At 72.1% G+C, this 57,485-nt stretch carries 50 protein-coding genes, 1 tRNA gene and 1 pseudogene; 14 read left to right on the top strand and 38 right to left on the bottom strand.

The features are described 5' to 3' along the window. Positions 1-57 precede the first annotated feature (57 nt). Both ACWC9R_RS16265 and ACWC9R_RS16260 read right to left on the bottom strand, forming a co-directional pair. Positions 58-450 (bottom strand): hypothetical protein, encoded by a 393-nt coding sequence (locus ACWC9R_RS16265; protein ID WP_450732118.1) that lies wholly within the window; start codon positions 448-450, stop codon positions 58-60. 283 nt (positions 451-733) lie between these two features. Further along, positions 734-815 (bottom strand) — tRNA-Tyr (locus tag ACWC9R_RS16260). 189 nt (positions 816-1,004) lie between these two features. Here ACWC9R_RS16260 and ACWC9R_RS16255 point away from each other — a divergent pair. Together ACWC9R_RS16255 and ACWC9R_RS16250 are read left to right on the top strand one after the other, a co-directional pair. Beyond that, positions 1,005-1,493, top strand: a complete 489-nt coding sequence (locus ACWC9R_RS16255) for a YajQ family cyclic di-GMP-binding protein (RefSeq protein ID WP_450732117.1) — start codon at positions 1,005-1,007, stop codon at positions 1,491-1,493. 134 nt (positions 1,494-1,627) lie between these two features. After that, entirely contained in the window at positions 1,628-2,350 is a 723-nt protein-coding gene (locus ACWC9R_RS16250; protein WP_450732115.1) for an antibiotic biosynthesis monooxygenase, read from the top strand. A 26-nt stretch (positions 2,351-2,376) separates the two neighbouring features. On the opposite strand, the gene ACWC9R_RS16245 is transcribed toward ACWC9R_RS16250, so the two are convergent. From ACWC9R_RS16245 to ACWC9R_RS16180, 14 genes are all read right to left on the bottom strand, one after another. Beyond that, a complete protein-coding gene (locus tag ACWC9R_RS16245) occupies positions 2,377-2,769 on the bottom strand; it encodes a YccF domain-containing protein (protein ID WP_450732113.1) in 393 nt (130 codons plus the stop codon). A 159-nt stretch (positions 2,770-2,928) separates the two neighbouring features. Further along, positions 2,929-3,792, bottom strand: coding sequence for a zinc metalloprotease HtpX (htpX, locus tag ACWC9R_RS16240; RefSeq protein WP_450732112.1), 864 nt, complete (start codon positions 3,790-3,792; stop codon positions 2,929-2,931). Between the two features lie 228 nt (positions 3,793-4,020). Next, entirely contained in the window at positions 4,021-5,562 is a 1,542-nt protein-coding gene (locus tag ACWC9R_RS16235) for an NADH-quinone oxidoreductase subunit N (protein ID WP_450732110.1), read from the bottom strand. Next, complete coding sequence (locus ACWC9R_RS16230) at positions 5,562-7,181, bottom strand: complex I subunit 4 family protein (RefSeq protein ID WP_450732194.1); 1,620 nt, start codon at positions 7,179-7,181, stop codon at positions 5,562-5,564. Before ACWC9R_RS16230 ends, ACWC9R_RS16235 begins: the two co-directional genes overlap by 1 nt. 113 nt (positions 7,182-7,294) lie before the next feature. Continuing rightward, complete coding sequence (locus ACWC9R_RS16225; protein WP_450732108.1) at positions 7,295-9,292, bottom strand: NADH-quinone oxidoreductase subunit 5 family protein; 1,998 nt, start codon at positions 9,290-9,292, stop codon at positions 7,295-7,297. Next, positions 9,289-9,651, bottom strand: a complete 363-nt coding sequence (gene nuoK / locus ACWC9R_RS16220; protein WP_362605864.1) for an NADH-quinone oxidoreductase subunit NuoK — start codon at positions 9,649-9,651, stop codon at positions 9,289-9,291. Before nuoK (ACWC9R_RS16220) ends, ACWC9R_RS16225 begins: the two co-directional genes overlap by 4 nt. Continuing rightward, positions 9,651-10,268 carry an NADH-quinone oxidoreductase subunit J family protein gene (locus ACWC9R_RS16215; protein WP_450732105.1) on the bottom strand — a complete coding sequence of 206 codons (618 nt, stop codon included), beginning with the start codon at positions 10,266-10,268 and terminating at the stop codon, positions 9,651-9,653. The genes nuoK (ACWC9R_RS16220) and ACWC9R_RS16215 overlap by 1 nt, the downstream gene beginning before the upstream one ends. Beyond that, complete coding sequence (locus tag ACWC9R_RS16210; RefSeq protein WP_450732104.1) at positions 10,265-10,870, bottom strand: NuoI/complex I 23 kDa subunit family protein; 606 nt, start codon at positions 10,868-10,870, stop codon at positions 10,265-10,267. Before ACWC9R_RS16210 ends, ACWC9R_RS16215 begins: the two co-directional genes overlap by 4 nt. Then, positions 10,867-11,835: a complex I subunit 1/NuoH family protein gene (locus ACWC9R_RS16205; RefSeq protein WP_362605857.1), complete on the bottom strand. Its 969-nt coding sequence runs from the start codon at positions 11,833-11,835 to the stop codon at positions 10,867-10,869. Before ACWC9R_RS16205 ends, ACWC9R_RS16210 begins: the two co-directional genes overlap by 4 nt. Then, positions 11,832-13,355, bottom strand: a complete 1,524-nt coding sequence (locus tag ACWC9R_RS16200) for an NADH-quinone oxidoreductase subunit C (RefSeq protein WP_450732102.1) — start codon at positions 13,353-13,355, stop codon at positions 11,832-11,834. Before ACWC9R_RS16200 ends, ACWC9R_RS16205 begins: the two co-directional genes overlap by 4 nt. Next, positions 13,352-14,032, bottom strand: a complete 681-nt coding sequence (locus ACWC9R_RS16195; RefSeq protein WP_393365540.1) for an NADH-quinone oxidoreductase subunit B — start codon at positions 14,030-14,032, stop codon at positions 13,352-13,354. Before ACWC9R_RS16195 ends, ACWC9R_RS16200 begins: the two co-directional genes overlap by 4 nt. Next, positions 14,023-14,424: an NADH-quinone oxidoreductase subunit A gene (locus tag ACWC9R_RS16190; protein WP_362605850.1), complete on the bottom strand. Its 402-nt coding sequence runs from the start codon at positions 14,422-14,424 to the stop codon at positions 14,023-14,025. The genes ACWC9R_RS16195 and ACWC9R_RS16190 overlap by 10 nt, the downstream gene beginning before the upstream one ends. A 275-nt stretch (positions 14,425-14,699) precedes the next feature. Continuing rightward, positions 14,700-16,253, bottom strand: a complete 1,554-nt coding sequence (locus ACWC9R_RS16185; protein ID WP_450732099.1) for a hypothetical protein — start codon at positions 16,251-16,253, stop codon at positions 14,700-14,702. Between the two features lie 527 nt (positions 16,254-16,780). Beyond that, on the bottom strand, positions 16,781-17,902 hold the full coding sequence (locus ACWC9R_RS16180; protein ID WP_450732098.1) for a secretion protein snm4: 1,122 nt from the start codon (positions 17,900-17,902) through the stop codon (positions 16,781-16,783). A 232-nt stretch (positions 17,903-18,134) separates the two neighbouring features. Here ACWC9R_RS16180 and ACWC9R_RS16175 point away from each other — a divergent pair, with 232 nt between their 5' ends. The 7 genes from ACWC9R_RS16175 to rarD all read left to right on the top strand — a co-directional run bounded on the left by ACWC9R_RS16175 (position 18,135) and on the right by rarD (position 27,425). Then, entirely contained in the window at positions 18,135-19,388 is a 1,254-nt protein-coding gene (locus tag ACWC9R_RS16175; protein WP_450732096.1) for a sensor histidine kinase, read from the top strand. Positions 19,389-19,610: 222 nt separating this feature from the next. Continuing rightward, complete coding sequence (locus tag ACWC9R_RS16170; protein WP_450732095.1) at positions 19,611-20,921, top strand: sensor histidine kinase; 1,311 nt, start codon at positions 19,611-19,613, stop codon at positions 20,919-20,921. 198 nt (positions 20,922-21,119) lie between these two features. Continuing rightward, complete coding sequence (locus ACWC9R_RS16165) at positions 21,120-21,779, top strand: LuxR C-terminal-related transcriptional regulator (protein WP_450732192.1); 660 nt, start codon at positions 21,120-21,122, stop codon at positions 21,777-21,779. A gap of 295 nt (positions 21,780-22,074) precedes the next feature. Then, a complete protein-coding gene (locus ACWC9R_RS16160) occupies positions 22,075-24,027 on the top strand; it encodes a 2-oxoacid:acceptor oxidoreductase subunit alpha (RefSeq protein WP_450732094.1) in 1,953 nt (650 codons plus the stop codon). Continuing rightward, positions 24,020-25,114 carry a 2-oxoacid:ferredoxin oxidoreductase subunit beta gene (locus ACWC9R_RS16155; protein ID WP_450732093.1) on the top strand — a complete coding sequence of 365 codons (1,095 nt, stop codon included), beginning with the start codon at positions 24,020-24,022 and terminating at the stop codon, positions 25,112-25,114. The genes ACWC9R_RS16160 and ACWC9R_RS16155 overlap by 8 nt, the downstream gene beginning before the upstream one ends. Before the next feature lie 268 nt (positions 25,115-25,382). Further along, positions 25,383-26,252 carry an SDR family oxidoreductase gene (locus tag ACWC9R_RS16150; RefSeq protein ID WP_450732091.1) on the top strand — a complete coding sequence of 290 codons (870 nt, stop codon included), beginning with the start codon at positions 25,383-25,385 and terminating at the stop codon, positions 26,250-26,252. 141 nt (positions 26,253-26,393) lie between these two features. After that, complete coding sequence (gene rarD, locus ACWC9R_RS16145) at positions 26,394-27,425, top strand: EamA family transporter RarD (RefSeq protein WP_450732089.1); 1,032 nt, start codon at positions 26,394-26,396, stop codon at positions 27,423-27,425. Here the strand turns inward: rarD and ACWC9R_RS16140 are convergent. The 4 genes and pseudogenes from ACWC9R_RS16140 to ACWC9R_RS16125 form a co-directional block, all read right to left on the bottom strand. Further along, a pseudogene (locus ACWC9R_RS16140) lies at positions 27,415-27,675 on the bottom strand (ABC transporter permease); the annotation flags it as partial. The gene rarD and the pseudogene ACWC9R_RS16140 sit on opposite strands and share 11 nt — an antisense overlap. Positions 27,676-27,809: 134 nt before the next feature. Then, entirely contained in the window at positions 27,810-29,075 is a 1,266-nt protein-coding gene (locus ACWC9R_RS16135; RefSeq protein ID WP_450732087.1) for a LolA family protein, read from the bottom strand. Between the two features lie 261 nt (positions 29,076-29,336). After that, complete coding sequence (locus tag ACWC9R_RS16130; RefSeq protein WP_450732085.1) at positions 29,337-30,350, bottom strand: polyprenyl synthetase family protein; 1,014 nt, start codon at positions 30,348-30,350, stop codon at positions 29,337-29,339. 391 nt (positions 30,351-30,741) lie between these two features. Then, positions 30,742-31,944: an FAD-dependent oxidoreductase gene (locus ACWC9R_RS16125; protein ID WP_450732084.1), complete on the bottom strand. Its 1,203-nt coding sequence runs from the start codon at positions 31,942-31,944 to the stop codon at positions 30,742-30,744. A 279-nt stretch (positions 31,945-32,223) separates the two neighbouring features. Here ACWC9R_RS16125 and fahA point away from each other — a divergent pair, with 279 nt between their 5' ends. Together fahA and ACWC9R_RS16115 are read left to right on the top strand one after the other, a co-directional pair. Then, positions 32,224-33,426 (top strand): fumarylacetoacetase, encoded by a 1,203-nt coding sequence (gene fahA, locus ACWC9R_RS16120; protein ID WP_450732082.1) that lies wholly within the window; start codon positions 32,224-32,226, stop codon positions 33,424-33,426. Positions 33,427-33,660: 234 nt separating this feature from the next. After that, positions 33,661-34,143: a hypothetical protein gene (locus tag ACWC9R_RS16115; protein ID WP_362605816.1), complete on the top strand. Its 483-nt coding sequence runs from the start codon at positions 33,661-33,663 to the stop codon at positions 34,141-34,143. An 83-nt stretch (positions 34,144-34,226) separates the two neighbouring features. Here the strand turns inward: ACWC9R_RS16115 and nuoN are convergent, their stop codons facing one another. Genes nuoN through ACWC9R_RS16045 form a run of 14 tightly spaced genes read right to left on the bottom strand, consistent with a single transcriptional unit; the run spans position 34,227 to position 50,464 of the window. Further along, positions 34,227-35,879, bottom strand: a complete 1,653-nt coding sequence (nuoN, locus tag ACWC9R_RS16110; protein WP_450732080.1) for an NADH-quinone oxidoreductase subunit NuoN — start codon at positions 35,877-35,879, stop codon at positions 34,227-34,229. Beyond that, on the bottom strand, positions 35,876-37,534 hold the full coding sequence (locus tag ACWC9R_RS16105) for an NADH-quinone oxidoreductase subunit M (RefSeq protein ID WP_450732079.1): 1,659 nt from the start codon (positions 37,532-37,534) through the stop codon (positions 35,876-35,878). Before ACWC9R_RS16105 ends, nuoN begins: the two co-directional genes overlap by 4 nt. A gap of 3 nt (positions 37,535-37,537) precedes the next feature. Then, positions 37,538-39,421: an NADH-quinone oxidoreductase subunit L gene (gene nuoL, locus ACWC9R_RS16100; RefSeq protein WP_450732077.1), complete on the bottom strand. Its 1,884-nt coding sequence runs from the start codon at positions 39,419-39,421 to the stop codon at positions 37,538-37,540. Positions 39,422-39,434: 13 nt separating this feature from the next. Then, positions 39,435-39,734 carry an NADH-quinone oxidoreductase subunit NuoK gene (nuoK, locus tag ACWC9R_RS16095; protein WP_006604821.1) on the bottom strand — a complete coding sequence of 100 codons (300 nt, stop codon included), beginning with the start codon at positions 39,732-39,734 and terminating at the stop codon, positions 39,435-39,437. Beyond that, the gene (locus ACWC9R_RS16090; protein WP_393365564.1) at positions 39,731-40,603 is read right to left on the bottom strand and encodes an NADH-quinone oxidoreductase subunit J; all 873 of its coding nucleotides are present in this window, start codon (positions 40,601-40,603) and stop codon (positions 39,731-39,733) included. The genes nuoK (ACWC9R_RS16095) and ACWC9R_RS16090 overlap by 4 nt, the downstream gene beginning before the upstream one ends. Continuing rightward, the gene (gene nuoI, locus ACWC9R_RS16085) at positions 40,600-41,190 is read right to left on the bottom strand and encodes an NADH-quinone oxidoreductase subunit NuoI (protein WP_450732075.1); all 591 of its coding nucleotides are present in this window, start codon (positions 41,188-41,190) and stop codon (positions 40,600-40,602) included. Before nuoI ends, ACWC9R_RS16090 begins: the two co-directional genes overlap by 4 nt. Further along, positions 41,183-42,571, bottom strand: coding sequence for an NADH-quinone oxidoreductase subunit NuoH (gene nuoH / locus ACWC9R_RS16080; protein ID WP_450732073.1), 1,389 nt, complete (start codon positions 42,569-42,571; stop codon positions 41,183-41,185). The genes nuoI and nuoH overlap by 8 nt, the downstream gene beginning before the upstream one ends. After that, a complete protein-coding gene (locus ACWC9R_RS16075; protein WP_450732071.1) occupies positions 42,568-45,126 on the bottom strand; it encodes an NADH-quinone oxidoreductase subunit G in 2,559 nt (852 codons plus the stop codon). The genes nuoH and ACWC9R_RS16075 overlap by 4 nt, the downstream gene beginning before the upstream one ends. After that, positions 45,123-46,505 carry an NADH-quinone oxidoreductase subunit NuoF gene (nuoF, locus tag ACWC9R_RS16070; protein WP_450732069.1) on the bottom strand — a complete coding sequence of 461 codons (1,383 nt, stop codon included), beginning with the start codon at positions 46,503-46,505 and terminating at the stop codon, positions 45,123-45,125. Before nuoF ends, ACWC9R_RS16075 begins: the two co-directional genes overlap by 4 nt. After that, positions 46,505-47,359: an NADH-quinone oxidoreductase subunit NuoE gene (gene nuoE / locus ACWC9R_RS16065; protein WP_450732190.1), complete on the bottom strand. Its 855-nt coding sequence runs from the start codon at positions 47,357-47,359 to the stop codon at positions 46,505-46,507. Before nuoE ends, nuoF begins: the two co-directional genes overlap by 1 nt. Before the next feature lie 35 nt (positions 47,360-47,394). Then, the gene (locus ACWC9R_RS16060; protein ID WP_450732067.1) at positions 47,395-48,768 is read right to left on the bottom strand and encodes an NADH-quinone oxidoreductase subunit D; all 1,374 of its coding nucleotides are present in this window, start codon (positions 48,766-48,768) and stop codon (positions 47,395-47,397) included. Further along, positions 48,768-49,544, bottom strand: a complete 777-nt coding sequence (locus tag ACWC9R_RS16055) for an NADH-quinone oxidoreductase subunit C (RefSeq protein ID WP_450732066.1) — start codon at positions 49,542-49,544, stop codon at positions 48,768-48,770. Before ACWC9R_RS16055 ends, ACWC9R_RS16060 begins: the two co-directional genes overlap by 1 nt. Beyond that, positions 49,541-50,095 carry a NuoB/complex I 20 kDa subunit family protein gene (locus ACWC9R_RS16050; RefSeq protein WP_450732065.1) on the bottom strand — a complete coding sequence of 185 codons (555 nt, stop codon included), beginning with the start codon at positions 50,093-50,095 and terminating at the stop codon, positions 49,541-49,543. Before ACWC9R_RS16050 ends, ACWC9R_RS16055 begins: the two co-directional genes overlap by 4 nt. A gap of 9 nt (positions 50,096-50,104) precedes the next feature. Next, a complete protein-coding gene (locus tag ACWC9R_RS16045) occupies positions 50,105-50,464 on the bottom strand; it encodes an NADH-quinone oxidoreductase subunit A (RefSeq protein ID WP_030262580.1) in 360 nt (119 codons plus the stop codon). Between the two features lie 725 nt (positions 50,465-51,189). Between ACWC9R_RS16045 and ACWC9R_RS16040 the strand changes: the two genes are divergently transcribed. Then, entirely contained in the window at positions 51,190-51,987 is a 798-nt protein-coding gene (locus ACWC9R_RS16040) for a C40 family peptidase (RefSeq protein ID WP_450732063.1), read from the top strand. A 285-nt stretch (positions 51,988-52,272) separates the two neighbouring features. Then, positions 52,273-53,097, top strand: coding sequence for an ATP nucleotide 3'-pyrophosphokinase (locus ACWC9R_RS16035; RefSeq protein WP_450732061.1), 825 nt, complete (start codon positions 52,273-52,275; stop codon positions 53,095-53,097). A 61-nt stretch (positions 53,098-53,158) separates the two neighbouring features. Here the strand turns inward: ACWC9R_RS16035 and ACWC9R_RS16030 are convergent, their stop codons facing one another. Next, entirely contained in the window at positions 53,159-54,496 is a 1,338-nt protein-coding gene (locus ACWC9R_RS16030; RefSeq protein ID WP_450732188.1) for a geranylgeranyl reductase family protein, read from the bottom strand. An 81-nt stretch (positions 54,497-54,577) separates the two neighbouring features. On the opposite strand from ACWC9R_RS16030, the gene ACWC9R_RS16025 reads away from it, so the two are divergent. Further along, on the top strand, positions 54,578-55,111 hold the full coding sequence (locus ACWC9R_RS16025) for a GNAT family N-acetyltransferase (protein ID WP_450732060.1): 534 nt from the start codon (positions 54,578-54,580) through the stop codon (positions 55,109-55,111). A 126-nt stretch (positions 55,112-55,237) separates the two neighbouring features. Here ACWC9R_RS16025 and ACWC9R_RS16020 read toward each other — a convergent pair whose 3' ends face one another. From ACWC9R_RS16020 to ACWC9R_RS16010, 3 genes are all read right to left on the bottom strand, one after another. Further along, positions 55,238-55,939 carry a demethylmenaquinone methyltransferase gene (locus ACWC9R_RS16020; protein ID WP_450732059.1) on the bottom strand — a complete coding sequence of 234 codons (702 nt, stop codon included), beginning with the start codon at positions 55,937-55,939 and terminating at the stop codon, positions 55,238-55,240. 63 nt (positions 55,940-56,002) lie between these two features. After that, positions 56,003-56,554 (bottom strand): imidazolonepropionase-like domain-containing protein, encoded by a 552-nt coding sequence (locus ACWC9R_RS16015; protein WP_450732058.1) that lies wholly within the window; start codon positions 56,552-56,554, stop codon positions 56,003-56,005. 7 nt (positions 56,555-56,561) lie between these two features. After that, positions 56,562-57,485: CofH family radical SAM protein (locus ACWC9R_RS16010; protein WP_450732057.1), on the bottom strand; the 924-nt coding region annotated here is incomplete at its 5' end.

The raw sequence follows: 57,485 nt of genomic DNA, 5'->3' as shown, positions 1-57,485 counted from the left end.
TGACGGGCCAAGACGGCTCCCCGCTTCCGAGGCGGGGAGCCGTGCCGGGACGGGGCGCTACCGGTTGATCAGGTCGACGCAGGCCTTGGCGTTGGAGCCCTTGAAACGGGCGCAGAGCTTGCCGTCCATGAAGGGATTGCCCTCCGGGGTCCAGCTGCCCTTGATCTCGTCGCCGTGGCGCTTGGCGGTCATCGTGTGGGTGCCCGCGGCCCAGTTCGTGATGTAGACCGTCGCCTTGCTGCGGTTCCCGGGCGGGTTGGTCCAGGTGGCGGTGATCGTGCCGGGGTGCGTGTTGCCGCTCTCGCCGGTGGTCTCGATGCAGACCTGCGGGCCGCTCCAGTTGTGGGTGCACCCCGAGGCGGCGGCGTGCGCCGCCGGCGCGGCGGTGAGGGTGGCGAGGGCGACGGTGCCGGCCAGGGTCAGCATCCGGGTACGTGCACGTGATCGCACGGTCTTCTCCCTAAGGGACGTGGGGGGCTGTGGGGCAGAAGCCACGGCCGCCGCTTTGGCGCGTGCGCGTCAGCGGGCCGGGTGGCGATCACCTTAATGATCTTGGTTCGGTGAACGGAACGGAGAGCCGGTGCGGCACCCCCACGCCGAGCAGAACCTTCGGATACGCCGTCGACGGCCCGTTCGTGCACTCCAGGGCTCAGAGCGGGGCAGATGGTCCCGGCAAACGAAAAATCCCCTCCGACCTGCTGTGTCAGCAGGTCGGAGGGGATTTCCTCCACTGTGGCGGCGCCAGGATTCGAACCTGGGAAGGCTGAGCCGGCAGATTTACAGTCTGCTCCCTTTGGCCGCTCGGGCACACCGCCTGGGATTGCTGCCGGGAGTCCCGCTCTGGGCGGTGCTCCGTGGCAACGACGTAAACCATACCTGATCGCCGGGGGTGGTTCGCCACTCGATTCGAGAGCGCTGGATCTTGGGCGGGTGGCTAGGCTGGGCAGGCGGTCCGGGGACGGGCCGCACCCCTGATGGATCTACGTACGAGGAGCCAACTCAACATGGCCGACTCCAGTTTCGACATCGTCTCGAAGGTAGAGCGGCAGGAGGTCGACAACGCCCTCAACCAGGCCGCCAAGGAGATCTCGCAGCGCTACGACTTCAAGGGCGTGGGCGCGTCGATCGACTGGTCGGGCGAGAAGATCGAGATGCGGGCCAACGCCGAGGAGCGGGTGAAGGCCGTACTCGACATCTTCCAGTCCAAGCTGGTCAAGCGCGGGATCTCGCTGAAGGCGCTGGACGCCGGCGAGCCGCAGGCCTCGGGCAAGGAGTACAAGATCTTCGCCTCGATCGAGGAGGGGATCTCGCAGGACAACGCCAAGAAGGTCGCCAAGATCATCCGCGATGAGGGCCCGAAGGGCGTCAAGGCGCAGGTGCAGGGCGACGAGCTGCGGGTCAGCTCGAAGAGCCGGGACGACCTGCAGGCGGTGCAGCAGCTGCTGAAGGGCAAGGACCTGGACTTCGCCCTGCAGTTCGTGAACTACCGCTAGGAGCCCGGCTTTCCGGGTGCCACAGGATGGGGCGGCGCGCTGCGGCGTGCCGCCCCACCTGTGTGCCGGGCGGCGCGAGCGCGCCCCCGAGGAGTGCTTGACCTCAACCGCTGTTGAGCCTGCAGGGTCGTGGCATGACGTCTTCGCATGAGGCACCGGCCCGCTCCGGGGAGTTCCGTACCGATGTGTTTCCGCAGGTCCGGCGGGCGGACGCGGGTGCCGTACTGATCAGTGAGTGGGACGCCGGGAGTCCGGCGGGGCAGCGGGCCGTCCTGGACGGGGTCGCCCGCGCCTGGGAGGAGACGCCGCTGCCGGCGGGCTTCCTGTCGCGGGTGCTGTTCGCCGGGACGGACGGGCGCCGTGTGCTCAATTACGCGCAGTGGACGAGCCACGCGGCACATCAGGAGTTCGTACGGACCGAGAGCACCGGGCTGAGCGGGCGGATCGCGGCGGTGCTGGACGGCGTGGGGGACGTCGGCAACGCCGGTCCCGGGCGCTTCCGGCTGTACCGCAGCATGCTGCCGCACGGCGCGCCGCGGGAGCCGGGCTGCGTCGTACGCGTCGCCTTCCGGACGGCGGGGCACGACGCGGCGCGGGAGCTCGTCGACGGCCTGCTGGAGCTGGTCGGTGGGTTTCAGCGGGGGGAGGGCGGGATCGCCTCGCACTTCCACATCGCCGAGGACGGCGACCGGGTCGTCAACTACAGCGAGTGGACGGACCCGGAGTCGCACGAACGGGAGGCCGGCACCCGGCTGCGGCCCGACGGGGAGGTGCTGCGCTTCATCGGGACCCTGCCGGGCGTCGAACCGCTGGGGTTCGGGCGGTATATGGCCCCTCGGGGGCTCGTACGGGTCTGAGGCGAGGGGCCGGGCGGGGCGGGCGGTCAGCGGACCGCGAAGGGCTCGTCGGTGGGGACGATGTCGCGGCCGAGCGGCATGAGGGAGATCGGGATCATCTTGAAGTTGGCGATGCCGAAGGGGATGCCGATGATCGTCACGCACAGGACGAGGCCGGTGACGACGTGCCCCAGGGCCAGCCACCAGCCCGCGAAGATGATCCAGATGACGTTGCCGATCGCCGAGCCGGCGCCGGCGTCATGACGTTCGACGGTCGTCCGGCCGAAGGGCCACAGGGCGTAGCCCGCGATCCGGAAGGACGCGATGCCGAACGGGATGGTGACGATGAGGATGCAGCAGATGATGCCCGCGGCCAGGTAGCCGAGCGCCAGCCAGAAGCCGCTGAGGATCAGCCAGAGGACGTTGAGGATGAACTTCATGATCAGCAGCCTTCCACGGGCGCGGCGTAGGACGTAACTGCCGGGCAAGACGCTCGGGACCGGGTGAAGCGTTGCGTTCATGATGCGGCGGCCGGCGGGCGGCGGCCACCGCGGCGGCCGGCCGGCCCGGAGGGGCCCGGCCGGAGGGCGGCCCGGCCGTCAGGGGCGGCGGCCCGCCATCTGTTCCAGCCGGGCGATGCGTTCGCGCATCGGGGGGTGGGTGGAGAACAGCCGGGACAGGCCCTCGCCCGCCCGGAACGGATTGGCGATCATCAGGTGGCCGGCCGTCTCCAGCCGCGGCTCGGGCGGCAGCGGGAGCTGCCGGGTGCCCGCCTCCAGCTTGCGCAGGGCGGAGGCCAGGGCCAGCGGGTCGCCCGTGAGCTGGGCGCCCGAGGCGTCCGCCTGGTACTCGCGGGAGCGGCTGACGGCGAGCTGGACGATCCCGGCCGCGACCGGCCCGAGGATCATGATCAGCAGCATGCCCAGCAGGCCGGGGCCCTCGTCGTCGTCGGAGCGGCCTATGGGAATCAGCCAGGCGAAGTTGACGAGGAACATCACGACGGAGGCCAGCGCGCCCGCGACGGAGGAGATGAGGATGTCGCGGTTGTAGACATGGCTGAGCTCATGGCCGAGGACACCGCGCAGCTCGCGTTCGTCGAGCAGCTGGAGGATGCCGTCGGTGCAACAGACCGCGGCGTTTCGGGGGTTGCGGCCGGTGGCGAAGGCGTTGGGCGCCTGGGTCGGGGAGAGGTACAGGCGCGGCATGGGCCGGCGGGCCGTGGTGGAGAGCTCGCGGACCATGCGGTAGAGCTGGGGCGCCTCGAACTCGCTGACCGGGCGGGCGCGCATGGCCCGCAGGGCGAGCTTGTCGCTGTTCCAGTACGCGTAGGCGTTGGTGCCCAGGGCGACGACGACGGCGATGATCAGGCCCGTACGGCCGAACAGGCTGCCGATGAGGATGATGAGGGCGGACAGTCCCCCGAGGAGTACGGCGGTCCTGAGCCCGTTGTGCCGGCGGTGCACGGTACGCCCTCCAAGCGGTGCGGCAGGGGAACCCTGTGCTGCGTGTCTCCACTCTCCAGTGGACCCTTACTCACTGGTCAACGCGAGATGAACGAGCCTGGTTCCCCGGTGCGCGCGCGGCGGGGCCGGACGCGGCACGGAACCGCGCCCGGTGGGGCCTGTCGCCGTACGGGCGGGCTGAGGGCCGCTGTGGGCCCCCGGAGGGTGCGGGCTGCGCCGCCCGGCCCGTTAGAGCAGCGTCCCGGAGGCGAAGCGCAGGACGAGCTGGGGGGCGCCGGAGAGGGCGATGCCGAGCACGGACGCGAGCGCGATGGCGGTGGCGAGGGGCGCCGGGATGCCGGCGCGGGACGGCCGTTCCTCCGCCGGGGCGGCCTCGGGCGCGGCTTCGCCGGCCTCGGCTCCCCGGAAGAGGACCGTGGTCCACTGCAGGTAGTAGTAGAGCGCGATCACGACATTGACCGCCATGACCACCGCGAGCCAGGCCAGCCCCGCGTCGACGGCCACGGAGAACACCGTGACCTTGGCGAACAGGCCGATGATGCCCGGCGGCAGCCCGGCCAGGCACAGCAGGAAGAAGCCCATGGCGAGCGCTGCCAGCGGGCGGCGGGCGTAGAGGCCCCGGTAGTCGGTGATGCGGTTGGCGGGGCGCGTACGGGCCACCAGGGCGGCGACGGCGAAGGCGCCGAGGTTCACGGCCGCGTACATCAGGGCGTAGGCGACGGTGGAGCCGATGGCGTGCGCCGGGTCCCGGGTGTAGCCGGCCGCCGCGATCGGCACCAGGAGGTAGCCGGCCTGGCCGACCGACGACCAGGCGAGCAGCCGTACCGCGCTGTGCGCGCGGCGGGGGTCCTGGCGGAGGGCCGCGACATTGCCGACGGTCATGGTGAGCGCGGCGAGGACGGCCAGCGCCGGGCCCCAGACGTCCGCGTACGACGGGAAGCCCTGGACCGTGACGAGGATCAGGCCGGAGAAGCCGACCGCCTTGCCGACCACGGACAGGTAGCCGGCAATGGGGAGCGGTGCGCCGACATAGGTGTCCGGCACCCAGAAGTGGAACGGGGCGGCGGCCGTCTTGAAGGCGAAGCCGACCAGGGTGAGCGCGACGCCGGCGCTCGCCAGAGTGGCCAGCCGCGGGTCGGGGAGCGCGGTGAGGCCGTGGGCCACCTGGGAGAGGTGGAGGCTGCCGGTGGCCGCGTACAGGAAGCTCACGCCGAGCAGCATCACGGCGGTGGCGGCCACCGAGGACAGGAAGAACTTCAGCGCCGCCTCGGAGGAGAGCCGGTCGCCGCGCCGCAGCCCCACGAGGGCGAAGGCGGGCAGCGAGGCCACTTCGAGGGCGATGACGAGGGTGGCGAGGTCCCGGGAGGCGGGCAGCAGGGCGGCGCCGGCGGCCGAGGAGAGCAGCAGGAACCAGTACTCGCCGGCGGGCAGGTCCTGGTCCCTGATGGTGTCGATGGACAGCAGGGCGGTCAGCAGCGCCCCGCCGAGCACCAGGAACTGGATGACCAGGGCGAACGGGTCGGCCACATAGCTGCACACCTCGGGGTGGGCGGGCAGGCAGAAGGTGCGCCGGCCGCCGCCCAGGAGGGGCAGCAGGAGGAGCGCGGAGACCGCGAGGCCGGCCGTGGCCATCCAGCCCAGCAGCGGTTTGCGGGCCGCCGGGAGGAAGAGGTCGGCGACGAGCACCACCAGGGCGACGGCCGCGGTGAGGGTGGGCGGCGCGAGGGCGACCCAGTCGACGGACTGGACCAGAGGGGTGATCGAGCTCATCACTTACCGCCTCCGAGGAGCTGCTGGACGGCCGGGTCGGTGAGGCCGAGGAGGGCCGCGGGCCACAGTCCGGCGAGGACGGTGAGGACGGCGAGGGGGGTCCAGGCCGCGTATTCGTAGCGCGCGATGTCGGGGACCACGGGGGCCGGCGCGGGCTCTCCGGAGGGGTCCCCGTCAGCCGGGTCGGCGGTGCCGAGCGGCGCGGTGGGAGCGAGGTGCGGGGTCCCGCCCATACAGACGCGGCGGACGACGAGCAGCAGATAGGCCGCGGTCAGCAGGGTGCCGAGGCCGGCCAGCACCATGAACGTCAGGAAGGCGGGGCGGCTGAGGCCCGGGGCCGGCTGGAAGGCCCCGAACATCGCCAGCATCTCGCCCCAGAAGCCGGCCAGTCCGGGGATGCCCAGGGAGGCGACGGCGGCGAAGGCGAGCAGCCCGCCGAAGCGCGGCGCCCGGCCGTAGAGGGCGGCGCCGGTGCTGCCCGCGAGGGTGTCGAGGTCGGTGCTGCCGTAGCGGTCCTTGAGGGCGCCGACGAGGAAGAAGAGCAGGCCGGTGATCAGGCCGTGCGCGATGTTGGCGAACAGTGCGCCGTTGACGCCGGTGGGGGTCATGCTGGCGATGCCGAGCAGGACGAAGCCCATGTGGCCGACGGAGCTGTAGGCGATCAGGCGCTTGAGGTCGCCCTTGGCGCCCTTGCGGACGAGGGCGAGGCAGGCGAGCGAGCCGTAGATGATGCCGACGGCGGCCAGCGCGGCGAGGTACGGCGCGAAGGTCCGCATGCCGTCGGGTGTGATGGGCAGGGCGATCCGTACGAAGCCGTAGGTGCCCATCTTCAGCAGGACGCCGGCCAGCAGCACCGAGCCGACGGTGGGGGCGGCGGTGTGGGCGTCGGGCAGCCAGCTGTGCAGCGGCCACAGGGGCGACTTGACCGCCAGTCCGATGCCGATCGCGAGCACCGCGAGCACCTGAACCGTGTGGCTGAGCCGGTCGTTCGGGCCGTTGTCAGTGGCGAGTGCCACCATGTCGAAAGTGCCGGACTTCACACCGATGAGGAGGAGGCCGAGCAGCATCACGACGGAGCCGAGCAGCGTGTAGAGGATGAACTTCCAGGCCGCCGCCTGCTTCCCCGCCCCGCCCCAGCGGGCGATGAGGAAGTACATCGGGATGAGCACCATCTCGAAGGCGAGGAAGAAGAGCATCAGGTCGAGGACGGCGAAGGTGGCGAGGGTGCCGGCCTCAAGAGTGAGCAGCAGGGCCACGAATGCCTTGGGGGACGGGCCCGTTGGCATGTGGAAGTAGGAGTAGAGCGCGCAGAGGAAGGTCAGCAGCGCGGTCAGGACGACGAGGGGGAGCGAGATGCCGTCGACGCCGAGGTGGATGCGGATGTCGAGCGCCGGAATCCAGCTGATGTCGGTGGTGGCCTGCATACGGGCCGGGTGGTCGTGGTCGAAGCCCACGGCCAGGGCGATCGCCGCGGCGAGCACGACGCCGGTGACGGTCACGCCGTGGCGCAGCACGGCCTGGCCGGGGTTCCTGCCCTTCAGTCCGGGCGGGGCCGGGAGCAGTGCGGCGAGCGCGCCGGCCAGGGGGAGGACGACGACGGCCGCGAGGAGAAGCTGCATAGCGGTGTGATTCACGGGTCAGGCCCTCCTCAGGGGTTCGGCTCCGGCGAGGCAGGCCACGGGGGCTGTCGGCTGGGCGTGCGGGGGTCGGCCCCCGGGGGATGGCGGCACGGTCAGGCTCCCGTGCCCGTGGCGACGAGGACGGCGGCGACGGCCAGCACGAGCGAACCCGCGAGCAGCGCGCCCAGGTAGGTCTGCACGTTCCCGGTCTGGGCCCGGCGGACGGCGGCGCCCAGCCAGCCCGGCGCGGCTCCGGCACCGCGGACGTAGGTGTCGACGACCTCGCGGTCCAGGAAGCGGACGAGCGTGGCGGCGGCACGTACGGGCCGGACGAACAGCGCGGTGTAGACCGCGTCGAGGTGGAAGCCGACGGCGGCGTGCGGCTGCAGCGGGCCGAGGAGGAGCCGGCCGGGGTCGGCCGGGTCCGGGGCGGCGGCGACGCTTCCGTAGACCGGGGCATGGGTGGCGATGGCCGTCTCCTCGGCGAGCCCGGGCGGGGCGTCCGGGTCGGTGACGACCGCGCCGATGGGGGTGCGGGCGGCCAGCGCGGTGGTGTGGCGCCAGGCCGCGTAGGTGACCAGGCCGCCGACGAGGGCGATACCGGTGCCCAGGACGGAGGTGGTCAGGGTCGGCGCGAGCGAACGCCCGTCGAACCAGTCGGGCAGCAGGGGGGCGGCGAGACCGAGCGCGACGGTGGGGACGAAGAGCACCCACAGCACGGCGTTCATGACGAGGGGCTGCGGGCCGTGGTCGGGGACCTCGACGCCCTTGCCCCGGAAGGCCAGCAGCCACAGACGCGTGGCGTAGGCCGCGGTGAGGAGGGCGGTGAGCAGTCCGGAGACCAGGACGGTCCAGCCGGCCGCGCCGGGGATGCCGTGCGCCGCACCGGTGGCGGCGTGCTCGGCGGCGCCCAGGACGGCTTCCTTGGAGAAGAAGCCGGCGAACGGCGGGATCGCGGCGAGCGCGAGCAGCGCGACGGTGACGGTCCAGTAGGCGTCCGGGATGCGCCGGGCCAGGCCGCTCATCCGGGACATGGCGGCCAGCGAGTTGGTGCCCGCGGCGTGGATGATCACGCCCGCGCCGAGGAAGAGGAGGGCCTTGAACGCACCGTGCGAGAGGAGGTGGAAGACGGCGGCACCGCGGTCGCCGACGGCCAGCGCGCCCAGCATGTAGCCGAGCTGGCCGACCGTCGAATAGGCCAGGACGCGCTTGATGTCGTCCTGGGCCAGCGCGGCGAGACCGGAGCCGACCATGGTGATCGCGGCCATGACGGCCATCACCACCAGCGCGGCCGCGGAGGCGGCGAAGACGGGGAGGAGACGGGCCACGACATAGATACCGGCCGCCACCATCGTCGCGGCGTGGATCAGCGCCGAGACGGGCGTCGGACCGGCCATCGCGTCCGGGAGCCAGGTGTGCAGCGGGAACTGCGCCGACTTGCCCGCGACTCCGGCCAGCAGCAGCAGCGCGATCAGCGTCGGATGGTCCAGGCCGCCGCCGGCGACGGTGCCGAGGATGCCGGTGATGCGGAAGGTTCCGGCGTCGGCGGCCAGCGCGAAGATGCCGAAGAGGAAGGGGACGTCACCGAGCTTGGTGACGAGGAAGGCCTTGAGGGAGGCGGCGCGGGCCGCCTCGGTCTCCCAGTAGTGGCCGACGAGGAAGTAGGAGCACAGGCCCATGACTTCCCAGCCGACCAGCAGCAGCATCAGGTCGCCGGTGTAGACGACCAGCAGCATCGCGGAGGTGAAGAGCGAGACCAGCGCGGCGTAGGAGGGGTAGCGCGGGTCGTCGCGCAGGTAGGCGGTGGAGTAGAGCTGCACACAGGTCGCCACGAGCCCGACCAGGACGGCGAGCAGCGCGGCGAAGCCGTCGATGTGCAGGGCCAGGTCGATGGGGATCGAGCCGGTCGGGGTGAGCCGGGTGGCGATGTCGGTGGCCGGTCCCGCGCCCTGCGCGACCGCGACGGTCACCGCGAGCGCGGCCGCGGCCAGCGTCGGCAGCACGGCCAGCGGCCGGACGAATCCGGGCGCCCGGCCGCCCAGGAGGAGACCGGCGACGGCCCCGAGGAAGGGCAGGAGGGGAACGAGAACGGCAGTGGTCGTGAGGGTCACGCGGCGGCCTCCGCCGTGGTGTCCGGCCGCGGGTCCGTGTCCCCGGCGTCCGCCTGCTCGGCGAGGTCACGGAGCCGGTCGATGTCGGAGCTGCCGCGGTTGCGGTAGACGAGCAGCACGATCGCCAGCCCGATGCCGATCTCGGCGGCGGCGATGGCGATGGTGAACAGGGTGAGCGCCTGGCCGGTGTGCAGGGTGTCGCGCAGCCAGACGTCGAAGGCGACGAGGTTGAGGTTGACGGCGTTGAGCATCAGCTCGACGGACATCAGCACCAGGATCGCGTTGCGACGGGCGAGCACGCCGTACAGACCGGTGCAGAAGAGGAGGACCGCGAGGACGGCCGGGTAGGCGAGATGCATCAGCGCTGCTCCTCTCGGGGGGCGGGGGCGGCCGCGGCGCGGGAGGCACCGTTCGTGAGGTCCGCCGCGGCGGCCCGGCCCTCGCCCGTCCTGCGGGACAGCACGATCGCCCCGACGAGCGCGGCGAGCAGCAGCACGGACAGCGCCTCGAAGGGCAGCACCCAGTACCGGAAGAGGGTGCGCCCGGAGGCCTCGGTGGAGCCCTGCGCGGCGCCCTCGAAGCTGATCCAGGTGGCGCGGAAGGCGTCCACGACCACCCAGACCAGCGCGCCGGCCGAGGCGAGGGCCACCGTGAGCGCGGCCCAGCGGTTGCCCGAATCGGCGTCCGGGGAGCGGCCGATGGGCGCCCTGGTGAGCATCAGCCCGAAGAGCAGCAGGACGACGACCGAACCGACGTAGATCAGCACCTGCACCCAGGCGATGAACTCGGCCGTGAGGAGGAGGTATTCGACGGCGATCCCGCCGAGGGCGACGACCAGCCAGAGGGCGGCGTGCACCAGCTGCCGGGTGGTGACGGTGATGACGGCCGCGCCGAGGGTGGCGATGCCGACGAGGACGAAGGCGATCTCGACACCCGTGGGTGAGAGAAAGCCGGGGCCGGCGGCGGCGAGCGTCACTGTCCCTCCCCTGGGGTGTCCGTTCGGTCCTGGTCCTCACCCTGGGCCGCGGCTTCGGCCTGAGCCTGGGCCTCGGCCGCCTGCTGGGCGGCGAGCTTGTCCGCGGCCTTGTGGGCGGCGGCGAGTTCCTTGGGCTCCTCGGCCGCCGGGTCGAGCGCCGGGGGCTCGGGCACCGTCCACATCCACTCGCGGAGCTTGTCCCGCTCATGGGTCAGATCGCGGATGTCCGTCTCGGCGTACTCGAACTCCGGTGACCAGAAGAGCGCGTCGAAGGGGCAGACCTCGATGCAGATGCCGCAGTACATGCACAGCGCGAAGTCGATCGCGAAGCGGTCCAGCACATTGCGGCTGCGCTCACGCCCGCCGGGGGCGGCGGGCGGCACCGTCTCCTTGTGGGAGTCGATGTAGATGCACCAGTCCGGGCACTCACGGGCGCACAGCATGCAGACCGTGCAGTTCTCCTCGAACAGCCCGATGACGCCACGGGTACGCGGCGGGAGGTCGGGCTGGACGTCCGGGTACTGCGCGGTGACCGATCGTTTCGTCATCGTCCGGAGGGTGACGGCCAGCCCCTTGGCGAGGCCGGAACCGGGGAAGCTCATGACGAGATCACCACCTTGACGACGCCGGTGAGGGCGATCTGGGCGAGGGCGAGCGGGATGAGGACCGTCCAGGCGAGCTTCTGCAGCTGGTCCTCGCGCAGCCGCGGGTAGGTCACCCGCAGCCAGATGACGCCGAAGGCGAGGATCACGGTCTTCAGCAGCGTCCACAGCCAGCCCAGGCCGTCGGCGCCGAACGGGCCGTGCCAGCCGCCCAGGAAGAGGACGGAGGTCAGGGCGCAGAGGACGACGATGCCCGCGTACTCGGCGAGGAGGAAGAGCGCGAAGCGCAGCCCGGTGTACTCGGTGTACGCACCGAAGATGATCTCCGAGTCGGCGACCGGCATGTCGAACGGCGGCCGCTGCAGCTCGGCGAGGCCCGCGGTGAAGAAGACCACCCCGCCGACGATCTGCCAGGGCACCCACCACCAGTGGAAGGCCTCGATGATGCCGGGCAGTGAGAGCGTGCCGGCCGCCATCGCCACGGAGGCCGCGGCGAGCAGCATCGGCAGCTCGTACGCCAGCAGCTGCGCGGCCGTGCGCAGACCGCCGAGCAGCGAGAACTTGTTCGCCGAGGCCCAGCCTGCCATCAGCGAGCCGAGCACCCCGACGCCCATGACGGCGAGCACGAAGAAGATGCCCGCGTCCAGGGCCTGGCCCACGGCGTTGTGCGGGCCTATCGGGATGGCGACCAGGACCAGGAGGTAGGGCAGCAGGGCGACGGCGGGCGCGAGCTGGAAGATCCGCCGGTCGGCACCGGCCGGCACGATGTCTTCCTTCTGCGCGAACTTCACCCCGTCGGCGACGAGCTGTGCCCAGCCGTGGAAGCCGCCCGCGTACATCGGCCCGAGCCGGCCCTGCATATGGGCCATGACCTTGTGCTCGGTCTGCCCGATGACCAGGGGGAAGACCAGGAAGACGACGAAGACGGCGAGCAGACGCAGCGCGATGTCGAGAGCGTCGCTCATGGGGTGTCGCCTCCTGCCGGGTCCTGGGGTGCGTCGTCGGGCGCGCCGTCCTGCCGGGGCCGGGGTGCGGGCTCCGGGTCGGGGGCGGCCGACGGTTTCCGCTCCGGGGCGGCCGGGGCGGCGGGCGGTGCGGGCTCCGTGGTGGCCGGGGGCTCGGGCTCCGCCTTCTCTTGCGGGGGCTCCGGGGCGGTCGTGGTGGCGTCCGGCGCCTCCGGGGCGGCCGTCGTGCCGGGCTCGGTCTTCGGCTCGGGCTCCGGCTCCGCCTTGCGCTCCGGCTCGTCGAAGGCCGGACGGGCGTGGTGCCAGGGCGCGTCGGAGGAGCGCGCGGGCGCCGCCTTCGCGGGGGCCGCCGGGGCCGGGGCATCCTGGGCGGGCGCCTCCTTCGCCGGGGCGTCGGTCGGCGGGGCGTCCTTGGGCTTCGTCTCCTTCGACGGGGCCGCGGGCGCCGGGGCCTCAGTCGCCGGAGCCGCGGTCGTCGCGGCCTCCGCGGCCGCGGCCTCCGCGGCCGGCGCCTCGGCGCTCGGGGCAGCGTCCGCCGTCGCGCGCCGCTGGCCGGCCGAGCCCTCGCTCGCCGAACGGGTGCGCCGTGCCGGACGCTCCGGCCGCTCGGCAGGCGCCGGGGCGGCCGGGGCTCCGGCCCCCTCCCCCGTCGCCTGCTGGCTGGCCGAGCCCGCGCCCGCCGTACGGGTACGCCGTGCCGGACGCTCGCCCGCCGCGCCGCCGGCCGCCCGCGCACCCCGCGCAGGACGTGCGGGCGCAGGCGGCAGCTGGCCCTTCAGCGGGCCCCACTCGTTCGGGTCCGGAACGCCCGGGGGCAGCATCTGACGCCGCTTGGGCCCGCCGTGCTCGGACTCCCCCGGCTCCTTGGCTCCAGGCCACGCCTTGGCGACCCGCGCCGCCAGTACGAAGTCCTTGCGCAGCGGGTGGCCTTCGAAGTTGTCCGGGAGCAGCAGCGGTGCGAGGTGCGGGTGGCCGGTGAAGTCGACCCCGAACATCTCGTGGGTCTCCCGCTCGTGCCAGCCCGCGCCCGCGTACACCTCGACGGCGGTGGGCAGCACGGCCGCGTCGTGCGGCACGGTCGTCCGCACGATCAGCCGGTGGACGGTGCCGGGGCGCGCCACCTCCGCGAGGTGGGCACAGATCCGGAAGCCGGTGCCGGGCTCGTCGACGGCGCTCAGCCAGTCGAAGTAGCGGCAGCCCAGGGTGTCGCGGGCGGTCGTCAGCGCGGCGAGCCAGCCGTCCGCGGGGACGTCGACGGTCAGCAGGTCGTACGCCAGCTCCGCGGTGGCCCCGGCCCCGAAGATCTCGCTCGCCGGACGCGGCAGCCAGCCGACGACCGGCTCGGCCGGAGCCGGCTCGGCCTGCTCGGACTGCTCGGCCGGGTCGGCCTGGTCGCTCGGAGTCGCCGGCTGCTCAGCTGCCGCCTGGGCAGGGGCCGTTGCCTTGCCGGGGGTTTCCGGCTGCGCGGGGGCCCCGGGCCGGTCGGGGGTCCCCGGCTGCTGCTCGGGCTGCTCGCTCATCGCGGTTCCTCCCCCGTCGGCTTCGGCGCGTCCGCGGACCCCGGCGCGTCCGCCGGCTTCGGCGCGGGCGGCGTGACCAGCCCGCTGCGCAGCGCGGCCGCCGAGGGCCGGGCGGCGCCGCCCTTCGCGTACCGCTCGCCCAGCGACTCGCGCGCGATCTTCTCCTGGAGCTTGAGGATGCCCTGCAGCAGCGCCTCCGGCCGCGGCGGGCAGCCCGGGACGTACACATCCACCGGGATGATCTGGTCGACGCCCTTGGTGACCGAGTACGAGTCCCAGTAGGGGCCGCCGCAGTTGGAGCAGGCCCCGAAGGAGATGACGTACTTCGGCTCCGGCATCTGCTCGTAGAGCCGCTTGACCGCGGGCGCCATCTTGTCGGTGACGGTGCCGGACACGACCATCAGGTCGGCCTGGCGGGGGCCGGGCGCGAACGGGATCACGCCGAGCCGGATGAAGTCGTGCCGCGCCATGGAGGCGGCGATGAACTCGATGGCACAACAGGCCAGGCCGAAGTTGAAGACCCACAGGCTGTAGCGGCGGCCCCAGTTGAGGACCACCTTCATCGGTTCGGGCGCGAGCCGGGCGAGGGTGCCCAGGCGCCGGGGCTCCGGCAGGAACTCGGGGGCGGCGCCTGCGGCCTCGGCCGCGGAGCTGTTGGCGGCGGGGGTCACGTCCATTCCAGGACGCCCTTCTTCCATGCGTAGAGCAGGCCGACGGCGAGGAAGCCGAGGAAGATGAACATCTCCACCAGCGTCACGCCGCCGAAGCCAGGGGCGGCGAAGACCGTTGCCCAGGGGAACAGGAAGATCGAGTCCACGGCGAAGATGACGTAGAGGAACGCGTAGACGTAGTAGCGGACCTGGGTGTGTGCCCAGCCCTCGCCCACCGGGTCCACGCCGCACTCATACGTCAGCAGCTTCTCCGGCGTCGGCACCACGGGCCGCAGCAGCCGCCCGGCACCGAAGGCCACGGCGACGAAGAGCACACCGATCAGGGCGATGAGCCCGACGACCGAGTAGCCCTGGAAGTAGTCCGCGGCGACGGTGGTGCGTACGGTCGCGTCCGGCACGTCCGCCCCTCGCTCCCTGACTGTGATTGTTCAACGACTTCGACGATCTGTACGGACCGGAGTCTAGGCCCTGCCCCGGCCCCGGTGAGCAGCCGGATCATCGCGGACGGCGGGGTTGTCCCCACTTCGCCCCACCTGGGTGGCCGGCAGCGTAAAGCGAGCGCCCAGTTGTCTCAGAACTTGTCTCACGGACCGGACGGAGGGGAGGCCGGGGAATGGGACGGGGCGGGAGGCCCCCCGGGGCCGGGGCGGGAGACGGGCGGGACGGGCCCTGGTCAGTGGATGGGGCCTCCGTCGAACGGGCTCCGGCGGTCGGGAGCGGTCGGCATCGGCCCTGGCGCCGGGGTCGGGGCCGGGGTCGGGGTCGGGCCCGTTGGCGGCGCGGGAGCCGGCGGCGGCGACGGGGACGCCGACGCGGGCTGCACCGGGGGCTGCGAGTGCGGCTGCTGTTGCGAGGGAGACGGAGGCTGGATGGGCGCCTGCGCCTGAGGGTGCGGCGCGTGCTGCGCGTGCTGTGGGCGCTGCTGTGGTGCGGGAGCCGGGTGCGCGGTCTGCGGCGGGTAATACGGGGCCTGGGGACCGGGCTGGGTCTGCTGACCGGCCGACGGCTGCGGGCCCGACGGCGACTGCGGACCCGACGGCGGCTGTGGTCGCTGCGGCTCCTGGTACGGCGCGGAGACCGTCGCCTGCCCCGGGACGTACACCGGTGGCTGCCCCGGCCGGTGCACCGCTGTCTGCCGCTGCTGCTGTCGGCCCGGTTCCCGCGAGAGCGCGCGGTCCATCACCTCGGCCGTGATGCGCGCCGCCGCCTCCCGCGTCCGTTCGCCGAGCAGCTCCGTACGGATCGCGCCGCCGGCCGCCAGATGCCGGTCGTACGGCAGCGGCAGCACGGCCGCACCGCCGGCGCCGAGGTGTTCGGCGGCCCTGCGGACGTCGACGCCGCTGTCCGGTGAGGTGTGGGTGAGCACCACGACCGTGGTGGGCAGCAGACCGGAGTGCAGCCCTCCGACCCAGTCCAGTACGGAACGGGTGGCCGCCACGCCCTCCGGGGTCGCGGGGGTGACCAGTACGCGTGCCTGGGTCGTCACCAGCGCGGTGCGCGCCACTTCGGCGGGCAGCGTCTCGCAGTCCACGACGGTGGCCGCGAAGTGACGGCGGAGCGAGGTCATCACGACGCGGTAGGCGTCGAGGTCCAGCCGGGTGCCGATGGCGCCCTGACTGCCGGGCAGCAGCCAGCCGCCGCCCGCGAACGGGAGGAGGTAGCCGGTCAGGTCCGTGATCAGCATCGCCGGATCGACGATCTGCGCCAGATCGCTGCCCGACCACCGCACCTCGCGTGCGCCGAGCCGGTGCGGCAGCGTGCCGAGCGCCGGATCGGCCTCGACGGCGAGGACCGGGTCGGAGCGGTAGTGGGCGAGGGTGAGCGCGAGCAGGGCGGCGACGGTGGACTTGCCGGCGCCGCCCCGGATGCTGGACACGGCGATCTGCCGGCCCGTGGTCACCGGCTGCTGGATGGCGTGCGCGGCCTGGGTGACCGCGGCCGTCTCGGCGGCCGGTGAGGAGGCGAAGACCCGGCGCAGCGCACGGCCCGCACGCCGGGCCAGCGGGTCACCGCGGCGCGGCCGGGGCTGACCGTCGGCCAGCTCCGGCGGCAGCAGGGGCACGGAGAGGGGCGTACGGGCCGGCAGCCCCGACCGCCCGTAGCGGCCGGGAGCGGGCGCGGAGGCGTGCGGCGGGGGCGGGGGCACGGAAGGGCCGGGGGCCGCGTCCGAGGGAGCGGACGACGGGGCGGGCGCCGAGGGGGCGAAGCCGGGCTGCGGGACCGGCACGGAAGGCTGCGGGACCGGCACGGAAGGCTGCGGGACCGGCACGGAAGGCTGCGGGACCGGCACGGAAGGCTGCGCGGGCACAGACGACTGCGCAGGCACGGAGTGCTGCACGTGCGCGGACGACTGAGCGTACGGGGACGGCTCAGCGACTACGGACGGCGAGCCCGCCCCCTCGACCGCCGACGGCATCGGGCCGGGCACACCTGGGGCCTCGGGCGTGCCCAGGGCCCCGGGCGCGCCCGGAATCCCCGGCCCGCCCGTGTATCCCGGCGATCCCGCCGCGGTTCCCTGCCCGGCCGGACCGCCGCCCGCCTCGCTCATCGCTCCCGCCTCGCCCGTCATACGCCACTCGCCGCTCTCGCCCGTGTTTCCCGCCGCGGCCGGCTCCTTTGCCAGAGAGACCCCGGGAGTCGTGTTCCTCGCCTGCACCGCCTCCGCGTCCCCTCTCCTGGTCCGTCCCGCTTCCGCTTCCGCGTCCTCCGGGTGGCACTCCGCCGATGACATGGCCCCTCCACCGCCTTTCCGGGTCAGGATGCGCCGAACAGCAGGCCGTAGAGCCCCAGGGCCCCGAGGGTGACCGGAATCAGCGCCACCACGCTCACCGACTCGGCGAGGTCCAGCCACCGCCACAGCCGGGCGCGCGTCGGCTCCGGCAGCCGCACCGCGAGCACCGCGACCGGCAGCACCGCCAGCAGGCCCAGCACGAGCAGCGCGAGCGCCGGTGCCCCGCCGTCGGTGCCCCAGAGCAGCACCAGCCGTACACAGACCGCCAGTCCGGCCGCCAGCAGCGCGACGACCTCCACCGCCAGCGGATACGCACGGGCCCGTGAGCACAGCACCCCGCACAGCAGCAGCGCGGCGAGCACGGTCCAGAGGCCGGGGGTCTGTACCGCGAGCACCCCCGCCGCACCGGCCGAGGCCGCCGCGACCACCGTGGCCGGGACGAGCTCCCGGTGGCCGGCGCCCAGCGCGCCCGCCACCTGGTGCCGGCTGACCGGGGTACCGCCGGAGCGCGCGTCGTCGAGCCGGGTCAGGCCGGCGGTCCGCAGGGCGAGCCGCGGCAGCTGCCCCAGGGCGAGGACGGAGACGAAGCCGAGCACAACTCCCGTACGGGCGGGGGTGGTCAGGGCCAGACCCAGTTCCCAGGCGGCCACCGCGAGCGCGAGCGACGCGGCGCCGGTCAGGCCGCCGCGCACCGGCCCCGTACGGAGCCCGAGGAGCGCGAGCACGGCCGCCGCGGTCAGTCCGGCGGCGGCGAGCCGGGCGGCGCCGCCCGGGAACGCCTGCCAGGCCGCGGCCACCCCGAGCACCCCGCCGAGCAGCAACAGGGCGGCTCCCGGGGCGTGTCGGCCGAGCCGCGCGGCCCGTGCGCCGACCGCAGCACCGGCGGCGGTGACGAGCACGGCGGCGAGGCCGAGCCAGAGGGCGCTGTCCCCGTGGGCGTACCACCTGCCCGCGCAGACCCCGGTGACCGCCGCGAGCAGCACGCTCGCCGTCACCGCCGTCCAGACCCTGCTGTGCTCGCCCCAGCCCCAGCCGCGGACGTCGAGGGGGGCGGCCACCGTGTCGGTGAGGTCCCCTGTGGCGGAATCCGGCCGGTCCGCGGCGCCCTCCGGCTTCAGCAACTGGCCGTCGTTACCCCGCGCCATCGCCCCTCGCCCCTCCCGTTGTGCATCGCCACACCTTACGGTCCCGCCGGCGCGCCGTGTCCACCACTCCGCTCACGGAAACGGGACCGTGCCGCAGCCCCGCCCGTCCCGACACAGGCGCCGTGACCTGCACCGGGACGCTCACCGGGGAAGGGGGAGGGGGGCAAACCCCACCACAGGTCCCCCAGTTACCCCATGGCACCCCGGACGGCGGCCGGGCAGGCTGGGGCGCATGACGGAGAGTTCCCGACCCCCTGCCGCCGAGGACGCCCCTGACGGCGCCTCACCGCCCCCGCCCAGAGCCGCGCTCAGCGGCCCGACATGGCGGGAGATCGCCTATCTGCTGGCCAACTTCCCTTTGGGCGTCGTGGCGTTCACGGTGGTGCTGGTGTGGGTCGGGACGGGCATCGGGCTGTCCTTCATCGTGATCACGCTGCCGCTGCTGGCCTCGGGGCTGAGGGCGTGCAGGGAGTACGGGCGGCTGGAGCGGGCCCGGGCGCGGACCCTGCTCGGAGTCCGGGTCGAGGAGCCGAGCCGCCTGCGGCCGGGGAGCCCGGGATTCGTGCCGTGGTTGTGGACGGCGCTGAAGGACCCGGTCGCCTGGCGGCACGCGCTGTTCATGTTCGTCCGGCTGCCGTGGGCCGTCCTCACCTTCACGGTCGTCCTTCCGCTGCTCCTCCTGGGGTGGCCGGTGCTGCCGTGGGTGGCGCGCTGGCTGACCAACGTGGACCGGGCGATGGTGCGCGGGCTGCTCTCGCCGTCGGACGAACTGGAGCGGCGGATCGCCGAGCTGGAGTCGGACCGGGTGACGGTCACCGACACCGCGGCCGCGGACCTGCGGCGCATCGAACGGGATCTGCACGACGGCGCGCAGGCCCGGCTGGTGGCGCTCGCCATGGGGCTCGGCCTGGCGAAGGAGAAGCTGCTGGAGGGCCGGGCCGACGCGAGCGTGGCGGCGATGGTGGACGAGGCGCACGGCGAGGTGAAGCTGGCGCTCCAGGAGCTGCGGGACCTGGCCCGGGGCATCCATCCGGCGATCCTCGCCGACCGTGGGCTGGGGCCCGCGCTGACCTCGCTGGCCGGGCGCTGCACGGTGCCGGTGACGACGGCCGTGGACCTGGCCGAGCGGCCCGCGCCCGCCATCGAGGGCATCGTCTACTTCACCGTCTCCGAGCTGCTGCAGAACGTCTCCAAGCACAGTGCGGCGCGGCGGGCGTCCGTCGAGGTGTGGCGGTCCGCGGGGGACGGGCGGCGGGCGGGCGGCCGGCTGCTGATCCAGGTGTCGGACGACGGGAGGGGCGGGGCGCGGCTGGACGGCGGCGGCGGGATGGCCGGGCTCGCCGAGCGGCTGGGGTCGGTGGACGGGCTGTTCGTGCTGGATTCACCGGCGGGCGGGCCCACGCGGGTGACGGCGGAACTGCCGTGGCGGGCGCGGACGGAGGCCGGGACCGCGCCGGCGCGACGGCGCGACGGGACGCGGGCATGAGGGGTGCTCCGGCCCGTCCGGGTGCCGCGGCGAGGCGGCGGCCGGTGGCCGGCCACAGGTCCGGGGGTGGGGATAACCCCAGTCGGAGACTGCGAAGAGCCTCATGGTGCGGGGGACGCCGTTCGCGGACGCTGGTCATGGCGGAAAAGGCCGCGCGGAGCGGCTGAGCAGTCGGCGGCGCCGGCAGGGCATGGCCGCCCCGGCAGAACGGATGAGGAGACGATGGATACCGCATACGCACCGCATCCCCGTGGCTCGGGGGTGCCCAGGGGCCTGCGCGCCCCGTTCTCCGGGCGCGCCTGGCGGGAGTTCCTCTACCTCCTCCTCAACCTCCCGATGTCCCTCCTGATGTTCACGTACGCGGTCACGGTGGTCACGATGGGCGCCGGCCTGCTGATCACCTTCGTGGGCATCCCGGTGCTGGCGGGCGGCCTGGCGGGCAACCGCGCGCTGGGCGCCCTGGAGCGGGCTCGGGCCCGTGCCCTGCTGGGGCTGGATGTCGCCGATCCGGAGCCGCCCCGGGCCGCAAGGCCGGGCCTGCTGGGGTGGGTCGGGGCCGTGCTGAAGAGCGGGGTGTCCTGGCGGCACCTGGTCTACTCCGTGGTGCATCTGCCGTGGGCCCTCTTCTCCTTCGTCTTCTCGCTGACCGTCTGGTCCGTGGGCTGGGTGCTGCTGGTCTATCCGCTGTGGCGCTGGGCCTTCCCCGGCACGCTCGACGCCTGGGACACCCACCTGTGGGTCGACAGCGGCAGCAGCTTCTACGTCGGCACCCCGGCGGAGATCGGGATCACCAGCGGGGCCGGGCTGCTGATGGTCCTGGCCGGGCCGTGGGTGATGCACGGGCTGACGCAGGTGGACCGGGTGCTGGTCCGTGGCCTGCTGGGACCGTCCCCGCTCGCCACCCGGGTGTCGCAGCTGGAGTCGGACCGCGGGGTGGTGGTGGACACCGCGGCGGCCGACCTGCGGCGCATCGAGCGCGATCTGCACGACGGCGCCCAGGCCCGGCTGGTGTCGCTCGCCATGGACCTGGGGCTGGCCAGGGAGAAGCTGGCGGAGGACCCGGAGGCCGCGGCCAGGATGGTGGACGAGGCGCACGGCGAGGTGAAGGTCGCGCTCCAGGAGCTGCGGGACCTGGCCCGCGGGATACATCCGGCGATCCTCACCGACCGGGGCCTGGGCCCGGCGCTGTCGGCCCTGTCCGCGCGGTGCACGGTGCCGGTGACCGTGACCGTGGACCTGGACCGCCGGCCGGCCGCGGCGATCGAGGGCATCGCCTACTTCACCGCCTCCGAGCTGCTCCAGAACGTCTCCAAGCACGCTCAGGCCACCAGCGCCACGCTGGACGTCTGGTGCACCGCCGACCGGCTCATGGTGCTGGTCGCGGACAACGGCCGGGGCGGCGCGCACACCGGCAGCGGCACCGGGCTGGCCGGCCTCGCCGAGCGGCTGGACGCCGTCGACGGTCTGCTGGTGGTCGACTCCCCCGTCGGCGGCCCGACCTGCGTCACCGCCGAACTGCCGTGGCGCGGCTGAGCCTCGGACGGCACTGAGCGGGCCCGGGCAGCCCCCGCCCGGGGCCTGCCCGGTCCCCCGTCCCTCCGCCCCTTTTCACAGCGATCCCCTTTTCCACAGCGATCCCCGCTCCCGCCCCGCGTCCGTCCGGATGCTGGGATGCTGGGCCCGCAGGGACGGAACGGGAGCGACTGGGGGATCTGAGCCGTGGACGACAAGGTGCGGGTGGTCATCGCCGAGGACTCGGTGCTGCTCCGGGAGGGCTTGACCAGGCTGCTCACCGACCGGGGGCACGAGGTCGTGGCCGGCGTGGGGGACGCCGAGGCGCTGATCAAGGTGATCGGTGAGCTGGCGGACGAGGGGGCGCTGCCGGATGTGGTGGTGGCGGACGTACGGATGCCGCCGACGCACACCGACGAAGGGGTGCGGGCCGCGATCCGGCTGCGCCGGGACCACCCCGGCCTGGGCGTGCTGGTCCTCTCGCAGTACGTCGAGGAGCAGTACGCGACGGAGCTGCTGGCCGGTTCGAGCCGGGGCATCGGCTATCTGCTCAAGGACCGGGTGGCCGAGGTGCGGGAGTTCGTCGACGCGGTGGTCCGGGTCGCCGGGGGCGGCACCGCGCTGGACCCGGAGGTGGTGGCACAGCTGCTGGGCCGCAGCCGTAAGCAGGATGTGCTGGACCGGCTGACACCCCGGGAGCGGGAGGTGCTGGGCCTGATGGCCGAGGGCCGGACGAACTCCGCGATCGCCCGGCAGCTGGTGGTCAGCGACGGTGCGGTCGAGAAGCACGTCAGCAATATCTTCCTGAAACTGGGCCTGGCGCAGAGTGACGGGGATCACCGAAGGGTGCTCGCGGTCCTCACCTACCTCAACTCCTGAGGATCTGACACCCTGTCAGATGGGCTGTCCGAGGTGTTTTCCGCCCAGGTCGAGGACTTTGGGCGTAGAACCAATGGAGGAGTCCGGAGCGTCATGAACAGAGGGGTCACGGGGGCGGTGATTTCATGACAAAACGCATCAGATCACTGTCTCAAGCCGACGTCCACCATGCGATCGGCCCAAGGAAGGCCACCCTTACCCACGTACGATGGTTATGGGACAACCGGTCAGTACGACACGTCCCGAGCCCTGCCTCCGGCGGGGACGCCGCACCCCTCGAGGGAGGTCCGAAGCAGTGACCAGCCAGGTCAGTAGCCCAGCCGAGCAGACCGACGCAGCGCTTGTCGGGGAACAACGCGCTTCCGGCAACGGCGGCGAAGGCAAAGAAGTCCGACGCCTGGACCGGGTGATCATCCGGTTCGCCGGTGACTCCGGTGACGGTATGCAGCTCACCGGCGACCGGTTCACCTCCGAGACGGCGTCGTTCGGCAACGACCTGTCCACGCTGCCCAACTTCCCCGCCGAGATCCGGGCCCCCGCCGGGACCCTGCCGGGCGTCTCCAGCTTCCAGCTGCACTTCGCCGACCACGACATCCTCACGCCCGGTGACGCACCGAACGTGCTGGTCGCGATGAACCCGGCGGCGCTGAAGGCGAATCTCGCCGATGTCCCGCGGGGCGCGGACATCATCGTCAACACCGACGAGTTCACCAAGCGCCCGATGGCGAAGGTCGGCTACGCCACCAGCCCGCTGGAGGACGGCTCGCTGGAGGCCTACAACGTCCACCCGGTGCCGCTGACCACGCTGACGATCGAGGCGCTCAAGGAGTTCGGGCTCTCCCGCAAGGAGGCCGAGCGCAGCAAGAACATGTTCGCGCTGGGACTGCTGTCGTGGATGTACCACCGGCCGACCGAGGGCACCGAGAAGTTCCTGCGGGCGAAGTTCGCCAAGAAGCCGGACATCGCGGAGGCGAACGTCACCGCGTTCCGGGCGGGCTGGAACTTCGGTGAGACGACCGAGGACTTCGCCGTCTCCTACGAGGTCGCACCGGCGACGAAGGACTTCCCGACCGGCACCTACCGCAACATCTCCGGGAACCTCGCACTGTCCTACGGGCTGATCGCGGCGGGCCGGCAGGCAGATCTGCCGCTGTACCTGGGCTCGTACCCGATCACCCCGGCCTCCGACATCCTGCACGAGCTGTCCAAGCACAAGAACTTCGGTGTGCGGACGTTCCAGGCGGAGGACGAGATCGCCGGTATCGGCGCGGCGCTGGGCGCGGCGTTCGGCGGCGCGCTGGCGGTGACCACCACCTCGGGCCCCGGTGTGGCGCTGAAGTCGGAGACCATCGGTCTGGCGGTCAGCCTCGAACTGCCGCTGCTGATCGTGGACATCCAGCGCGGCGGGCCCTCGACCGGGCTGCCGACGAAGACCGAGCAGGCCGACCTGCTGCAGGCGATGTACGGGCGCAACGGCGAGGCCCCGGTGCCGATCGTGGCGCCGCGGACGCCCGCCGACTGCTTCGACGCGGCGCTGGAGGCGGCCCGGATCGCGCTGGCCTACCGCACGCCGGTCTTCCTGCTCTCCGACGGCTATCTGGCCAACGGCTCCGAGCCGTGGCGGATTCCGGACGTCGGGGAACTGCCCGATCTGCGCGTCCAGTTCGCCTCCGGCCCCAATCACCAGCTGGCGGACGGCACCGAGGTGTTCTGGCCCTACAAGCGCGACGAGCAGACACTCACCCGCCCCTGGGCGGTGCCGGGCACCCCGGGCCTGGAGCACCGCATCGGCGGCATCGAGAAGCAGGACGGCACCGGCAACATCTCCTACGACCCCGCCAACCACGACTTCATGGTGCGCACCCGCCAGGCGAAGGTCGACGGCATCGACGTCCCCGACCTGGAGGTCGACGACCCCGCCGACGACAGCGGCCAGGGGGCCAGGACGCTCGCCCTGGGCTGGGGCTCGACCTACGGGCCGATCACCGCGGCCGTCCGGCGCGTCCGGAGGGCCGGCGAGCGCATCGCGCAGGCCCATCTGCGCCACCTCAACCCCTTCCCGCGGAATCTCGGCGAGGTCCTGGCGCGTTACGACAAGGTGATCGTGCCGGAGATGAACCTCGGACAGCTCGCCACCCTGCTGCGCGCCACCTACCTCGTGGACGCGCACTCCCACACCCAGGTCAGCGGCATGCCGTTCAAGGCCGAGCAGCTCGCGGAGGTCTTTAAGGAGGCCATCAATGACTGAGGCGATCTCGGAGCGGCCCTCGCAGATCGAGGCGCTCTCCCTGGTGCCCAAGGCCGACGCCAAGCAGTCCATGAAGGACTTCAAGTCCGATCAGGAAGTGCGCTGGTGCCCCGGCTGCGGTGACTACGCCGTCCTCGCCGCCGTGCAGGGCTTCATGCCCGAGCTCGGCCTGGCGAAGGAGAACATCGTCTTCGTCTCCGGCATCGGCTGCTCCTCCCGCTTCCCGTACTACATGAACACCTACGGGATGCACTCCATCCACGGCCGCGCCCCGGCCATCGCCACCGGCCTGGCCTCCTCGCGGCGCGATCTGTCGGTGTGGGTCGTCACGGGTGACGGCGACGCGCTGTCCATCGGCGGCAACCACCTCATCCACGCCCTGCGGCGCAACGTCAACCTCAAGATCCTGCTGTTCAACAACCGGATCTACGGTCTGACCAAGGGCCAGTACAGCCCCACCTCCGAGGTCGGCAAGATCACCAAGTCGACGCCGATGGGCTCCCTGGACGCGCCGTTCAACCCGGTCTCGCTGGCGCTCGGCGCCGAGGCGTCCTTCGTGGCACGCACCGTCGACTCCGACCGCAAGCACCTCACCTCGGTGCTGCGCGAGGCCGCCGCCCACCCCGGCACGGCACTGGTGGAGATCTACCAGAACTGCAACATCTTCAACGACGGCGCCTTCGAGGTCCTCAAGGACAAGGAGCAGGCCGAGGAGGCCGTGATCCGGCTGGAGCACGGGCAGCCGATCCGCTTCGGCGCCCTGGCCCCCGACGGCTTCGGCTCCAAGGGCGTGGTCCGCGACCCGGCCACCGGCGACCTCAAGGTCATCGACGTCCGGGAGGAAGGCACCGGCGGCGTGCTCGTGCACGACGCCCACAACCCCTCCCCCACCACCGCCTTCGCGCTCTCCCGGCTCGCCGACGCCGACACCCTCCACCACACCCCCATCGGGGTGCTGCGCAGCGTCGACCGGCCCGTCTACGACACCCTCATGTCCGACCAGCTGGACGCCGCCATCGAGCAGAAGGGCAAGGGCGACCTCGCCGCCCTGCTCACCGGCAACGACACCTGGACCGTCGTCGGCTGACCCACCGGCCCCACGGGTGCCTCCGGAAGCGTCGTACGGCGCTCCCGGAGGCACCCGTTCGTTGTGCCCCCGTGCCTCACGCCCGCGACGGCCGGTCCCGCTCGCGCGCCCCGCGCCGTCCCGCTCCCGCGCCGTGCCGGTGCCGCCGCGGCGGGCGATGCTGAGGGGTGATCCCGCACCAGACATCCGTACGCCCGTCATAGACGATCGTCTAGGGCAGGCGTACGGTCGGGGGCCTCAAGCCAGCGACGCCCACAGGGGGTAACTCATGAGTTTCGTCGTCACCGGTGCCACCGGGGCACTCGGCCGGCTCGTCATCGAGGAACTGCTCCGGCGCACCGCACCGGGCGAGATCGTCGCCCTCGCCCGCGACCGGGCCAGGGCCGAGGACCTCGCGGCCCGCGGGGTGGAGGTCAGGAGCGCGGACTACAGCCGTCCCGAGAGCCTCCAGGGCGCCTTCGCGGCCGGTGACCGGGTGCTGTTCGTCTCCGGGAACGAGGCGGGGCAGCGTCTCACCCAGCACCGCACGGTCATCGACGCCGCACGGGAGGCGGGCGTCGGGCTGCTGGCGTACACCAGTGTGCTGGGCGGGCCGGCCGCCACCTTCTCGATCGCCGAGGAGCACCTCGCCACCGAGCAGGCGCTGCTCGCCTCCGGGGTGCCGTACTCCCTGCTGCGCAACGGCTGGTACCACGAGAACTACACGGGCGCGCTGGCCGGCACCCTCCGGACCGGCGCCGTCGTCGGCAGCGCGGGCGAGGGCCGGGTGGCCACCGCCGCGCGCCGGGACTACGCCGAGGCGGCCGCCGAGGTCCTCACCGGCGACGGCCAGGAGAACACCGTGTACGAGCTGAGCGGCGACACCGCCTGGACGATGGCCGAGTACGCGGCCGAGGTCTCCCGGCAGACCGGCCGGCGCATCCCGTACCGCGATCTGCCGCCGGAGCGGTATGTGGCGCTGCTGGTCGAGGCGGGCGTACCGGCGCTGGGCGCACAGCTGGTCGCCGACGCGGACACCGGGATCGCCCGCGGCGAGCTGGGCGCGACGCCCGGGGAGCTGTCCGGGCTCATCGGCCGTCCGACCACCCCGATCGCCGAGGCGATCGCGGAGGCGCTGAAGGGGCTGGAGGGGCAGTAGGGGCTGCCCGTCTGACGCGGCCCCGCCCCGGGAGCGCCGCCGGGACGGACTGTCATGACCGTATGCCAAGACAGGCATGACAGGCGGTCCGGGCGGCGCTACGTTTCACAGGGCCGTCGCCGCAGCACCAGGAGGGTCCCCTTGCAGCCTCGAAGCGATCAGCGCACCGGACTCGCCTACGGCATCGCCGCCTACACCATGTGGGGCCTGCTGCCGCTCTACTGGCATCTGCTGGACGACGCCGCGCCGTCCGAGATCCTGGCCCACCGCATGGCCTGGTCACTGCCGGTCGCCGTCGTCCTGCTGGCCGTGCTCCGCCGCTGGTCCTGGATCGGACCGCTGCTGCGGCAGCCCCGGCGGCTGGGCATGGTCCTCGTCTGCGCCCTGGTCATCTCGGCGAACTGGTTTCTCTACATCTGGTCGGTCAACTCCGGGCATGTGCTGGAGGCGTCGCTCGGCTACTTCATCAATCCGCTGGTCAGCATCGCCTTCGGCGTCCTGGTGCTGCGCGAGCGGCTGCGTCCGCTCCAGTGGGCGGCGGTGGCGACCGGCGCGCTCGCCGTCCTGGTGATGACCGTCGCCTACGGCCGGATGCCCTGGATCGCGCTCGCGCTGGCCTTCTCGTTCGCGACGTACGGGCTGGTCAAGAAGGGCATCAAGCTGGACGGGATCGAGGGCTTCAGCGCCGAGACGGCGCTCCAGGTGCTGCCCGCCGTGGGCTTCCTGGTCTTCCTCGGGGTGCGCGGCGAGGCCGCCTTCACGACCGGCGGGGTGGGCGGGGCGCTGCTGCTGTCGGGCTGCGGTGTCGCGACGGCGATACCGCTGATCTGCTTCGGCGCGGCCGCCGTGCGGCTGCCGCTGAGCGTGATCGGGATGCTGCAGTATCTGGCGCCGACGTTTCAGTTCGTGCTGGGGCTCACGGTCTTCCACGAGACGATGCCGCCGGAGCGCTGGGCCGGGTTCGCGCTGGTGTGGCTGGCGCTGGCGGTGCTGACCTGGGACGCGCTGCGTACCGCACGGCGGGCGCGGGCGGCGCTGGCCGAGGCCGCGGCCCGGGCGGGCGAGGCGGCCGCGGCCGGGTCCGGGGCGGCGGCCACGGAGACCGGCCCGTCGGGGGCACCGCACGCCGCGGAGCAGCCGGCGGCGCCCCGGCCCCCGGGCCTCACCCGGTGATGTCCCGGGTGGTGAAGTGCGCCCAGGCCGCCGGGCCGAACACCACGGCGTACAGCGCCTGGAAGCCCGGCTCCTACCGCAGCCGGTCCCGGTAGACGGGGTCGCGGAGCAGATCCGCGAAGGACAGCCAGTGGTGCGGGAAAAGGTAAGACTGGACGGCGTGCAGCTGCGGGAGGGTGTCCGGGATCTGCACGGTGATCAGCAGGCCGACCGTGGTCGCCATCGCCGCGATGCCGCTGCTGGTGAGCGTGCCCTCGCCCACGGGGAAGAGCGGCGGCCCCGTCGCCGGTATCACTTCCCCCACCTCGCCCGGACCGTCCACGAGCTGCGCCGCGCCACCCGCTCAGGGGTGGCGCGGCGCAACCGCGTGGCCGTGGTGGTGCGTTACTTGGCGGCGTTCGCCGCGTGGATCAGGGTCTGCTTGTCGACGGCGCCGACGTAGACCGTGCCGTTGTCCGTGACCAGCGCGTTGACCAGGCGGGTGCTGAAGAGCCGGCCGGAGCCGAACGAGCCGTTGACCTTGGCGCCGATGCTGTCCAGGAACGCGCCGGCGTCGCCGCCCAGGCCCTTGTCCTTGCCCTTGTCCTTGCCGGACGGCAGACCGGCACCCTCGCCCTTGATGGTGGCGATGGACGTCCAGCCCTTGCCGATGATGTCCGGCCCGTCCGTGTCCTTGGCGAGCTGCTCGCGGGACGGGACGTCCTTGCCGTGCTCGCGCTGCGCCGCCGCGCTCTCCTTGTCGCCGTCGACGACCTTGGCGCCCTTGGGCGGGGTGAAGGAGAACGTGCTCGCGGCGGGCTTGGCGAAGTCGACCGTGGTGAAGCCGACGTCGACGGCGGCCGCGCCACCGCTCTTGGGCGTCAGGGTGAACTTCAGCGGCGTGCCGTTCTCGGCGTCCACCGCGACCCGGATCGAGCCGACCGTGGAGCCGGTCTGCTTGGGCTTGATGAGCAGCTGGTAGGCGTCCCGGCCGGCGACCTTGGCGGTGCCGTCGACGGTGACCGAGGTCGTGTCCCCGGCCGCCTTCAGGGCCTGCTTCGCGAGGTCCTGCGGGGTCGCGGTCTTCAGGTCCTTGGGCAGGCCGCCCGGGGCCCGGTCCGACTTGCCGGAGCGGCTGTCGGGCGCGCTGCTGTGCATGGCGGTCTTGCTGCCGCTGTCGTACGCCCAGACGTCCTTGCCGTGGTGGACGAGGCTGTACTCGGCGTCCTTGTCGATGATCGACACCCGCTGCTTCTCGGGGCCGTCGGCCGCGACGCGCAGGGTGTGCGCACCGGACGCCAGCTCCATCAGCTTGTTCTGGGGCGACGCGGAGGCGCCGTCGCCGCCCTTCCCGCCGCCCTCGGCGCCGCCGAAGCCGGCCGCTCCGCCACCGGCGCCCGGCAGGGTCGGCAGCCCCAGGTCCGTGGTGACCCGGACCGTGCCGGAGAGCTGCTGGACGTCCGACTTGGCGACCTTGGCTATCAGGTCCTGTGCCGAGATCTTCGGCAGGTCCGGGGAACCGGAGCCGGCGAACGCCGGGACCAGCCCGATCGTGATCGCCGCCACCCCCGCCACCGCGACCGGTACGCCGTACCGCACCGCCTTACGGCGCCCCGGAGAGCGCTCCCCGTCCCATCCGTCGGTGCCCTCGGTCGGTTCGTTCCGTGGCATCTGCCCTACCTCCGTCGTGTCCGGCGGCTGCTGTGCTGTCCACGCGTTCCCCCCTGGGGCACATGGTGACCTGATCCGCCGCGCTCAGGTGGTTCCATCTCACCAAACCGCCCGGCGGAAAACGTCAGCCCGCGGGAGCAACTCGTCCTACCTCTGAGGTATGACGCACGATCACCTCAGGTCGCAGACCGTACGACGGGAGGCGGAGGGTTCCCTAGGGGATGCGGCGGCGGTCCCTGGGGGACGGCCCGTCCGGAGGGCTCAGCCCGCCCGGTGCACCACGGCGTCGCAGAGCCCTTCGAGGGCCGACTTGGCCATGCACGACGGCAGCGGCGCCAGCATCGCGCGGGCCTCCTCCGCGTAGCGCACGGTGTCCCTGCGGGCCTCTTCGAGCGCGGGGTGGGCGCGCAGACCGGCCAGCGCCTCGGCGTGCCGGGCGTCGTCGGTGAGGTCGCCGGCCAGCAGCTCGCACAACGCCCGGTCCTCGGGGGTGCCGGCGGCGCTCTCGGCGCGCGCCCGCAGCCGCAGCACCGGCAGCGTCGGGATGCCCTCGCGCAGGTCCGTGCCGGGTGTCTTGCCCGACTCGTGCGAGTCGCTGGCGATGTCCAGGACGTCGTCGGCCAGCTGGAAGGCCGTACCGAGCCGCTCGCCGTACTGGGTGAGGATGTTGACCGTCGCCTCCTCGGCGCCCGACATCATCGCGCCGAAGCGGCAGGCGACGGCGACCAGCGAGCCGGTCTTGCCGGCGAGCACGTCCAGGTAGTGGTCGATCGGGTCGCGGCCGTCACGCGGGCCGGCGGTCTCCAGGATCTGGCCGGTCACCAGGCGTTCGAACGCCTCGGCCTGGATGCGGACCGCCTCCGGCCCGAGGTCGGCGAGGATGTGCGAGGCACGGGCGAAGAGGAAGTCGCCGGTCAGCACCGCGACGGAGTTGCCCCAGCGGGCGTTGGCGCTGGCCACCCCGCGGCGCACCTCGGCCTCGTCCATCACGTCGTCGTGGTAGAGCGTCGCCAGATGCGTGAGCTCCACGACGACGGCGGAGGGCACCACACCCGGGCTGTGGGGGTCACCGAATTGGGCGGCCAGCATCACCAGCAGCGGCCGGAACCGCTTGCCGCCCGCGCGCACCAGATGCTGCGCGGACTCGGTGATGAACGGCACGTCGCTCTTGGTGGCCTCCAGCAGGCCCTCCTCGACAGCCGCCAACCCGGCCTGGACATCGGCCTCAAGAGCCTGGTCCCGCACGCTCAGCCCGAAGGGCCCGACGACGGTCACGAGGGGTACTCCTGTCTGCTGACGATCAAACTGAATGTCGATCTGTCGCTGTCTCCACCATTGGCCAGCGTATCCGGTCGCAGTTCGATCACCGTGAGCGCCCGCCCCCCGAACCGCCCGGGAAGCACGGCGACCCCCCGGCCGGGATGTTCCGGCCCCTCGGTTGACGCGGGTACGAGGCGGCGGCGCGGGACAACGACGGCCAGCATCCCCGGTCCGCTTCCGCTCCGGCAAGGCCCCGCGGACCGGCCATGGCCGGAAACCCCCACACCGTCACCGCCGTGCCCCAGGGGGACGCACCGGGTCACCGCCGCCCGTCGAAAGCGCCATGTTCCAGGACGACTTCCGCCCCCGCGCAGGCCGCCCGCCTGACCGTACGGGGTGCCCCGCCTCACCCGTACGCCCGCGCCACCGCCCGTGCCAGCCGCGGCGAGGCGAACTCCGTGCCGCACACGAAGCGCATCACCGGCCCGAACGAGGCGGCCGCCGGCAGCCCCGTGAAGTACAGCCCCGGCACGGACGAGCCGAACCCGGCGTCCAGCAGCGGCCCGCCGGCCCGTGCCACGATCCCGGTGCGCAGCCCCTGGCCCAGGAAGTCCAGCGCCGCCAGATCCATCCGGTAGCCGGTCGCGGCCAGCACGTGGTCGGCGACGACCTCCCCGCCCTGCCCGTCGGCGCCGCGCAGCGCCAGCACGGGGCGGCCGTCGCGCACCGTGGCCCGGATGAGCCGCCGCCCCTGTGTCACCCGCACCCGGTCGGTGAAGCGCTCCCGCAGCCACCACGCGCCCCGCGGGCCGGGCGCCCGGCGCCCCAGATACCGCCGGGCGGGCACCGGCAGCCGCCGGAAGGCACCGGCGTGGTGCGTCAGCGCGTACCGCGACCAGGCGTGGCCGAACGGCGACGACGGCCGCCGTCGCTCCCGGTGGTCCGGCGGCGCGCCGAAGCCCACCGCGGCGGGGCCGCGCGCCACCACCCGGACGGCCGCCGCGCCCGCCTCGGTGAGCAGCACCGCGCTCTCCAGCGCCGACTGCCCGGCACCGAGCACGACCACGTCCCGGCCGGCCAGCGCGGACAGGTCGTGGTGCTGCGAACTGTGCGAGACCGGCCCGGTGGCGGAGGGGCCGTCCGGGAGCGCGCCGGCCAGTTCCGGCGGGAGCTGCGCCTGCCCGGTCAGGCCGGTGGCGATCACCACCGCCCGCGCGCCGGCCTGCTCACCGCTGTCCAGCTTCAGCTCGAAGCCGTCGCCCCGCCGGTCGACCGAGACCACCCTGACCTGCTCCAGTGCGGGGACCAGCCGCCGCTGCACCCACTGCCCGTACCGGACATAGGTCTCCACGGGGATCAGGTCCCGGTCCGAGCCGTAGGGCCCCTCCCCCGTCGCCGCGCAGAAGTCGGCGAGGGTGTGGCCGGGGTGGGGAACGGCGATGCCCGACGCCGCGGGCGCCGTCGTCAGCAGCATGCCCGCGGGCATGCCGGTGCGCCAGCTCACCATCGGCTCCCCGAAGACCCGCACCGGGACGCCGAGGGCCTGAAGGTGCGCGGCCGCGGAGAGGCCGTACGGACCGGCCCCGATGACCGCTACCGGAGTGCTCACGTCGGTCCCTCCCTCGGGTGGAGAACGGCGGCCACCGCTGGCCAGGGAAGGAAATTAGGGCTGAATTGCGCAGTGTAGCAAGGCTTTTCCGGACATGACGGATGCGTGGGGCGCGGCATTCCGCGCACCCGGCCACCGTCTGCGTACGTATCCGCGCCCTCACGCCCCGGGACCGCCCCGCCACCCACCGCCCGGCCGTAATCTGATCGACGGCCCCACGGCCCGCGGGCCACCAGGCCCCGGCCGCCCACCGGCGACGACGCACGCGAGGAGCTGTCCATGCCCGAGCAGAGCCCGTTCGACCTGGCGGAAGGCGATCCCTTCGGCCCGCACAACCTGCCCTACGGCGTCTTCAGCACCGCCGACGCGCCCGGCCGGCGCCGCCTCGGCGTCCGCTACGGCGACCGGGTCCTGGACCTGAGCGCCCTGCCGAGCGCGCTGCCCGCCGCCATCCACCCGCACGCCGAACTCCTCGCGGCGCCGACCCTCAACCCGCTGCTGGCCGCCGGCCGTCCCGTCTGGCAGCAGATCCGCGCGGCCGTCCACAGTGCCGTGACCGACCCCGCGCACCACGACGAGGTGGCGCCGCTGTTCCACCCGCTGGACGAGGTCACGCTGCACCTCCCCTTCGAGGTCGCCGACTACGTCGACTTCTACGCCAGCGAGCACCACGCCACCAACGTCGGCCGGATCTTCCGCCCCAACGACGCGGCGCTGACCCCCAACTGGAAGCATCTGCCGATCGGTTACCACGGCCGGGCGGGCACCGTGGTCGTCACCGGCACGCCGGTCGTCCGGCCGCACGGCCAGCGCAAGGCCCCCGCGGACGAGGCGCCCTCCTTCGGCCCGTCCGGCCGCCTCGACATCGAGGCCGAGGTCGGCTTCGTCGTCGGAGCGCCCTCCACCCTCCACGAGTCCGTCGCCCTGGGGTCCTTCCGCGACCACGTCTTCGGCGTCTGCCTCCTCAACGACTGGTCCGCGCGCGACATCCAGGCCTGGGAGTACGTGCCGCTCGGCCCCTTCCTCGGCAAGTCCTTCGCCACCTCGGTCTCCGCCTGGATCACCCCGCTCGACGCCCTCGACGAGGCCCGTACGCCGCCGCCGGCCCGGGACCTGCCGCTGCTGCCCTACCTCGACGACGCGGACGCGGAGCCGGGCGGGATCGACATCCGTATCGAGGTGCGCCTCAACGGCGAGACGGTCTCCCGGCCGCCGTTCTCCGCCATGTACTGGACGGCCGCCCAGCAGCTCGCCCATATGACCGTCAACGGGGCCTCGCTGCGCACCGGCGATCTGTTCGCCTCCGGCACCGTCTCCGGGCCCGACCCCGACCAGCTCGGCTGCCTGCTGGAACTCACCCAGGGCAAGGGCCCCTACCTCCAGGACGGCGACGAGGTCACCCTCACCGCCTGGGCGCCCGGCCCCGGCGGCGCCCGGATCGGCCTGGGCGAGGTCACCGGCCGCGTCCTGCCCGCGGGATGACCGGCGGCCCGCGCGGCCTCCCGTAGGAGCGCGCCGGCCGGGCGGGGCCCCATACCGGGCCCGCCCGGCCCGCGGCGCCCCGCCGCGACCCCCAGGGCACCGCGGGGGCGCCGCCTCGTCACAGCCGCACACCAAGTCCGTACCGGCCCTGCCGCAATCGGGGCGACGGCCCGGACGGCGGCCCGGAGCCGCTGCTAGCCTCACGTCTCCTGTCCCACAACGGAGGAGACGTACGTGCGCAAGGCAGCGCAGATCGCCGGGGCGGCAGCCATCGCCGCGATGCTGCTCAGCGGTTGCGGAAGCAGCGGCGGCAACGACAACGGCACCGACAGCAAGCCGAGCAAGTCGCCGGACCACGCGCCGTCGACTCCGGACAAGCCCGCGGACTCCGCCGCGTTCGAGGGCGCCTGGAAGGCGGGCACCGAGAAGAGCCCGCTGATCCTCGTGATCCAGAAGGGCACCGTCGCGTTCAGCAACGGCCACAAGGCCGCCTGTCTGGGCAAGGTCCAGGAGATGGCCGGGATGACCATGGCCGCGCTCAAGTGCACGGACGGGGACACCACCCGCACCATGGGCACCCTCAAGCCCGGCGCGGACGGCAAGACCCTGTCCGTCGACTGGAAGAACGGCCCCACCGAGAAGTACACGAAGTCCAGCGACGGCAGCGTGAAGATCCCCGACATGCCGGAGATGCCGAGCGGGATGCCCAAGAGCTGACCCCGCGCGCCACGCACACGGCCGCCGCCCGGAACCCCCCGAGGGCTCCGGGCGGCGGCCGTCGCCGTACCGCGCGCCGCCGCTCAGCGCACGAAGACCCCCGCCTGGCCGGCCAGGTCGAGGAAGTACTGCGGCGCCAGGCCGAGCACCAGGGTGACCGCGACGCCGATCGCGATGGCCGTGGTCGTCAGCGGGCTGGGCACCGCGACGGTCGGGCCGTCCGCCTTGGGCTCCTGGAAGAACATCAGCACGATGACGCGGATGTAGAAGAACGCGGCGATGGCCGACGAGAGCACACCGACCACCACCAGCCAGCCCGCCCCGCTCTGCGCCGCCGCCTTGAAGACGGCGAACTTCCCGGCGAACCCGGAGGTCAGCGGGATGCCCGCGAAGGCCAGCAGGAAGACCGCGAAGACCGCGGCCACCAGCGGCGAACGCCGGCCGAGCCCGGCCCACTTGGACAGCTGGGTGGCCTCACCGCCGGCGTCCCGCACCAGGGTGACCACGGCGAACGCGCCGAGCGTCACGAAGGAGTAGGCACCCAGGTAGAAGAGCACCGAGGAGATGCCCTCCTCGCTGGTGGCGATGACACCGGCGAGGATGAACCCGGCGTGCGCGATGGAGGAGTAGGCCAGCAGCCGCTTGATGTCGGTCTGGGTGATGGCGACGATCGCCCCGCCCAGCATCGTGATGATCGCGACGCCCCACATCACCGGCTGCCAGTCCCAGCGCATCCCCGGCAGCACGACATACAGCAGGCGCAGCAGCGCGCCGAAGGCCGCGACCTTGGTGGCGGCCGCCATGAAGCCGGTGACCGGGGTCGGGGCGCCCTGGTAGACGTCCGGGGTCCACATGTGGAACGGGACCGCGCCGACCTTGAACAGCAGTCCCATCAGCACCAGCGCCGCCCCGATCAGCAGCAGCGCGTCATTGCCCATCGTGCCGGCCAGCGCCGGATCGATCTGCTTGGCGCCGTCCGAGATCACCTCGGCGATCCCGGAGTAGGTGACGGTGCCCGCGTAGCCGTACAGCAGGGCCACGCCGAACAGCAGGAAGGCGGACGAGAAGGCGCCGAGGAGGAAGTACTTCACCGCGGCCTCCTGCGACAGCAGCCGCTGGCGGCGGGCCAGCGCGCACAGGATGTACAGCGGGAGGGAGAAGACCTCCAGCGCGATGAAGAGGGTCAGCAGGTCGTTGGCCGCCGGGAAGACCAGCATGCCGCCGACCGCGAAGAGCGCGATCGGGAAGACCTCGGTGGTGGTGAACCCGGCCTTGACCGCGGCCTGTTCGGCGGCGCCGCCCGGGACGGCCGCGGCCTGCGCCGCGAAGGAGTCCACGCGGTTGCCGTGCGCCGCCGGGTCGAGCCGGCGCTCGGCGAAGGTGAAGACGGCGACCAGGGACACCAGCAGGATGGTGCCCTGCAGGAACAGCGCGGGCCCGTCGACGGCGAGAGCACCCATGGCGGCGATATGCGCCTTGGTCGAGCCGAAGCCGCCGGCCGCCAGCCCGATCACCGCGGCGAACGCGGCGGCCAGCGCCACCACGGCCAGCAGCAGCTGGGAGTGGTAGCGGTGCCGGCGCGGCACGAAACCCTCGATGACGATGCCGAGCACCGCCGCACCCAGGACGATCAGCGTCGGTGCCAGCTGGGTGTACTCGATGTGCGGCGCCGGGATCTTGCCCGGTGCACCGGCCGCCACTGTCCACAGGCTGTGGACACTTGCCACGGAACTCACTTCGCGGCCTCCACGTCTTGATCATGCATGGCACGCCCGGACCGGCCCCCGCCGGGCCCGGCGTCCACCTGCACGGCGGGCTTGGGGTCCTTCTTGTCCACGACGGACAGGGTGTGGCCGACCGCCGGATCGACGAGGTCGGTGAGCGGCTTCGGGTACACCCCGAGGAAGAGCAGCAGCGCGATCAGCGGCGCCACCACCACCAGCTCCCGCGCCCGCAGGTCGGGCAGGCGCTGCACCTCCGCCTTCACCGGCCCGGTCATCGTCCGCTGGTAGAGCACGAGGACGTAGAGCGCGGCGAGGACGATGCCCAGGGTGGCGACGATGCCGACCACCGGATAGCGGCTGAACGTGCCGACCAGGACCAGGAACTCGCTGACGAACGGCGCCAGACCGGGCAGCGACAGGGTGGCGAGGCCGCCGATCAGGAACGTCCCGGCGAGGACCGGGGCGACCTTCTGCACACCGCCGTAGTCCGCGATCAGCCGCGAGCCGCGGCGGCTGATCAGGAAGCCGGCCACCAGCATCAGCGCGGCGGTCGAGATGCCGTGGTTGACCATGTAGAGCGTCGCGCCGCTCTGGCCCTGGGTGGTCATCGCGAAGATGCCCAGGATGATGAAGCCGAAGTGGGAGATCGAGGCATAGGCGATCAGCCGCTTGATGTCCCGCTGGGCCACCGCCAGCAGCGCGCCGTAGAGCACGCTGATCAGCGCGAGCACCAGGATGGCGGGCGTCGCCCAGCTGCTGGCCTCCGGGAAGAGCTGGAGGCAGAAGCGGAGCATCGCGAAGGTGCCGACCTTGTCGACCACCGCGGTGATCAGCACCGCGACCGGCGCGGTGGACTCGCCCATGGCGCCCGGCAGCCAGGTGTGCAGCGGCCAGAGCGGCGCCTTCACCGCGAACGCGAAGAAGAAGCCGAGGAAGAGCAGCCGCTCGGTGCCGGTGCCGATGTCCAGCTTCCCGGCCGCCCGGGCCTCGACGATCTGCTGGAGCGAGAAGGTGCCGGTGCCGAGCTGGTCGGCGGTGACGGCGTACAGCCCGATCACCGCGGCCAGCATGATCAGTCCGCCGGCGAGGTTGTAGAGCAGGAACTTCACCGCGGCGTACGACCGCCGGCTCGCGGCCTGCTCCTCGCCGTCCCCGCCCGCCCGGTCCCCGAAGCCGCCGATGAGGAAGTACATCGGGATGAGCATGGCCTCGAAGAAGATGTAGAAGAGGAAGACGTCGGTGGCCTCGAAGGAGAGGACCACCATCGCCTCGACCGCCAGGATCAGCGCGAAGAAGCCCTGGGTGGGCCGCCAGCGCCGGTTGGGCTCGGCCTCTTCCAGGGGGTCGGCGTCATGCCAGCCCGCCAGGATGATGAACGGGATCAGCAGCGTGGTCAGCGCGATCAGGGCGACCGCGATGCCGTCCACGCCGAGTTCGTAGCGGACTCCGAAGTCGCTGATCCAGGCGTGCGACTCGGTGAGCTGGAACGGGCCCTTCGCGCCGGGGTCGAAGCGGAACGCGACCACCAGCGCCAGCGCGAAGGTGACCAGCGAGAACGACAGCGCGAGCCACTTGGCCACGGTGCGCTTGGCGGCGGGCAGCGCGGCGGTGGCGACCGCACCGGCCGCCGGCACCACGGCCACCGCCGTCAGCAGGGGAAACGACATGGCTCACACACCCCTCATCAGCAGGGTCGCGGCGACGAGGACGGCGGCCCCGCCCAGCATCTGCACCGCGTACGAACGGACGAATCCGGTCTGCAACCGGCGCAGCAGGCCGGAGAGTCCGCCCATCGACGCCGCCGTGCCGTTGACCGCGCCGTCCACGAGGGAGCGGTCGAGCCGGACGAGCGTGCCGGTGAGTTCCTCACCGCCGCGGACGAAGACGACGTGGTTGAAGTCGTCCTGGAGCAGGTCGCGGCGGGCGGCCCGGGTGAGCAGCGAACCGCGCGGGGCCAGCGCCGGAACGGGCTTGCGGCCGTACATCAGCCAGGCGATGCCGACGCCGATGAGCAGCACCACCATCGTCGCGGCGGTGACCGTGGTGGCGCTGACCGGGGAGTGGCCGTGCGCGAACGAGGTGACCGGCTCCAGCCACTTCACGAAGGCCTCGTTGATGCTGAACAGCCCGCCCGCGAAGACAGAACCGACGGCCAGCACGATCATCGGGAGCGTCATGACCTTCGGCGACTCGTGCGGATGCACCTCGCTGGGGTCCCAGCGCTTCTCGCCGAAGAACGTCATCAGCATCACCCGTGTCATGTAGAACGCGGTGATCGCGGCGCCCAGCAGGGCCGCGCCGCCCAGAATCCATCCCTCGGTGCCGCCGCGGGCGAACGCCGCCTCGATGATCTTGTCCTTGGAGAAGAAGCCGGACAGACCGGGGAAGCCGATGATCGCCAGATAGCCGAGGCCGAAGGTGACGAAGGTGACCGGCATGTACTTCCGCAGGCCGCCGTAACGGCGCATGTCCACCTCGTCGTTCATCCCGTGCATCACGGAACCGGCGCCGAGGAAGAGGCCCGCCTTGAAGAAGCCGTGGGTGACCAGGTGCATGATCGCGAAGGCGTAGCCGATCGGGCCGAGGCCGGCGGCCAGGATCATGTAGCCGATCTGCGACATCGTCGAACCGGCCAGCGCCTTCTTGATGTCGTCCTTGGCGCAACCGACGATCGCACCGAAGAGGAGCGTGACCGCGCCGACCACGACGACCGCCAGCTGGGCGGTCGGGGCGGCGTTGAAGATCGCCCCGGAGCGGGTGATCAGATACACCCCGGCGGTGACCATGGTGGCGGCGTGGATCAGGGCCGAGACCGGGGTCGGGCCCTCCATCGCGTCGCCGAGCCAGGACTGGAGCGGTACCTGCGCCGACTTGCCGCAGGCGGCCAGCAGCAGCATCAGCCCGAGGGCGGTCAGCCTGCCCTCGGAGGTGTCACCGGTCGCGGCGAGCACCGGGCCGAAGGCGAAGGTCCCGAACGTCGTGAACATCAGCATGATCGCGATGGACAGGCCCATGTCGCCGACGCGGTTGACGAGGAACGCCTTCTTGGCGGCGGTGGCCGCGCTCGGCTTGTGCTGCCAGAACCCGATGAGCAGGTACGAGGCGAGACCGACGCCCTCCCAGCCGACGTACAGCAGAAGGTAGTTGTCGGCCAGGACCAGCAGCAGCATCGCCGCGAGGAAGAGGTTGAGGTAGCCGAAGAAGCGGCGGCGCCGCTCGTCGTGCTCCATGTAGCCGATCGAGTAGATGTGGATCAGCGAGCCGACACCGGTGATCAGCAGGACGAAGGTCATGGACAGCTGGTCGAGCTGGAAGGCGATGTCGGCCTGGAAGCCGCCGACCGGAATCCAGCTGAACAGGTGCTGGTGCAGGGCACGGTCCTCGGCGCCCCGGCCGAGCATGCCGGCGAAGAGCGCCACCCCGACGGCGAACGACGCCACCGAGAAGAACGTGCCGATCAGGTGGCCGGTGCGGTCGAGGCGGGTGCCGCCGCACAGCAGCAGGGCCGCACCGACCAGCGGTGCCGCGACAAGCAGCGCGATCAAGTTCTCCACTTTGTGCGACCCCTTACAGCTTCATCAGGCTGGCGTCGTCGACCGAGGCCGTATGACGGGTGCGGAAGATCGACACGATGATCGCCAGACCGACCACGACCTCGGCCGCGGCGACGACCATCGTGAAGAAGGCGATGATCTGGCCGTCCAGATTCCCGTGCATCCGCGAGAAGGTGACGAAGGCGAGATTGCAGGCGTTGAGCATCAGCTCGATGCACATGAACACCACGATGGCGTTCCGCCTGATCAGCACCCCGGCCGCGCCGATGGTGAACAACAGGGCGGCGAGATAGAGGTAGTTGACCGGGTTCATTTCTTGGCCCCCTCCGTGCGCTCCTTCGATGCCGCGCCACCGGACGACGGCGGGCCGGGCTCGTCCTCGGTGCCCCGGCCCAGCCAGTCCTCGGAGCGCCGTTCCAGCGCCTTGAGTTCGGCGAGCGAGGCACCGGAGACATCGCGGATCTGGCCGCGCTCCCGCAGCGTCGGGTTGACGCTCAGCTCGGAGACGGTGCCGTCGGGCAGCAGGCCCGGGATGTCGACCGCGTTGTGCCGGGCGTAGACCCCGGGTGCGGGCAGCGGCGGTACCTGCTTGCCCTCGCGGATACGCGCCTCGGACTGCTCCCGCTGCGTCTTCGCGCGCTCCGTGCGCTCCCGGTGGGTGAGCACCATCGCGCCGACGGCCGCCGTGATCAGCAGCGCGCCGGTGACTTCGAAGGCGAAGACGTACTTGGTGAAGATCAGCGCCGCCAGGCCCTGCACATTGCCGCCGGCGTTGGCCTCGCCCAGGCCGTTGAACTCCCTGAGCGAGGCGTTGCCGATACCGGCGATGAGCAGCACGCCGAAGCCGAGGCCCGCGCCGGCGGCGAGCCAGCGCTGGCCCTTGAGCGTCTCCTTGAGGGAGTCCGCCGCGGTGACCCCGACCAGCATGACGACGAACAGGAACAGCATCATGATCGCGCCCGTGTAGACGACGATCTGGACGACGCCGAGGAAGTAGGCACCGTTGGCGAGGTAGAACACCGCCAGGACGATCATGGTCCCGGCGAGCGACAGGGCGCTGTGCACGGCGCGCCTCATCAGGATCGTGCACAGCGCGCCGACGACGGCGACGGTGCCCAGGAGCCAGAACTGCACGGCCTCACCCGTGGAGGTCATCGAGGCCGCGGCGGCGAGGCCGGTCATGCGTTCGCCTCCTTCGCCTGCGAGTCCCCGTCGGCCTTCTCGCCCTTGGAGACCGCGGCCTGACGGACGGTCCCCGGCGCGGCCTCGGTCACCAGGCCCTGGTAGTAGTCCTTCTCCGTCATGCCGGGGTAGATCGCGTGCGGACTGTCGACCATCTGCTCGTCCAGGCCCGCGAGCAGCTCTTCCTTGGTGTAGATGAGCGACTCACGGGACCGGTCGGCGAGTTCGTACTCGTTCGTCATGGTCAGCGCGCGGGTCGGACAGGCCTCCACGCACAGGCCGCAGAGGATGCAGCGCAGGTAGTTGATCTGGTAGACGCGGCCGTAGCGCTCGCCCGGGGAGTAGCGCTCCTCGTCGGTGTTGTCCGCGCCCTCGACGTAGATCGCGTCCGCCGGGCAGGCCCAGGCGCACAGCTCGCAGCCGATGCACTTCTCCAGCCCGTCCGGATGGCGGTTGAGCTGGTGCCGGCCGTGGAAACGCGGCGCCGTCGGCTTCTTCTCCTCCGGATACTGCTCGGTCAGCCGCTTCTTGAACATGGCCTTGAAGGTCACGCCGAAGCCGGCCACGGGGTTCTGGAACTCAGGCACCGTCGCCCCCCTTTCCGTCGTTTCCGATTCCGTCACGGACAGTGTCCGCCCCGCCACTGACAATCAGCTCCCGCTCCCGGCGCGGCCTGCGGCGCGGCACCGGCGGCAGGCTCTGTCCGGGCAGCGGCGGCACGGGGAAGCCGCCCGCCATGGGGTCGAAGGCCCCGTCGCCGTCCGGCTCCTCCTCCTTCTCGGCCCGCCGGAAGAAGTCCACGACGAGGGAGATCAGCAGCAGTCCGACGGCACTGCCGGCGACGTACAGCACGATCTGGGAGAAGTTGTAGCCCTCGTTCTTCAGGGCCCGGACGGAGGCGACCAGCATCAGCCAGACCAGCGACACCGGGATGAGGACCTTCCAGCCCAGCTTCATGAACTGGTCGTAGCGCACCCGGGGAAGGGTGCCGCGCAGCCAGATGAAGAAGAACAGCAGCAGCTGCACCTTGAGGGTGAACCAGAGCAGCGGCCACCAGCCGTGGTTCGCGCCCTCCCAGAAGGTGGAGATGGGCCACGGCGCCCGCCAGCCGCCCAGGAAGAGGGTGATCGCGACGGCCGAGACGGTCACCATGTTGATGTACTCGGCGAGCATGAACATCGCGAACTTGATGGACGAGTACTCGGTGTTGAACCCGCCGACGAGATCGCCCTCGGACTCCGGCATGTCGAACGGGGCGCGGTTGGTCTCGCCCACCATCGCGACGATGTAGATGATGAAGGACACCGGCAGCAGCAGGAAGTACCACCTGTTCTGCTGCGACTCCACGATGGTCGACGTCGACATCGACCCGGAGTAGAGGAACACCGCCGCGAACGACATCCCCATCGCGATCTCGTACGAGATCATCTGCGCGCACGAGCGCAGCCCGCCCAGCAGCGGATAGGTCGAGCCGGAGGACCAGCCCGCCAGCACGATGCCGTAGATGCCGACCGAGGCCGTGGCCAGGATGTAGAGGACGCCGATCGGCAGGTCCGTCAGCTGCATCGGGGTGCGGACACCGAAGATGGAGATCTCGTTGCCCGCGGGCCCGAAGGGGATCACCGCGATCGCCATGAAGGCCGGGACGGCCGCCACGACCGGCGCGAGCAGGTAGACCACCTTGTCGGCCCGCTTGACGACCAGGTCCTCCTTCAGCATCAGCTTGATGCCGTCGGCGAGGGACTGCAGCATCCCCCAGGGGCCGTGCCGGTTGGGGCCGATGCGCAGCTGCATCCAGGCGACGACCTTGCGTTCCCAGACGATCGAGAACAGCACCGTCAGCATCAGGAAGGCGAAGCAGAAGACCGCCTTGATGAGGACGAGCCACCACGGGTCGCGGCCGAACATCGACAGGTCTTCCTGGGCCAGCGGGGTGCCGGCGGCCAGGTGACCGAGCTGCTGGATCATGCGTCCACCTCCTCGGCCGGCGCCGGGGTGCCCGGGGCGGCGGAGATCTTCACCAGGTCACCGGGTTGCGCCCCGGTGTCGGCGGCGACGCCACCGCCCGTGGAGTTGAGCGGCAGCCACACCACCCGGTCGGGCATCGGCGTGACCTGGAGCGGCAGGTGGACCGCCCCGGCCGGACCGGTGACCGCCAGCAGGTCCCCGTCCTTGACACCGGTCTCCCGCGCGGTGGTCTCCGACAGCCGGGCTACCGCGGCGTGCCGGGTGCCGGCCAGCGCCTCGTCGCCCTCCTGGAGCCGGCCCCGGTCCAGCAGCAGCCGGTGTCCGGCGAGGACGGCCTCACCGCTGTCGGGGCGGGGCAGCGGACGCCCGCTCGCCACCGGCTCACCCGCGTACGGGCCGTCCCAGCCACCGAGCCGGTCCAGTTCGCGGCGTACGGCGCGGAGGTCCGGCAGCGCCAGATGGACGTCGAGGGCGTCGGCGAGCATGTGCAGCACCCGGGCGTCCGGCGGCAGATGCCGCCGGGTCATCTGGTCGGGTTTGAGCGCGGCCTCGAACAGCCGCGCCCGGCCCTCCCAGTTGAGGAAGGTGCCGGCCTTCTCCACCACGGCCGCCACCGGCAGGACCACATCCGCCCGCTCGGTGACCTGCGACGGCCGCAGCTCCAGGCTGACCAGGAAGCCGACCCCGTCCAGCGCGGCCAGCGCACGGGCCGGGTCCGGAAGGTCGGCGACCTCGACGCCGCCCACCAGGAGCGCGCCGATCTCGCCGGTGGCCGCGGCCTCGATGATCTGGCCGGTGTCGCGGCCGTGCCGGTGCGGCAGCGCGGCCACGCCCCAGGCCGCGGCGACCTCGTCGCGGGCCCGCGGATCGGTGGCCGGCCGCCCGCCCGGCAGCAGACCGGGCAGGGCGCCCGCCTCCAGGGCACCGCGCTCGCCGGCCCGCCGGGGAATCCACACCAGGCGGGCGCCGGTGGCCGACGCCAGGCGGATCGCGGCGGTCAGCGCGCCGGGCGCCGCCGCCAGCCGCTCACCGACGACGATCACCGCGCCGTCGGCGCGCAGCGCCTCGGCCGCGGTACGGCCCTCGCCCTCCAGGCCGACCCCGCCCGCGAGCGCGTCCAGCCATTCGGTCTCGGTGCCGGGCGCGGACGGCAGCAGCGTGCCGCCCGCCTTGATCAGTCCGCGCGAGGCGTGACCGGCCAGCCCGTACGTGCGCTGGCCGCTCTTGCGATGCGCCTTGCGCAGTCGCAGGAAGACGCCCGGGGCCTCCTCCTCGGCCTCGATCCCGGCCAGCAGCACGGCCGGCGCCTGCTCCAGCGCGGTGTACGTGACACCCCCGCCTCCCCCAGACTCCGTCCGGGAGGTGCCCCCAAGGTCGCGGCCCCGCCCGGCGACCCGGGACGCCAGGAAGTCGGCCTCCTCGGCGCTGTGCACCCGGGCCCGGAAGTCGATGTCGTTGGTGTTCAGCGCGATCCGGGCGAACTTGGCGTAGGCGTAGGCGTCCTCGACGGTCAGCCGGCCGCCGGTCAGCACGCCGGTGCGCCCCTTGGCCGCGGCCAGCCCGCGGGCCGCCGCCGCCAGCGCCTCGGGCCAGCTCGCCGGCTCCAGCTCACCGGACTCCGCGCTGCGCACGAGGGGTTGCTCCAGCCGGTCGCGCTGCTGCGCGTAGCGGAAGGCGAACCGCCCCTTGTCGCAGATCCACTCCTCGTTGACCTCGGGGTCGTTCGCCGCCAGCCGCCGCATGACCTTGCCGCGCCGGTGGTCCGTACGGGTCGCGCAGCCGCCCGCGCAGTGCTCGCACACCGACGGCGAGGAGACCAGGTCGAACGGGCGGGAGCGGAAGCGGTAGGCGGCGGAGGTGAGCGCGCCGACCGGGCAGATCTGGATGGTGTTGCCGGAGAAGTACGACTGGAAGGGGTCGCCCTCTCCGGTGCCGACCTGCTGGAGGGCGCCGCGCTCGACGAGTTCGATCATCGGGTCGCCGGCGATCTGGTTGCTGAAGCGGGTGCAGCGCGCGCACAGCACACACCGCTCGCGGTCCAGCAGCACCTGCGTGGAGATCGGCACCGGCTTGGCGAAGGTGCGCTTCCTGCCCTCGAAACGCGACTCCGGGTCGCCGACCTGCATCGCCTGGTTCTGCAGCGGGCACTCACCGCCCTTGTCGCAGACCGGGCAGTCCAGCGGGTGGTTGATCAGCAGCAGCTCCATCACCCCGCGCTGGGCCTTCTCGGCCACCGGCGAGGTCAGCTGCGACCGGACGACCATGCCGTCGGTGCAGGTGATGGTGCAGGAGGCCATCGGCTTGCGCTGGCCCTCGACCTCCACGATGCACTGCCGGCAGGCGCCCGCCGGGTCCAGCAGCGGGTGGTCGCAGAAGCGCGGGATCTCGATGCCGAGGAGTTCGGCGGCACGGATGACCAGCGTCCCCTTGGGGACGGAGATCTCGATGCCGTCGATCGTCAGGGTGACGAGGTCCTCCGGCGGGATCGCCGGCCCGCCGCCTCCCGCGGGACCCGCTGCGGAGCCGCTGTCCGACCCCGTGGTCGTCACGGTCATGCCTTCACCCCCAGGTGAGCGTCGTTGTCGGCCCAGAGCGTCGACCTGGCCGGGTCGAAGGGGCAGCCGTTGCCGTTGAGGTGCTGCTCGTACTCCTCGCGGAAGTACTTGAGCGAGGAGAAGATCGGCGAGGCGGCGCCGTCGCCGAGGGCGCAGAAGGACTTGCCGTTGATGTTGTCGGCGATGTCGTCGATCTTGTCGAGGTCGCCGGGCCGCCCCTTGCCCGCCTCGATGTCCCGGAGCAACTGCACCAGCCAGTACGTCCCTTCACGGCAGGGCGTGCACTTGCCGCAGGACTCGTGCGCGTAGAACTCGGTCCAGCGGGTGACCGCCCGGACCACACAGGTGGTCTCGTCGAAGCACTGCAGCGCCTTGGTGCCGAGCATCGAGCCGGCCGCGCCGACGCCCTCGTAGTCGAGGGGGACGTCGAGGTGCTCGTCGGTGAACATCGGCGTCGAGGAGCCGCCCGGCGTCCAGAACTTCAGCCGGTGGCCGCGCCGCATCCCGCCGCTCATGTCGAGCAGCTGGCGCAGCGTGATGCCCAACGGGGCCTCGAACTGGCCGGGGTTGGCCACATGGCCGCTGAGCGAGTAGAGCGTGAAGCCCGGGGACTTCTCGCTGCCCATGGACCGGAACCAGTCCTTGCCCCGGTTCATGATGGCGGGAACCGAGGCGATGGACTCGACGTTGTTCACGACAGTGGGGCAGGCGTACAGGCCCGCCACCGCCGGGAAGGGAGGGCGCAGCCGGGGCTGTCCGCGACGGCCCTCCAGGGAGTCCAGCAGCGCGGTCTCCTCACCGCAGATGTACGCGCCGGCGCCCGCGTGCACGATCACGTCCAGGTCGAGCCCCGAGCCCAGGATGTTCCGCCCGAGGAAGCCCGCCGCGTAGGCCTCGCGCACGGCCTCCTGCAGCCGCCGCAGGACGGGCACGACCTCACCGCGCAGATAGATGAAGGCGTGGTTCGACCGGATCGCGTGGCAGGCGATGACGATGCCCTCGATGAGGGAGTGCGGGTTCGCGAAGAGCAGCGGGATGTCCTTGCAGGTCCCGGGCTCCGACTCGTCGGCGTTGACCACGAGGTAGTGCGGTTTGCCGTCGCCCTGCGGGATGAACTGCCACTTCATCCCGGTGGGGAAGCCCGCGCCGCCGCGGCCGCGCAGCCCGGAGTCCTTGACGTAGGCGATGACGTCGTCCGGGGGCATGGCCAGCGCCTTGCGCAGCCCCTCGTAGCCCTCGTGCCGGCGGTAGGACTCCAGCGTCCAGGACGCGGGCTGGTCCCAGAAGGCGGACAGGACGGGCGTCAGAAGCTTCTCGGGGTGGGTCTCCCCGCCGGCCTCGCGCCGGGAGGCACCGCCGTGTTCGGCTGCCACCGTCATCACTCCCCCTCCTCTGCTGTGGGGCCTGCCGGGTGGTGGTCATCCGAGGCCGACGTCTGCTGCGGTGCTTCATGGGAGCTGGGGTGGCCCGAGGGCGCCTCGTCGTCGGGGTGGCCGGACGGGGGCTCGCCGGTGGACGGGCCGTCGGCCGTGGTCCGCGGGGAGACGACATGGTCGGCGCCGCGGCCGGGGGCGGCCTCGCCCTTGGCCAGCCGCAGCCCGATCAGCGAGGCGGGGCCGGCGCCGCCGGTGGCCTCGACGGCGCCCGGCCGCTCGTCCGGGAAGCCGGCGAGCATCCGGGCCGTCTCCTTGAAGGTGCACAACGGCGCACCGCGGGTGGGCTCGACGGTCCGCCCGGCCCGCAGGTCGTCGACGAGCCGCCGGGCGGACTCCGGCGTCTGGTTGTCGAAGAACTCCCAGTTGACCATCACGACCGGGGCGAAGTCGCAGGCCGCGTTGCACTCGATGTGTTCGAGGGTGACCGCGCCGTCCTCGGTGGTCTCGCCGTTGCCGACGCCGAGGTGCTCCTTGAGGTCCTCGAAGATGGCGTCACCGCCCATCACCGCGCACAGCGTGTTGGTGCAGACCCCGACCTGGTAGTCCCCGCTGCGCTTGCGGCGGTACATGGAGTAGAAGGTCGAGACGGCGGTGACCTCGGCGGTGGTGAGGTCGAGCATCTCGGCGCAGAAGCGGATGCCGGTGCGGGTGACGTGCCCTTCCTCGGCCTGGACGAGGTGCAGCAGCGGCAGCAGCGCCGAGCGCGCTCCGGGGTAGCGGGCGATCACCTCCCTGGCGTCCGCCTCCAGCCGGGCCCGTACGTCCGCCGGGTAGTCGGGGGCGGGGAGCGCGGGCATCCCCAGCTGCACGTCCTGGTTTGCCGGAGTGGCGTTCACCGGTCGACGCCTCCCATCACGGGGTCGATGGACGCGACGGCGACGATGACGTCGGCGACCTGGCCGCCTTCGCACATCGCCGCCATGGCCTGCAGGTTGGTGAAGGACGGGTCGCGGAAGTGCACCCGGTAGGGGCGGGTGCCGCCGTCGCTGACCACATGCACGCCCAGCTCGCCCTTGGGCGACTCGACAGCCGCGTAGGCCTGTCCGGGCGGGACCCGGAAGCCCTCGGTCACCAGCTTGAAGTGGTGGATCAGGGCCTCCATGGAGGTGCCCATGATCTTCTTGATGTGGTCGAGGGAGTTGCCCAGGCCGTCCGGCCCGAGGGCCAGTTGGGCGGGCCAGGCGATCTTCTTGTCCGCGACCATCACCGGGCCGGGCTCCAGCCGGTCCAGGCACTGCTCGACGATCCGCAGCGACTGCCGCATCTCCTCCAGCCGGATCAGGAACCGGCCGTAGGAGTCGCAGGTGTCGGCGGTCGGCACCTCGAAGTCGTAGTCCTCGTAGCCGCAGTACGGCTGCGTCTTGCGCAGGTCGTGCGGCAGTCCGGCGGAGCGCACGATCGGCCCGGTGGCGCCGGTTGCCATACAGCCGGCCAGGTCGAGATAGCCGATGCCTTCCATCCGGCCCTTGAAGACGGGGTTGCCGGTGGCGAGTTTGTCGTACTCGCCGATGTTCTTCCGCATCTTCTTCACGAACTCACGCACCTGGTCGACCGCGCCCGGCGGCAGGTCCTGGGCGAGGCCGCCGGGCCGGATGTAGGCGTGGTTCATCCGCAGGCCGGTGATCAGCTCGTAGAGGTCGAGGATGAGTTCCCGGTCGCGGAAGCCGTAGATCATGATCGTGGTGGCGCCCAGCTCCATCCCGCCGGTGGCGATGGCCACGAGGTGGGAGGACATCCGGTTGAGCTCCATCAGCAGCACCCGGATCACCGACGCCCGGTCGGGGATGTCGCCGGTGATGCCGAGCAGCTTCTCCACGGCCAGGCAGTAGGCCGTCTCGTTGAAGAAGGGCGTCAGGTAGTCCATCCGCGTCACGAAGGTCGTGCCCTGCGTCCAGGTCCGGAATTCGAGGTTCTTCTCGATGCCGGTGTGCAGGTAGCCGATCCCGCAGCGGGCCTCGGTGACGGTCTCGCCGTCGATCTCCAGGATCAGCCGGAGCACCCCGTGGGTGGACGGGTGCTGCGGCCCCATGTTGACGATGATCCGCTCGTCGTCGGCCTTCACCGCGGCCGCGGCGATCTCGTCCCAGTCGCCACCGGAGACGTTGTAGACGGTGCCCTCGGTGGTCTCGCGGGCCAGGGACTCCCGGGTGTCGAAGTCGCTGGAGGTGCGGTGGCCGGACGAGTGGGAGTGCGGTGCAGTAGTCATCAGCTGTACGACCTCCGCTGGTCGGGAGCCGGGATCTGGGCGCCCTTGTACTCGACGGGAATGCCGCCGAGCGGGTAGTCCTTGCGCTGCGGGAAGCCCTGCCAGTCGTCCGGCATCATGATCCGGGTCAGCGCGGGGTGGCCGTCGAAGACGAGGCCGAAGAAGTCGTAGGTCTCCCGCTCGTGCCAGTCGTTGGTCGGATAGACCTCCACGAGCGAGGGCACGTGCGGGTCGGCGTCCGGGGCGGAGACCTCCAGCCGGATCAGCCGGTTGTGGGTGATCGAGCGCAGGTGGTAGACGGCGTGCAGCTCGCGGCCCTTGTCACCGGGGAAGTGCACCCCGCTCACCCCCGTGCACAGCTCGAAGCGCAGCGCCGGGTCGTCGCGCAGAATCCTGGCGACGGCCGGCAGCCGGCCGCGCTCGATGTGGAAGGTCAGCTCGGCGCGGTCCACGACGGTCTTCTCGATGACGTTCTCGGGGACCAGGCCCTGTTCGTCGAGGGCGCCCTCCAGCTCGTCGGCGATCTCGTCGAACTCGCCGTAGCCCTCCTCGGTGCCGCGCGGTCCGCCGTACGGCCGCTGGGAGGCGCCGGGCAGCCGGACGGTACGGACCAGGCCGCCGTAGCCGCTGGTGTCCCCGCCGTTGTTGGCGCCGAACATGCCGCGGCGGGTGCCGATCGCCTCGCCGGTGTCCTCGCGCTGCGCGGGAACGGCCTCGTCCTGACCGTTCTGGCCGTTCTGCTCGCCGGAACCCTCGGGGTTCTTCTGCTCACTCACCGCAGCAGCCCCTTCATCTCGATCAGCGGCAGGGACTTGAGCGCCGCCTCCTCCGCCTCGCGGGCGGCCTCCTCCTGATTGACCCCGAGCTTGGTGTTCTGGATCTTCTGGTGGAGTTTGAGAATCGCGTCCATCAGCATCTCGGGACGCGGCGGGCACCCCGGCAGATAGATGTCGACGGGCACGATGTGGTCGACGCCCTGCACGATCGCGTAGTTGTTGAACATGCCGCCCGAAGAGGCGCAAACCCCCATGGAGATCACCCACTTCGGGTTCGGCATCTGGTCATAGACCTGCCGCAGCACGGGCGCCATCTTCTGGCTCACCCGGCCGGCCACGATCATCAGGTCCGCCTGGCGCGGTGAGCCGCGGAAGACCTCCATGCCGAAGCGGGCGAGGTCGTAGCGCCCGGCGCCGGTGGTCATCATCTCGATGGCGCAGCAGGCCAGTCCGAAGGTCGCGGGGAAGACCGAGGACTTCCGCACCCAGCCCGCGGCCTGCTCGACAGTGGTCAGCAGAAAGCCGCTCGGCAGCTTCTCTTCCAGTCCCATGTGTGCCCCCTAGTCCCATTCCAGGCCGCCACGACGCCAGACGTAGGCGTAGGCGACGAAGACGGTGAGCGCGAAGAGGAGCATCTCGACGAGCCCGAAAAGCCCCAGGGCGTCGAAGGTGACGGCCCAGGGATAGAGGAAGACGATCTCGATGTCGAAGACGATGAAGAGCATCGCCGTCAGGTAGTACTTGATCGGGAAGCGGCCGCCACCGGACGGTTGTGGCGTCGGCTCGATTCCGCACTCGTACGCCTCGAGCTTGGCCCGGTTGTAGCGCCTGGGCCCGACGAGGGTGGCCATCACGACGGAGAAGATCGCAAAGCCTGCCCCGAGGGCTCCCAGTACGAGGATGGGCGCGTAAGCGTTCACCGTCCTCGCTCCCTTCAGTCGACGATGACTGGATGGCGGTCCGCACGGGCCCTCCGGCTGCCCCATGGAGATCGTGCACATGTGAGGCAGTTCACAAGCCCGAGCGCCTGCATCTTATGCCCGCTGGTCTGTGATCTGCGACACGGGGGTGGACAACGCCTTTGTGATCTCCACCACCCGGCGAAGGATCATGAAGTCGGATGAGCGGTGATCTTCATACGCGAAGCGCGCGAGTGATCACGAGAGGTGACATTCACGCGTGTTACCGCTGGTCAGCGCGCGATGGCCAATATCAAGTGGTTGCCGATCCAGGCAAATTGGCGCTGGACGCGACCAACTGGTATATGCGGCGGGCCCGTCGGCGCGGCCCGCTCGTGACCCGGTCGTGATCGCCGGTACGTGCTTCCGTTCACGAGCGAGTGGCCGACGTCAGATCACGGGAACATAACGGACACTCAAGAGTGACCTATCCCACGCTATTTCCAGCACTAAGTGCTTGACGCCCGGGAAGCCTTGGCGTGGCGGATGAGGAAGTGGTAAGCCCCCGCCGGGCCCGCGTGGAGCAGCAAATGCCATGCGTAGGAACATGATCGCGAAATTCGGACATCCCGCTGCCGGTGCGGCACGCAGGGCAAAAGTCCGGTTTGTTCGTCGCGTACACGTCAAGTGTGGCGCACTGCACCTTTCTTGGCAGCAACCAGCGGCTCCTGATAGCCGTTGTTGCCATGTCCCCGAACGCACTCATACCCAGCCACCGGAAGCCCCGCCGTCCTTCCGCGTCCTCGCGGGCGCTGCGCGCGGGCGTGACCGGTGGCTTCCTCACCCTCGCGGTGACCGGCGCCACCGTGCCGGCCAACGCCGCGTCGAAGCCCGTCTCCGAAACCCAGGAGATGCCGACGATCACGACGGCGCTCGCCACCAGCGCCGCCAGGAGCGCCGACACGGCCGAGCAGGCCGCGTTCAACTACGAGCGCCAGGCGCTCCAGGACAACGCCTTCTCGCAGGCCGCCAAGGCCGCGGAGAAGCACAAGGCCGAGGCCGTCAAGAAGGCCAAGGCCGAGGCGAAGAAGAAGGCCGAGGAAGCCCGTAAGGCCAAGGAGGCCGCCGAGGCCCGTGCCTCGCGCTCCTCCGAGCGTTCGACCCTGTCCGCTCCCGCGTCCAACGCCACCGGCAGCACCGCCACGCTCGTCTCCTTCCTCAAGGCGCAGCTCGGCAAGGCCTACGTGCTGGGCTCCAGCGGCCCCTCCTCGTACGACTGCTCCGGCCTGACGCAGGCCGCGTTCAGCCAGATCGGCATCGACCTGCCGCGGGTCTCCCAGGACCAGTCCACCCAGGGCACCCAGGTCGGCCTGGACAACCTCCAGGTCGGCGACATCCTCTACTGGGGCAGCGCGGGCAGCGCCTACCACGTCGGCGTCTACGTCGGCGACGGCAAGTTCATCGGCGCCCAGAACTCCAGCACCGGCATCGTCGAGCGCCCCCTCGACTACGACATGCCGACCGGCGCGGTGCGCGTCCTCTAGGACCACCACCCGCACGACGTCACCGAAGGACCGCTCCTCTCGCCGCTCGGGAGGGACGGTCCTTCGTGTGTCCGGGGCGCCGGGCGGGCCCGCTGTCCCAGAGCCCCGTCACCGCCGTCCGACGGATCGTTTCGCGCCGACCGGCGCCACGATCAAGCCAGGTACGGGCACGAAGCCCGCCCGTGGAGCTACCGGGACGCGGTGCGCGCCGTTGCACCTCTCGCCCTGTGCCGCAGATGCCGCTTTTGCGGCATGCGGCATCGCAGAGAGAGGAACCGCGCTTCGATGAACACCCCGCGTACCGCCCACCGCCTCGTCAGCCGGGCCGCGACGGCCGCCGCCCTGGCCACCGCGCTCGGCCTGGGCGCCGTCCCCCCGGCGACCGCCGCGGCCCCTTCCGCCGCCCCGTCCGCCGCCCGGCCCGCCGGCCCCGCCCCCGACGGCGGCTGGCGTCAGCACGGCCTGCATCTGACGGCCGCCGAGAACAGGAAGGTGGACGGCTTCGTCGCCCGCGCCCGGCAGGCCGAGCGCTCCATCAGCCCCCAGGTACGGGCGGCCGCCAGAATCAGCCATGCCGAGCTGACCGGCTTCGACCAGCGGCTGAAGTCACCGGACTCGCTCAAGCGCAAGGTCGCCACCTGGATGCGGGAGACACCGGGGCAGACCGTGGACGCCTCGCTGCGCCAGGTCAACGACGCGGTCCGCTTCACCCTCCAGTGGCCGTCCGGCACCTACAGCCAGGGCGTGCGCACCGCGGCCGGGCTGCTGGCCGCCTGGGGCAACGACTCCACCCGCTGGGCCAACACCTGGCACCGTGCCGCCGGCTACAAGGCGGTCAACTCCGCCTGGCGCGCGCCCCGCTCGGGCCAGCTCTTCGAGGTCCAGTTCCACACCCCGGAGAGCAAGGCGGCGCAGCTGGAGACGCACAAGCTGTACGAGGAGCAGCGGCTGCCCGGCACCCCGCCCGCGCGGGTGCGGGAACTCCAGGAGCAGCAGAACGCGATCTTCGCGGCGGTGCCGGTCCCGCCGGGCGCCGAGCGGCTGACCGCCCCGGCCCGCCGGCTGCCGTCCCCGGACCCGGCGCGCAGACTCCCCGTACCCGCCGGCTGACGGGCGGCGGCACGAAAGGGGCCGGCCCGGGATCTTCCGTCCCGGACCGGCCCCGCCGATTTCACGCCTTCGGGGCGACCTTGCTCAGCCCGTTGATGATGCGGTCCATCGCGTCGCCGCCCGTGGGGTCGGTGAGGTTGGCGAGCATCTTGAGGGTGAAGCGCATCAGCAGCGGGTGGGTCAGCCCGCGCTGGGTGGCGACCTTCATGACCTTGGGGTTGCCGATGAGCTTCACGAAGGCTCGGCCCAGGGAGTAGTAGCCGCCGTAGGTGTCCTTGAGGATCTTCGGGTAGCGCTGCAGGGCCAGTTCGCGCTGCGCGTACGTGGCGCGGGCGTGCGCCTGCACGATGACCTCGGCGGCGAGGGCGCCGGACTCCATGGCGTAGGCGATGCCCTCACCGTTGAACGGGTTGACCAGCCCGCCCGCGTCACCGACCAGCAGCAGGCCCTTGGTGTAGTGCGGCTGGCGGTTGAAGGCCATCGGCAGCGCGGCACCGCGGATCGGCATGGTCATGTTCTCCGGGGTGTAGCCCCAGTCGGCGGGCATCGAGGCGCACCAGGCCTTGAGGATCTCCCGCCAGTCCAGCTCCTTGAAGGCCGAGCTGGAGTTGAGGATGCCGAGGCCGACGTTGCTCGTCCCGTCGCCCATGCCGAAGATCCAGCCGTAGCCGGGCAGCAGCCGGTCCTGGGCGCCGCGGCGGTCCCACAGCTCCAGCCAGGACTCCAGGTAGTCGTCGTCGTGGCGGGGCGAGGTGAAGTACGTACGGACGGCCACGCCCATGGGGCGGTCCTCGCGCCGGTGCAGGCCCATGGCCAGCGACAGCCGGGTGGAGTTGCCGTCAGCGGCGACGACGAGCGGGGCGTGGAAGGTGACCGGGGTCTTCTCCTCGCCGAGCTTGGCGTGCACACCGGTGATGTGGCCGGTCAGCTCGTGGACGATCGGCGCGCCCACGTTGCAGCGCTCGTACAGCCGCGCCCCGGCCTTCTGCGCCTGCCGGGCCAGCTGCTCGTCGAAGTCGTCGCGCTTACGGACCAGGCCGTAGTCCGGGTAGGAGGCCAGATCCGGCCAGTCGAGCTGGAGCCGGGAGCCGCCGCCGATGATCCGCAGGCCCTTGTTGCGCAGCCAGCCCGCCTCCTCGGAGATATCGATGCCCATCGACACCAGCTGCTTGACGGCGCGCGGGGTCAGCCCGTCGCCGCAGACCTTCTCGCGCGGGAAGGCGGTCTTCTCCAGAAGGAGCACATCCAGGCCGGACTTGGCGAGGTGATAGGCGGTCGCCGAGCCCGCCGGCCCGGCACCGACGACGATCACATCCGCGCTGTGCTCCGATCGGGCGGGGCTCACGGAATCGGTCACGGACGCGGAATCGGTCACGGCGCTGTCTCCCGGAAAGTCGATATCTGGATATCTGGGTGCCGACCGGCACCGGGCACGTCAGTCTATGGGGGCCGTGGTGATCAGAACCTGAAGGGTTGTGCCGTGAAGTCTGTGAACACCCCGCCCGCACACCGACCGCTTCCCGCCGTCGAGCTGCGCGTGCCCACCGATGAGGACGCGATGAACTGGCACCGGGTCTTCAACGACCCGGACGTCATGGAGTTCCACGGCGGCGCACCGGCCGAACTCTCCGTCTACGAGGAGCTCACCGCCCGCCAGCGCCGCCACCACGCGGAGCGTGGATTCTGCCTGTACACGCTGGTGGACCCGGAGGACGGCACGGTCCTCGGCTTCACCGGCGCCCAGCCGTGGCCGTGGGACTGGGGCCCGGCGGGCGAGATCGAGATCGGCTGGCGGCTCTCCCGTGCCTCCTGGGGCAGGGGCTACGCCACGGCCGCGGCGCAGGCGGCGCTGGAGTCCGTACGGGCGGCCGGCGTCCGCCGTGTGGTCGCCATGGTGGACGCGCGCAACGAGCGGTCGCTCGCGGTGACCCGGCGGCTCGGCATGCGGCAGGAGGAAACAGTGATCACGCCGACCGGGCGGCGGGAGGCGTACTGCCACCGGCTGGATCTGTGAACACCCCGACGCATACGGGAAAGGGCGCCGCGGACCCGTCCGCGGCGCCCCGCGCCCCCTCGGCCGGACGGTGACAACGGCCGGACGCGGGACGGGCGGAGGCGCCGCCCCCGCCGCCCGCCGGTGTCAGCTCTCGGCCGGCCTGCGCCCGCGGTGCAGCGCCACGACGCCACCGGTCAGATTGCGCCAGGCCACCTCGGTCCAGCCCACGCCCTGCAGCCGGGCGGCGAGTTCGGGCTGGTTGGGCCAGGTGCGGATGGACTCGGCGAGGTAGACGTAGGCGTCCGGGTTGCTGCTGACCGCGCGGGCGACCGGCGGCAGCGCCCGCATCAGGTACTCGGTGTAGACGGTCCGGAACGGCGCCCAGGTCGGCTCGCTGAACTCACAGATCACCACCCGGCCCCCGGGCTTGGTGACCCGGTACAGCTCCGCCAGCGCGGCGTCGGTGTCCTGGATGTTGCGCAGCCCGAAGGAGATGGTGACGGCGTCGAACACCGCGTCGGCGAACGGCAGCCGGGTACCGTCCCCGGCCGTGAACGGCAGCCACGGATGGCGCTTGCGGCCCTCCCCCAGCATGCCGACGGAGAAGTCGCACGGCACCACGTACGCCCCGGCCCTGGCGAACGGCAGCGAGGAGGTGCCGGTACCGGCCGCGAGGTCGAGCACCCGCTCGGCCGGCCGGGCGGCCACCGCGCGCTCCACCTCCCTGCGCCACAGCCGCGCCTGCCCCAGGGAGAGCACGTCGTTGGTGAGGTCGTAGCGCGCCGCCACGTCGTCGAACATCGCGGCGACTTCGTGCGGCTGCTTGTCCAGGGATGCTCGGGTCACCCGGCCATTGTCCACCGTGCCGGGGCCGGGGGACGCACCGGGCACGGCCCGGTACGCGTGCCGTCAGCGGCGGCGGTACACCAGACGGCCGCCGAGGACGGTGGCCAGGCAGCCGCCGTCCGCGGCGAGGACCGCGAAGTCGGCCGGGCCGCCGGCGGTCAGCGTGCGGGGGCGGCCGCCGGGCGGCTCCGCGAGCCCGGACCGCCGGACCGCCGTACGGACCGCGGGCCGGGTGAACGGCCCGGTCAGCGAGGTCGTCCCGGCGGCCAGCAGACGCTGCAGACCCCGGCGGGCGCCGGCGCCCCAGCGGGTCTCGGTCATGTCGAGCGCGGCGAGCGCGGCGCCGGTGACCGGTTCGCTGCCCAGCTCGTCGGCCTCGCGCGGGTCGGGCTGGTAGGCGCCCTCCAGCAGCGCGGCGCCCTCCGGTTCATGCCGGCCGGGCGTCAGCACACCGTCCCACTCCCGGACGCGCGCCCGGTCGCCGTAGGCCGCCAGCAGCTCCTCGTACGGGCCGATGGCCGCGATACGGGCGCCGTCGACGACGACCGCATGCCCGGGGACCGGCTCCCCGTCCGGGCCGGTCCGGACACCGCGGACACGGTGAAGCGTCAGCACCTGGGGCTCAGTTGGCCTCGACGAGCTTCAGCTCCGGATGTGCCGTGCCGCCCTCGATCGCGGTCGAGGAGAGATGCGAGACGACCTTGTCGTCGACCGGGTCGTTGGCCGGGTCGTCGTGGACGAGCAGGTGCTCGTAGGTGGTGGCGCGCTGCGCCGGGACCCGGTCCGCCTTGCGGATCAGGTCGATGATCTCCATGCGGTTGGAGCGGTGCTTGGCGCCGGCGGAGGAGACCACGTTCTCCTCCAGCATGATCGAGCCGAGGTCGTCCGCGCCGTAGTGGAGCGACAGCTGGCCGATCTCCTTGCCGGTGGTCAGCCACGAGCCCTGGATGTGCGCGACGTTGTCGAAGAAGAGCCGGGCGAGGGCGATCATGCGCAGGTACTCGAAGAGGGTGGCCTGCGTCTGGCCCTTCAGGTGGTTGTTCTCCGGCTGGTAGGTGTACGGGATGAAGGCGCGGAAGCCGCCCGTACGGTCCTGGACGTCGCGGATCATCCGCAGATGCTCGATCCGCTCGGCGTTGGTCTCGCCGGTGCCCATCAGCATCGTGGAGGTCGACTCCACGCCCAGCTCGTGGGCCGTCTCCATGATCTCCAGCCAGCGCTCGCCGGACTCCTTCAGCGGGGCGATGGCCTTCCGGGGGCGCGCCGGCAGCAGCTCGGCGCCGGCGCCCGCGAAGGAGTCGAGGCCGGCGGCGTGGATGCGCTGGATGGCCTCCTCCACCGACACCTTGGAGATCCGGGCCATGTGCTCGACCTCGGAGGCGCCGAGCGAGTGGATGACCAGCTGCGGGAAGGCCTTCTTGATCGCGGAGAAGTGCTCTTCGTAGTACTCGACGCCGTAGTCCGGGTGGTGGCCGCCCTGGAACATGATCTGGGTGCCGCCCAGCTCCACGGTCTCCGCGCAGCGGCGCAGGATGTCGTCGAGGTC

It is taken from the genome of Streptomyces sp. NPDC001219 (assembly GCF_053597915.1).
This window is presented reverse-complemented; position numbering and strand designations above follow the sequence as displayed.

Bases quoted from the DNA above. Each gene is read 5' to 3' on its own strand.
- ACWC9R_RS16255 (WP_450732117.1), top strand. From the start codon at position 1,005: ATGGCCGACTCCAGTTTCGACATCGTCTCGAAGGTAGAGCGGCAGGAG.
- ACWC9R_RS16250 (WP_450732115.1), top strand. From the start codon at position 1,628: ATGACGTCTTCGCATGAGGCACCGGCCCGCTCCGGGGAGTTCCGTACC.
- ACWC9R_RS16245 (WP_450732113.1), bottom strand. From the start codon at position 2,769: ATGAAGTTCATCCTCAACGTCCTCTGGCTGATCCTCAGCGGCTTCTGG.
- ACWC9R_RS16235 (WP_450732110.1), bottom strand. From the start codon at position 5,562: ATGAGCTCGATCACCCCTCTGGTCCAGTCCGTCGACTGGGTCGCCCTC.
- ACWC9R_RS16230 (WP_450732194.1), bottom strand. From the start codon at position 7,181: ATGCAGCTTCTCCTCGCGGCCGTCGTCGTCCTCCCCCTGGCCGGCGCG.
- nuoK (WP_362605864.1), bottom strand. From the start codon at position 9,651: ATGCATCTCGCCTACCCGGCCGTCCTCGCGGTCCTCCTCTTCTGCACC.
- ACWC9R_RS16210 (WP_450732104.1), bottom strand. From the start codon at position 10,870: ATGAGCTTCCCCGGTTCCGGCCTCGCCAAGGGGCTGGCCGTCACCCTC.
- ACWC9R_RS16205 (WP_362605857.1), bottom strand. From the start codon at position 11,835: ATGAGCGACGCTCTCGACATCGCGCTGCGTCTGCTCGCCGTCTTCGTC.
- ACWC9R_RS16200 (WP_450732102.1), bottom strand. From the start codon at position 13,355: ATGAGCGAGCAGCCCGAGCAGCAGCCGGGGACCCCCGACCGGCCCGGG.
- ACWC9R_RS16195 (WP_393365540.1), bottom strand. From the start codon at position 14,032: ATGGACGTGACCCCCGCCGCCAACAGCTCCGCGGCCGAGGCCGCAGGC.
- ACWC9R_RS16180 (WP_450732098.1), bottom strand. From the start codon at position 17,902: ATGGCGCGGGGTAACGACGGCCAGTTGCTGAAGCCGGAGGGCGCCGCG.
- ACWC9R_RS16175 (WP_450732096.1), top strand. From the start codon at position 18,135: ATGACGGAGAGTTCCCGACCCCCTGCCGCCGAGGACGCCCCTGACGGC.
- ACWC9R_RS16170 (WP_450732095.1), top strand. From the start codon at position 19,611: ATGGATACCGCATACGCACCGCATCCCCGTGGCTCGGGGGTGCCCAGG.
- ACWC9R_RS16155 (WP_450732093.1), top strand. From the start codon at position 24,020: ATGACTGAGGCGATCTCGGAGCGGCCCTCGCAGATCGAGGCGCTCTCC.
- ACWC9R_RS16150 (WP_450732091.1), top strand. From the start codon at position 25,383: ATGAGTTTCGTCGTCACCGGTGCCACCGGGGCACTCGGCCGGCTCGTC.
- ACWC9R_RS16135 (WP_450732087.1), bottom strand. From the start codon at position 29,075: ATGCCACGGAACGAACCGACCGAGGGCACCGACGGATGGGACGGGGAG.
- fahA (WP_450732082.1), top strand. From the start codon at position 32,224: ATGCCCGAGCAGAGCCCGTTCGACCTGGCGGAAGGCGATCCCTTCGGC.
- ACWC9R_RS16105 (WP_450732079.1), bottom strand. From the start codon at position 37,534: ATGTCGTTTCCCCTGCTGACGGCGGTGGCCGTGGTGCCGGCGGCCGGT.
- nuoK (WP_006604821.1), bottom strand. From the start codon at position 39,734: ATGAACCCGGTCAACTACCTCTATCTCGCCGCCCTGTTGTTCACCATC.
- ACWC9R_RS16090 (WP_393365564.1), bottom strand. From the start codon at position 40,603: ATGACCGGCCTCGCCGCCGCGGCCTCGATGACCTCCACGGGTGAGGCC.
- nuoH (WP_450732073.1), bottom strand. From the start codon at position 42,571: ATGATCCAGCAGCTCGGTCACCTGGCCGCCGGCACCCCGCTGGCCCAG.
- ACWC9R_RS16075 (WP_450732071.1), bottom strand. From the start codon at position 45,126: ATGACCGTGACGACCACGGGGTCGGACAGCGGCTCCGCAGCGGGTCCC.
- nuoF (WP_450732069.1), bottom strand. From the start codon at position 46,505: ATGACGGTGGCAGCCGAACACGGCGGTGCCTCCCGGCGCGAGGCCGGC.
- nuoE (WP_450732190.1), bottom strand. From the start codon at position 47,359: ATGCCCGCGCTCCCCGCCCCCGACTACCCGGCGGACGTACGGGCCCGG.
- ACWC9R_RS16060 (WP_450732067.1), bottom strand. From the start codon at position 48,768: ATGACTACTGCACCGCACTCCCACTCGTCCGGCCACCGCACCTCCAGC.
- ACWC9R_RS16050 (WP_450732065.1), bottom strand. From the start codon at position 50,095: ATGGGACTGGAAGAGAAGCTGCCGAGCGGCTTTCTGCTGACCACTGTC.
- ACWC9R_RS16040 (WP_450732063.1), top strand. From the start codon at position 51,190: ATGTCCCCGAACGCACTCATACCCAGCCACCGGAAGCCCCGCCGTCCT.
- ACWC9R_RS16035 (WP_450732061.1), top strand. From the start codon at position 52,273: ATGAACACCCCGCGTACCGCCCACCGCCTCGTCAGCCGGGCCGCGACG.